The organism is Leptospira wolbachii serovar Codice str. CDC, from assembly GCF_000332515.2.
Lineage (GTDB): Bacteria > Spirochaetota > Leptospiria > Leptospirales > Leptospiraceae > Leptospira_A > Leptospira_A wolbachii.
On the sequence record NZ_AOGZ02000014.1, the window covers coordinates 1,336,714 to 1,393,845 of the forward strand.

58 protein-coding genes, 1 tRNA gene and 1 pseudogene (2 of these 60 cut by a window edge) are annotated in these 57,132 nt (G+C 39.4%); 27 read left to right on the top strand and 33 right to left on the bottom strand.

The genetic code is table 11. From position 1 onward, the window contains the following. The 4 genes in view from LEP1GSC195_RS11645 to yihA are tightly spaced (at most 5 nt apart) and all read left to right on the top strand, a layout consistent with a single transcriptional unit that may run on beyond the window. On the top strand, positions 1–1,235 hold the 3' portion of the coding sequence (locus LEP1GSC195_RS11645; protein WP_015681364.1) for a GAF domain-containing SpoIIE family protein phosphatase. 694 nt of this gene lie to the left of the window's left edge; only the last 1,235 of its 1,929 coding nucleotides appear in the window; the start codon falls outside the window, past its left edge; the stop codon is at positions 1,233–1,235. Further along, positions 1,232–1,555, top strand: a complete 324-nt coding sequence (locus tag LEP1GSC195_RS20180; protein WP_015680961.1) for a tRNA lysidine(34) synthetase — start codon at positions 1,232–1,234, stop codon at positions 1,553–1,555. The genes LEP1GSC195_RS11645 and LEP1GSC195_RS20180 overlap by 4 nt, the downstream gene beginning before the upstream one ends. Then, positions 1,540–2,532 carry a tRNA lysidine(34) synthetase gene (locus LEP1GSC195_RS11655; protein WP_015682240.1) on the top strand — a complete coding sequence of 331 codons (993 nt, stop codon included), beginning with the start codon at positions 1,540–1,542 and terminating at the stop codon, positions 2,530–2,532. The genes LEP1GSC195_RS20180 and LEP1GSC195_RS11655 overlap by 16 nt, the downstream gene beginning before the upstream one ends. 5 nt (positions 2,533–2,537) lie before the next feature. Further along, entirely contained in the window at positions 2,538–3,170 is a 633-nt protein-coding gene (gene yihA / locus LEP1GSC195_RS11660; protein WP_015681219.1) for a ribosome biogenesis GTP-binding protein YihA/YsxC, read from the top strand. On the opposite strand, the gene LEP1GSC195_RS11665 is transcribed toward yihA, so the two are convergent. The 5 genes from LEP1GSC195_RS11665 to LEP1GSC195_RS11685 form a co-directional block, all read right to left on the bottom strand. Next, positions 3,149–3,862, bottom strand: coding sequence for a hypothetical protein (locus LEP1GSC195_RS11665; RefSeq protein ID WP_015681601.1), 714 nt, complete (start codon positions 3,860–3,862; stop codon positions 3,149–3,151). The genes yihA and LEP1GSC195_RS11665 overlap by 22 nt on opposite strands. 129 nt (positions 3,863–3,991) lie before the next feature. Beyond that, entirely contained in the window at positions 3,992–4,675 is a 684-nt protein-coding gene (gene lsa25 / locus LEP1GSC195_RS11670; RefSeq protein ID WP_015680590.1) for a surface adhesin Lsa25, read from the bottom strand. Positions 4,676–4,688: 13 nt separating this feature from the next. After that, positions 4,689–6,176, bottom strand: a complete 1,488-nt coding sequence (omp85, locus tag LEP1GSC195_RS11675) for an Omp85 family outer membrane protein (protein ID WP_015682168.1) — start codon at positions 6,174–6,176, stop codon at positions 4,689–4,691. A gap of 72 nt (positions 6,177–6,248) precedes the next feature. Continuing rightward, entirely contained in the window at positions 6,249–6,764 is a 516-nt protein-coding gene (locus LEP1GSC195_RS11680; RefSeq protein ID WP_015681512.1) for an acetyl-CoA carboxylase biotin carboxyl carrier protein subunit, read from the bottom strand. Position 6,765: 1 nt separating this feature from the next. Further along, positions 6,766–8,211, bottom strand: coding sequence for an acetyl-CoA carboxylase biotin carboxylase subunit (locus LEP1GSC195_RS11685; RefSeq protein ID WP_040507120.1), 1,446 nt, complete (start codon positions 8,209–8,211; stop codon positions 6,766–6,768). A gap of 94 nt (positions 8,212–8,305) precedes the next feature. Here LEP1GSC195_RS11685 and LEP1GSC195_RS11690 point away from each other — a divergent pair, with 94 nt between their 5' ends. After that, positions 8,306–10,306, top strand: coding sequence for an LTA synthase family protein (locus LEP1GSC195_RS11690; RefSeq protein ID WP_015681658.1), 2,001 nt, complete (start codon positions 8,306–8,308; stop codon positions 10,304–10,306). Here LEP1GSC195_RS11690 and LEP1GSC195_RS11695 read toward each other — a convergent pair. The 3 genes from LEP1GSC195_RS11695 to LEP1GSC195_RS11705 all read right to left on the bottom strand — a co-directional run bounded on the left by LEP1GSC195_RS11695 (position 10,286) and on the right by LEP1GSC195_RS11705 (position 12,758). Then, positions 10,286–10,600 (bottom strand): hypothetical protein, encoded by a 315-nt coding sequence (locus tag LEP1GSC195_RS11695; protein WP_015682676.1) that lies wholly within the window; start codon positions 10,598–10,600, stop codon positions 10,286–10,288. The genes LEP1GSC195_RS11690 and LEP1GSC195_RS11695 overlap by 21 nt on opposite strands. A gap of 138 nt (positions 10,601–10,738) precedes the next feature. Beyond that, entirely contained in the window at positions 10,739–11,464 is a 726-nt protein-coding gene (locus tag LEP1GSC195_RS11700) for a lysophospholipid acyltransferase family protein (RefSeq protein ID WP_232227838.1), read from the bottom strand. Between the two features lie 175 nt (positions 11,465–11,639). After that, complete coding sequence (locus tag LEP1GSC195_RS11705) at positions 11,640–12,758, bottom strand: LIC11274 family protein (RefSeq protein WP_015681511.1); 1,119 nt, start codon at positions 12,756–12,758, stop codon at positions 11,640–11,642. Between the two features lie 136 nt (positions 12,759–12,894). Here LEP1GSC195_RS11705 and LEP1GSC195_RS11710 point away from each other — a divergent pair, with 136 nt between their 5' ends. The 8 genes from LEP1GSC195_RS11710 to LEP1GSC195_RS11745 all read left to right on the top strand — a co-directional run bounded on the left by LEP1GSC195_RS11710 (position 12,895) and on the right by LEP1GSC195_RS11745 (position 21,969). Beyond that, positions 12,895–13,773: a DUF2225 domain-containing protein gene (locus LEP1GSC195_RS11710; RefSeq protein ID WP_015682181.1), complete on the top strand. Its 879-nt coding sequence runs from the start codon at positions 12,895–12,897 to the stop codon at positions 13,771–13,773. Positions 13,774–13,777: 4 nt separating this feature from the next. Further along, positions 13,778–14,572: a tRNA pseudouridine(38-40) synthase TruA gene (truA, locus tag LEP1GSC195_RS11715; RefSeq protein WP_015680960.1), complete on the top strand. Its 795-nt coding sequence runs from the start codon at positions 13,778–13,780 to the stop codon at positions 14,570–14,572. Next, a complete protein-coding gene (locus tag LEP1GSC195_RS11720) occupies positions 14,544–15,182 on the top strand; it encodes a hypothetical protein (RefSeq protein WP_015681603.1) in 639 nt (212 codons plus the stop codon). The genes truA and LEP1GSC195_RS11720 overlap by 29 nt, the downstream gene beginning before the upstream one ends. Continuing rightward, positions 15,182–16,489, top strand: a complete 1,308-nt coding sequence (locus LEP1GSC195_RS11725; protein ID WP_015681713.1) for an LIC11270 family surface protein — start codon at positions 15,182–15,184, stop codon at positions 16,487–16,489. The genes LEP1GSC195_RS11720 and LEP1GSC195_RS11725 overlap by 1 nt, the downstream gene beginning before the upstream one ends. 78 nt (positions 16,490–16,567) lie before the next feature. Continuing rightward, positions 16,568–18,418, top strand: a complete 1,851-nt coding sequence (locus LEP1GSC195_RS11730) for an adenylate/guanylate cyclase domain-containing protein (RefSeq protein WP_040506677.1) — start codon at positions 16,568–16,570, stop codon at positions 18,416–18,418. Continuing rightward, positions 18,415–20,319, top strand: coding sequence for a FecR domain-containing protein (locus LEP1GSC195_RS11735; RefSeq protein WP_015681344.1), 1,905 nt, complete (start codon positions 18,415–18,417; stop codon positions 20,317–20,319). The genes LEP1GSC195_RS11730 and LEP1GSC195_RS11735 overlap by 4 nt, the downstream gene beginning before the upstream one ends. After that, a complete protein-coding gene (locus tag LEP1GSC195_RS11740) occupies positions 20,316–21,320 on the top strand; it encodes a hypothetical protein (protein WP_015681691.1) in 1,005 nt (334 codons plus the stop codon). The genes LEP1GSC195_RS11735 and LEP1GSC195_RS11740 overlap by 4 nt, the downstream gene beginning before the upstream one ends. Before the next feature lie 52 nt (positions 21,321–21,372). Further along, positions 21,373–21,969 carry a hypothetical protein gene (locus tag LEP1GSC195_RS11745; RefSeq protein WP_232227775.1) on the top strand — a complete coding sequence of 199 codons (597 nt, stop codon included), beginning with the start codon at positions 21,373–21,375 and terminating at the stop codon, positions 21,967–21,969. Here LEP1GSC195_RS11745 and LEP1GSC195_RS11750 read toward each other — a convergent pair. The 3 genes from LEP1GSC195_RS11750 to LEP1GSC195_RS11760 are packed head-to-tail and all read right to left on the bottom strand — an operon-like array spanning position 21,942 to position 25,028. Further along, on the bottom strand, positions 21,942–23,039 hold the full coding sequence (locus LEP1GSC195_RS11750) for a DUF1574 domain-containing protein (RefSeq protein ID WP_015681960.1): 1,098 nt from the start codon (positions 23,037–23,039) through the stop codon (positions 21,942–21,944). The genes LEP1GSC195_RS11745 and LEP1GSC195_RS11750 overlap by 28 nt on opposite strands. A gap of 8 nt (positions 23,040–23,047) precedes the next feature. After that, positions 23,048–24,526, bottom strand: a complete 1,479-nt coding sequence (locus LEP1GSC195_RS11755) for an MBOAT family O-acyltransferase (protein ID WP_015681086.1) — start codon at positions 24,524–24,526, stop codon at positions 23,048–23,050. Position 24,527: 1 nt separating this feature from the next. Then, positions 24,528–25,028, bottom strand: coding sequence for an NYN domain-containing protein (locus LEP1GSC195_RS11760; protein ID WP_269571340.1), 501 nt, complete (start codon positions 25,026–25,028; stop codon positions 24,528–24,530). A gap of 51 nt (positions 25,029–25,079) precedes the next feature. On the opposite strand from LEP1GSC195_RS11760, the gene LEP1GSC195_RS11765 reads away from it, so the two are divergent. Together LEP1GSC195_RS11765 and LEP1GSC195_RS11770 are read left to right on the top strand one after the other, a co-directional pair. After that, positions 25,080–25,832 carry an SDR family NAD(P)-dependent oxidoreductase gene (locus LEP1GSC195_RS11765; protein ID WP_015682605.1) on the top strand — a complete coding sequence of 251 codons (753 nt, stop codon included), beginning with the start codon at positions 25,080–25,082 and terminating at the stop codon, positions 25,830–25,832. Between the two features lies 1 nt (position 25,833). Beyond that, positions 25,834–27,273 (top strand): FAD-binding oxidoreductase, encoded by a 1,440-nt coding sequence (locus LEP1GSC195_RS11770; RefSeq protein WP_015682079.1) that lies wholly within the window; start codon positions 25,834–25,836, stop codon positions 27,271–27,273. A gap of 95 nt (positions 27,274–27,368) precedes the next feature. Here LEP1GSC195_RS11770 and LEP1GSC195_RS11775 read toward each other — a convergent pair whose 3' ends face one another. The 7 genes from LEP1GSC195_RS11775 to LEP1GSC195_RS11805 all read right to left on the bottom strand — a co-directional run bounded on the left by LEP1GSC195_RS11775 (position 27,369) and on the right by LEP1GSC195_RS11805 (position 33,629). After that, a complete protein-coding gene (locus LEP1GSC195_RS11775; protein ID WP_015680879.1) occupies positions 27,369–28,505 on the bottom strand; it encodes an LptF/LptG family permease in 1,137 nt (378 codons plus the stop codon). After that, on the bottom strand, positions 28,502–29,785 hold the full coding sequence (locus tag LEP1GSC195_RS11780) for a PP2C family protein-serine/threonine phosphatase (protein WP_015680683.1): 1,284 nt from the start codon (positions 29,783–29,785) through the stop codon (positions 28,502–28,504). Before LEP1GSC195_RS11780 ends, LEP1GSC195_RS11775 begins: the two co-directional genes overlap by 4 nt. Continuing rightward, a complete protein-coding gene (locus LEP1GSC195_RS11785; protein ID WP_015682502.1) occupies positions 29,782–30,207 on the bottom strand; it encodes an acyl-CoA thioesterase in 426 nt (141 codons plus the stop codon). The genes LEP1GSC195_RS11780 and LEP1GSC195_RS11785 overlap by 4 nt, the downstream gene beginning before the upstream one ends. 6 nt (positions 30,208–30,213) lie before the next feature. Then, positions 30,214–32,328 (bottom strand): penicillin-binding protein 1C, encoded by a 2,115-nt coding sequence (pbpC, locus tag LEP1GSC195_RS11790; RefSeq protein ID WP_015681744.1) that lies wholly within the window; start codon positions 32,326–32,328, stop codon positions 30,214–30,216. Next, positions 32,306–32,920 (bottom strand): RsmD family RNA methyltransferase, encoded by a 615-nt coding sequence (locus LEP1GSC195_RS11795; protein WP_015680595.1) that lies wholly within the window; start codon positions 32,918–32,920, stop codon positions 32,306–32,308. Before LEP1GSC195_RS11795 ends, pbpC begins: the two co-directional genes overlap by 23 nt. Beyond that, on the bottom strand, positions 32,921–33,223 hold the full coding sequence (locus tag LEP1GSC195_RS20020) for a tetratricopeptide repeat protein (RefSeq protein ID WP_232227777.1): 303 nt from the start codon (positions 33,221–33,223) through the stop codon (positions 32,921–32,923). It lies immediately after the preceding gene. A gap of 226 nt (positions 33,224–33,449) precedes the next feature. After that, the gene (locus LEP1GSC195_RS11805; RefSeq protein WP_015682203.1) at positions 33,450–33,629 is read right to left on the bottom strand and encodes a hypothetical protein; all 180 of its coding nucleotides are present in this window, start codon (positions 33,627–33,629) and stop codon (positions 33,450–33,452) included. A 157-nt stretch (positions 33,630–33,786) separates the two neighbouring features. Here LEP1GSC195_RS11805 and LEP1GSC195_RS11810 point away from each other — a divergent pair, with 157 nt between their 5' ends. From LEP1GSC195_RS11810 to LEP1GSC195_RS11830, 5 genes are all read left to right on the top strand, one after another. After that, positions 33,787–34,716 carry a hypothetical protein gene (locus tag LEP1GSC195_RS11810; RefSeq protein WP_015681354.1) on the top strand — a complete coding sequence of 310 codons (930 nt, stop codon included), beginning with the start codon at positions 33,787–33,789 and terminating at the stop codon, positions 34,714–34,716. 29 nt (positions 34,717–34,745) lie between these two features. Beyond that, positions 34,746–35,138, top strand: coding sequence for a hypothetical protein (locus tag LEP1GSC195_RS11815; RefSeq protein ID WP_332248644.1), 393 nt, complete (start codon positions 34,746–34,748; stop codon positions 35,136–35,138). Next, the gene (locus tag LEP1GSC195_RS11820; protein ID WP_015680689.1) at positions 35,131–35,544 is read left to right on the top strand and encodes a SufE family protein; all 414 of its coding nucleotides are present in this window, start codon (positions 35,131–35,133) and stop codon (positions 35,542–35,544) included. Before LEP1GSC195_RS11815 ends, LEP1GSC195_RS11820 begins: the two co-directional genes overlap by 8 nt. Before the next feature lie 73 nt (positions 35,545–35,617). Beyond that, positions 35,618–36,802 (top strand): serine hydrolase domain-containing protein, encoded by a 1,185-nt coding sequence (locus LEP1GSC195_RS11825; RefSeq protein ID WP_015681336.1) that lies wholly within the window; start codon positions 35,618–35,620, stop codon positions 36,800–36,802. A 4-nt stretch (positions 36,803–36,806) separates the two neighbouring features. After that, on the top strand, positions 36,807–37,118 hold the full coding sequence (locus LEP1GSC195_RS11830; RefSeq protein ID WP_015681675.1) for a hypothetical protein: 312 nt from the start codon (positions 36,807–36,809) through the stop codon (positions 37,116–37,118). 4 nt (positions 37,119–37,122) lie between these two features. On the opposite strand, the gene LEP1GSC195_RS11835 is transcribed toward LEP1GSC195_RS11830, so the two are convergent. From LEP1GSC195_RS11835 to LEP1GSC195_RS11845, 3 genes are read right to left on the bottom strand one after another with little or no spacing between them, the layout of a single operon-like run. Continuing rightward, entirely contained in the window at positions 37,123–38,040 is a 918-nt protein-coding gene (locus LEP1GSC195_RS11835; protein WP_015682326.1) for an energy transducer TonB, read from the bottom strand. After that, positions 38,021–39,046, bottom strand: a complete 1,026-nt coding sequence (gene ruvB, locus LEP1GSC195_RS11840) for a Holliday junction branch migration DNA helicase RuvB (RefSeq protein WP_015681195.1) — start codon at positions 39,044–39,046, stop codon at positions 38,021–38,023. The genes LEP1GSC195_RS11835 and ruvB overlap by 20 nt, the downstream gene beginning before the upstream one ends. A 1-nt stretch (position 39,047) precedes the next feature. Further along, positions 39,048–40,217, bottom strand: a complete 1,170-nt coding sequence (locus tag LEP1GSC195_RS11845; protein ID WP_040506678.1) for a trypsin-like peptidase domain-containing protein — start codon at positions 40,215–40,217, stop codon at positions 39,048–39,050. A 123-nt stretch (positions 40,218–40,340) separates the two neighbouring features. On the opposite strand from LEP1GSC195_RS11845, the gene LEP1GSC195_RS11850 reads away from it, so the two are divergent. Next, positions 40,341–40,898: a DJ-1 family glyoxalase III gene (locus tag LEP1GSC195_RS11850; protein ID WP_015681969.1), complete on the top strand. Its 558-nt coding sequence runs from the start codon at positions 40,341–40,343 to the stop codon at positions 40,896–40,898. Positions 40,899–40,911: 13 nt separating this feature from the next. On the opposite strand, the gene LEP1GSC195_RS11855 is transcribed toward LEP1GSC195_RS11850, so the two are convergent. The 8 genes from LEP1GSC195_RS11855 to rpsT form a co-directional block, all read right to left on the bottom strand. After that, positions 40,912–41,268, bottom strand: coding sequence for an STAS domain-containing protein (locus LEP1GSC195_RS11855; protein WP_015681892.1), 357 nt, complete (start codon positions 41,266–41,268; stop codon positions 40,912–40,914). A gap of 43 nt (positions 41,269–41,311) precedes the next feature. Beyond that, complete coding sequence (locus LEP1GSC195_RS11860; RefSeq protein ID WP_015680980.1) at positions 41,312–42,913, bottom strand: carboxyl transferase domain-containing protein; 1,602 nt, start codon at positions 42,911–42,913, stop codon at positions 41,312–41,314. Between the two features lies 1 nt (position 42,914). Then, complete coding sequence (locus tag LEP1GSC195_RS11865) at positions 42,915–43,820, bottom strand: alpha/beta fold hydrolase (protein ID WP_015682663.1); 906 nt, start codon at positions 43,818–43,820, stop codon at positions 42,915–42,917. A 2-nt stretch (positions 43,821–43,822) separates the two neighbouring features. Beyond that, positions 43,823–44,854: a GlmU family protein gene (locus LEP1GSC195_RS11870; RefSeq protein ID WP_015681668.1), complete on the bottom strand. Its 1,032-nt coding sequence runs from the start codon at positions 44,852–44,854 to the stop codon at positions 43,823–43,825. Positions 44,855–44,857: 3 nt separating this feature from the next. After that, positions 44,858–46,693, bottom strand: coding sequence for a glutamine--fructose-6-phosphate transaminase (isomerizing) (glmS, locus tag LEP1GSC195_RS11875; RefSeq protein WP_015681593.1), 1,836 nt, complete (start codon positions 46,691–46,693; stop codon positions 44,858–44,860). Then, complete coding sequence (gene glmM, locus LEP1GSC195_RS11880; RefSeq protein WP_040506680.1) at positions 46,678–48,054, bottom strand: phosphoglucosamine mutase; 1,377 nt, start codon at positions 48,052–48,054, stop codon at positions 46,678–46,680. Before glmM ends, glmS begins: the two co-directional genes overlap by 16 nt. Positions 48,055–48,159: 105 nt before the next feature. Then, positions 48,160–48,232, bottom strand: a tRNA-Val gene (locus tag LEP1GSC195_RS11885). Between the two features lie 103 nt (positions 48,233–48,335). Beyond that, positions 48,336–48,611 (bottom strand): 30S ribosomal protein S20, encoded by a 276-nt coding sequence (rpsT, locus tag LEP1GSC195_RS11890; RefSeq protein WP_040506681.1) that lies wholly within the window; start codon positions 48,609–48,611, stop codon positions 48,336–48,338. Positions 48,612–48,733: 122 nt separating this feature from the next. On the opposite strand from rpsT, the gene LEP1GSC195_RS11895 reads away from it, so the two are divergent. The 6 genes and pseudogenes from LEP1GSC195_RS11895 to LEP1GSC195_RS20025 all read left to right on the top strand — a co-directional run. Next, the gene (locus tag LEP1GSC195_RS11895; protein WP_015682190.1) at positions 48,734–49,018 is read left to right on the top strand and encodes a hypothetical protein; all 285 of its coding nucleotides are present in this window, start codon (positions 48,734–48,736) and stop codon (positions 49,016–49,018) included. Next, complete coding sequence (locus tag LEP1GSC195_RS11900; RefSeq protein WP_015681632.1) at positions 49,015–50,142, top strand: LIC_10450 family protein; 1,128 nt, start codon at positions 49,015–49,017, stop codon at positions 50,140–50,142. Before LEP1GSC195_RS11895 ends, LEP1GSC195_RS11900 begins: the two co-directional genes overlap by 4 nt. After that, positions 50,139–50,933 carry a hypothetical protein gene (locus LEP1GSC195_RS11905; protein WP_015680981.1) on the top strand — a complete coding sequence of 265 codons (795 nt, stop codon included), beginning with the start codon at positions 50,139–50,141 and terminating at the stop codon, positions 50,931–50,933. The genes LEP1GSC195_RS11900 and LEP1GSC195_RS11905 overlap by 4 nt, the downstream gene beginning before the upstream one ends. 15 nt (positions 50,934–50,948) lie before the next feature. After that, positions 50,949–52,478 (top strand): thiolase C-terminal domain-containing protein, encoded by a 1,530-nt coding sequence (locus tag LEP1GSC195_RS11910; RefSeq protein ID WP_015682241.1) that lies wholly within the window; start codon positions 50,949–50,951, stop codon positions 52,476–52,478. Between the two features lie 75 nt (positions 52,479–52,553). Further along, a complete protein-coding gene (locus LEP1GSC195_RS11915; RefSeq protein ID WP_015681885.1) occupies positions 52,554–52,862 on the top strand; it encodes a nucleotidyltransferase domain-containing protein in 309 nt (102 codons plus the stop codon). Between the two features lie 36 nt (positions 52,863–52,898). Continuing rightward, positions 52,899–53,078, top strand: a pseudogene (locus LEP1GSC195_RS20025) (HEPN domain-containing protein); the annotation flags it as partial. Between the two features lie 31 nt (positions 53,079–53,109). Here the strand turns inward: LEP1GSC195_RS20025 and pheS are convergent. The 4 genes in view from pheS to LEP1GSC195_RS11935 are tightly spaced (at most 1 nt apart) and all read right to left on the bottom strand, a layout consistent with a single transcriptional unit that may run on beyond the window. Beyond that, the gene (gene pheS / locus LEP1GSC195_RS11920; protein WP_015681270.1) at positions 53,110–54,135 is read right to left on the bottom strand and encodes a phenylalanine--tRNA ligase subunit alpha; all 1,026 of its coding nucleotides are present in this window, start codon (positions 54,133–54,135) and stop codon (positions 53,110–53,112) included. Then, positions 54,132–55,526: a UDP-N-acetylmuramate--L-alanine ligase gene (locus LEP1GSC195_RS11925; protein WP_015680756.1), complete on the bottom strand. Its 1,395-nt coding sequence runs from the start codon at positions 55,524–55,526 to the stop codon at positions 54,132–54,134. Before LEP1GSC195_RS11925 ends, pheS begins: the two co-directional genes overlap by 4 nt. Continuing rightward, the gene (locus LEP1GSC195_RS11930) at positions 55,523–56,137 is read right to left on the bottom strand and encodes a hypothetical protein (RefSeq protein ID WP_015681992.1); all 615 of its coding nucleotides are present in this window, start codon (positions 56,135–56,137) and stop codon (positions 55,523–55,525) included. Before LEP1GSC195_RS11930 ends, LEP1GSC195_RS11925 begins: the two co-directional genes overlap by 4 nt. Position 56,138: 1 nt before the next feature. Then, positions 56,139–57,132, bottom strand: the 3' portion of a protein-coding gene (locus tag LEP1GSC195_RS11935; protein ID WP_015681466.1) for a restriction endonuclease subunit S. Its footprint extends 80 nt past the window's final position; the window shows 994 of its 1,074 coding nt (coding positions 81–1,074); its start codon lies off the right edge, out of view; its stop codon occupies positions 56,139–56,141.

Here is a 57,132-nt window from a genome sequence, read left to right on the forward strand (position 1 = left end):
TTCAAAGTTTGCATACAGCAGCCTTAACGTTAAGCCAACTCTACTTAAACAATCACGATGAAATGATTCGTATGATTCTTTTGACTCTTTCCGGTATTGTGGAATCCTCTCTGACTTGTCTCATCGAAAGAACATTCGAATCTTCCAAAGCAAAAGTATTCAAACTTTACCGGGATTTAGAAAACCACCAAATCCAAACAAAAACAGAAACCATCGATGTAGATAAAATTATTTCTATATTACAAACCAAAGAAACCATTACGCTTAATCCAAGCACCCATTCTAGTTTGGTTACCCTCGGAATCGAAGGAAAGGAATCTATGGTTTTTCCACTCACTTTGGAGAATAGAACCAGTTGTGTTTTTATTCTCACCAAACAAGAGAATCGATTTCCCCATGATGAAATAGAAGCATTGAATGCCTTTGTCTCTTTGGCTAGAATCACTATGGAAAATTCCAATTTATACCAAAACCTTTCCAATAAAGAAAGGTTGGAAAAAGAAATTGAAATTGCGAAAGAAATCCAAAGTACTCTCTTACCCAGAAAAGCACCAGAAGCGGAAGGGTTCTCCTTCGGCGGTTTTATGGTACCGGCTCGTGGGATTGGTGGAGACTACTATGATTTCATACTATCACCGAATAGAAACGAACTCTTTATTTGTATTGGCGATGTAAGTGGAAAAGGAGTTGCCGCTGGTCTTGTTATGGCAACCGTCCGGACCATTCTACACTCCCTTGTTCGGGTAAAAGATTCTCCTTGGGAGATCCTAAACGATATCAATAGTTACCTCTATACCAGCTATAAGGAAGCCATCACACCTCGGTTTATGAGTATGATTTTACTCAGATGGAATTTAATCACAGGCGAAGTGCAATACTCTGGTGCCGGACATGGAAATTTCTATCATTACCAAGCCGGTTTTAAATCTCTTTCTATCATCGAAACAGAAGGAGTGATCCTCGGAATCCAACCTGATATTTCAGCCTTTCGTAACGAGTCCAAATTGAAATTTGATTCAGGTGACACCATTTTACTTTACACAGATGGAGTCACAGAAGCACGAAACTCTGATGGGATAGAATTTGGAGAACCCCAATTAAAATCTAATTTTCTTTCCTTTATCCCGCTGGAGCCAAAAAACATACTCGAGAGGATCTATTCGGAACTAAAAGAATTTGTCAAAGAACAGGAACAACACGATGATATCACTATGGTAGCAGTAAGGAAGATATGATCCCAGAAATTCCCACTCCAATCACAAAACTTTTTGAAACTGCCCTGGCCAGAATGGGAAACAGACTTCCATCACTTTGGGCAGAAAACAAAACTCAGTTTCTCATTGCCTATTCAGGTGGAAAAGATTCCTCAATTCTCGTTCTGTTTTTTAAATATCTCAAAGAGATTTACCATATCCAAACACCTACTCTGTTTTATTTGTCTCATGGCATTCGTTCCATTGAAACAGAAGAAAAAGAATTACTCCAGTTTTTAAAATCTACCGAATTCCCATTTCATTTTGTAAAAAAAAAATCCCAAATTTGTCTCTCAAACTAAAAAAGGGATTAGAAGAAACGGGAAGGCTCATTCGCTACCACGAACTTAAAAAAATTACCGATAGAATTCCTGCCATTGTTCTTACTGGTCACCATTGTAAAGACTATACAGAATCCATTTTCCTACACCTAACAAGAGGTGGTGGTAAAAAAGCATTTTATACACTCCCACCCTTTGACGGAGAACGATTTTTGCCTTTAGTTTTTTTTGAAGATAAAGAGTTGGACTTACTCTATGAGTTTGTTTTGAACAATATGAAAGTTTTTGAGGATGAATCCAATAAAGATCCAATCTACAAACGCAATCGACTTCGAATGGACTTACTTCCTTTATTAGAAAAAGAGAATTGGAACTTTCACAAAATTTATTGGAATTTTCATGATCGTTCCCAACTCAATTTACAATTTGATTTAAAAAAAGAATCCGTTTCCAAAAAGGAACCTCATATCTTTCGTATCCCACACGAAACCTGGACAAGTCTCAACTTACCTGCAAAAAAAGAACTGATTGATTTTCATCTAAAGTTACTTGGACATTATCCCTTATACAAATCGGGATTTGATAATTTCCATTTACAATCGGAAGGGGAAAGAGCTTTTTTAGAAAATAAAAACTGCTTTCTATACAAATCAAAGTTTGGTGATCTTTTCATCATTGATAAAAAATCTCCTGCTTTTAAAAAAGCAGTCTCCCATCGGGATGGGGATAACCTTTGTATTGAATGGAACCAGAACAGGTTCAAACTTTCTGATCCAGAGGAAAAATACAGCCTTGGATCTTGGCACCATGGTCAAAAAATCCAAATTCGCTCAGGAAATAAGGAAATTTCGGAATGTATGCGGGAAAACGGAATTCCTTTTTTCTTAAGAACCTATATTCCTATTCTCTATTTTGACGGAGAACCCATTCAAATTTTGTTTTCCCTCTTTTCGAAAAGCGAAAAGAATTATCCCAAACGAATCTATTTGGAAAGGTGAACTAGATGCACAAGTATTCCAAAGAAATTCCCTTTCCGGAAACTAAATTTTTCACTTCCATTGCCAACCTAAATGAAAAGGAAGAATTGGACTCTATTCCTTCCATCGCATTTATGGGAAGGTCCAACTCTGGAAAGTCAAGTTTGCTCAACGCCCTTTCAAACCACAGAGGACTTGCCAAAGTTTCGAGAACTCCAGGGAAAACAAAACTCATCAATATTTTTAGAACAAAAGAAGGATTTAATCTTATCGACTTACCAGGGTTTGGTTATTCAAAAGCCTCTCATAAAGAACACAAAGATATGATGAAACTTTTAGAAGGTTTCCTTAATACATGGCAAAATTTAAAAATCCTATTTATCCTTTGTGATTCACAAAGAGAATTTCCGGAAGAAGAACTTTCTACGATTGAAGTTGCCATGGAAAAAAAAATCAAACCTGTGGTGATCCGAACCAAAATTGACAAACTGAATCAAAGCGAACAACACCGCGTGCGTACCGAAATGGAATCAGCAATGAATGAAATCGGGATTCCCTTTCGAGTATTTTATCTTTCAGCAACAACAGGAAGGGGTGTGGGAGAATTACGTGAGTTTATTGTAGAAAATATGATAGATCAAACGAAGGTATCTAAATAATTACCTGAATTCGATTCGGTTTGTATACTCATCATTCCAAATAAATTTGATGTCATCATTTTACGAAAGTCTGTAAGTAGTGCAAAAGTCTCTTTCAATTGTTCTTTCACTCGGATGAGCCTAACTTCTTCTTCCAAACGTTTTTTTTCTGACTCAATTTCTTTCAATCGTTCTGCAGAATGAACATCGGAGGATGACTTCTTTGTTTTCTCTGATTCTAGTCGTGTTTCGAGTTCTTTAATTTTAGATTCCAATTCTTTTTCATGAGACTTTTGCATTAACTCTTTTGGATTTAATTTGGTTTTCTCTTTTGAATTGGGTTTTTTATCTTCATCCTCTTTCAATTGGAAAAGATCTTTTATAGACTTCCCATCTGAATAAGGAGTCAGTGCGGGATCTTCTTCCGATTTCGATTTTGGGCGAGTGACTGCATGCGTTTCCCCACTCACAGCCACCATCCGACCATCTCGGAGCTCATAATTGATTTTTACTTGGACAGATTGTACATCACGCCCTTCGCGAAAGGCTTCATTTTTGAATTCGGCTGCATGTCCGAGTTCGTGCGAAATGACATGTAGGGCAGAGAGGGATTCAGGGGCACTTTCCAATTGACCATGACCGGCATAGTTCACCCGGCGATCTTTTAAAAGATCTACATTCATACGACTGAATGGAGACTCGTCAATTCTCATGAAACCTTACCACCTATTGGGTACTTCGGTTTGTTATCAGAAAATATTAGTAGGAAATTGGATTTTTGGAAAGCGAAAACTCTCCTGAAAGATCAGGAGAGTGGGTGAAAATTGTTTTAAGTAAAGAGTTTAGGGGCCGGTACGAACACAACGGACATAATTCCTTTGTGTTTTTACAACGTTCCTCTGAACTCCGTAAGATTGCCGGTCAAACGAAATGGCGTGTGCTGTTTCCCCTGGAATGTCTTCGTTGTTCGACCAAGCGGTCCAATAGTCTTCTTCCTGGGTGGAAGGAAAGAACTGGAGGGTGGCAGCCCGACCAGGAACCACTAACCTTTGGTATTCGGCCACAGTGGGTACTCTCCAACTAGCGCCTAAATAATTGCTGTTTTGGCAAGCCCCATACAATTCGCTGGAGCCAGCGACTGAAATTGAGGAAAAACCTTGAAGCACTTGAGGAAACGCAATTGAGTTACACGCATGTGTTTTGGAATCACAGTAGGCAACCTGGGCTGCACCTGCACGAGCCACATCGTTCGGATTTAAAATGGAACCTTGCGGTGCTCCCAAACAATCGTTATTTCCCGGGCGGTAAACTTGGCCGTGAGTACACTTCTGCCAAACTAGATTGGCAACTGGATCTGTCACAGTTCCATTACCATTGTCTCTGAGACCTTGGTTGGCTAAGATACCTGCGATCAATTGACTGGTTTCTTCCGGGCTTAGACCGTAGATATCATCCACAGGTTTCATTTCACAATTCATGAAAAAAGATAAGACCAAAAGAGCGAAACAATATTGAATTTTTTTCATAAGCTCTGCCCTCCTAAAATATATGGTTAAAGTTAATGAACGTTTGTCTATCTTCATTCGAAATTGCATGATCAAAATAGATAACAGTTGCTTGGTTCCAAGGAATTCGGAGTCCGATCCCTCTAGAGTGTTTGTAGTTCTTTAAATTCGCATCTTCTGTGCGGTCCCATACTCGACCTACGTCGTAAAAAGGAACCAATTGGAAGTCAAAGTGTTGCCCACCAAACTCAGCTTCTGCGAACTTCCAACGAATCTCAAAGTTTGCAAATGCCATCGTTTGGCCAACAAAACGATCTTGTTTGTAACCACGAATGGTAGTTCTACCACCAAGACCGGATTGGTTGATTTCCGTTCCCCACATATTGCGGTATTCATAAAACGGCGCATCCCCATTGGTTTGAATCATAGTTCCCCGAGCCGCTAGAACAAACTTTTCCAAAATCTCTGGAGGTTTGGTTGTGAACCATTGGACCGGACTGATGAAAATACGGCCCGATACTAAGTTTTTATTGAACTCTGATGTAGAACCAATGGCCTTAGTCGAACGTTCGTGAGTGTATTCTAAGAATAATCCACGGTTTGGATCTGGTTCAAAGTCACGAGTATCAAAAACGATCCCGGCACGAACTGTATTCGTATAACCACCATTAATACCCCGAATCTTTCCGTCTTTATCGTCGCGGGTTAACTTGGTTTCGCCCTGTGGAGTTCCAAAGGTACGATCGACGTCCAAAAGTCCCAAAATTCCATCAACTGACCCCAGTTGTGCGTCGTTATACTTTCCATCGTATCTACGAATGATTTGTTTGGAAAGACGAACCCCTGTTACCGTACGAAGTGTTCCTCCGAAAAAAGAATATTCACCGGAAGTACTGAAGTTAGGGTTCTCAATGTCATAACGATTGTATCTGTGGTCACTCACGATAGGAGCTTCCCCAGATCCCGCATCCCCTGGACGACGATAGTTCAAATTGTCTTCATAATCGGCAAAGGGAGCATTTCGTCTGATTTGGCCGTTGGGGTCATTCCGTTCTAAATAAGAAAGGGGTTGGAGAGTGTTCTCTCCGATACCAAAGAAAAGGGAGTTTGGATTTCGTTCATACACCAAATCTGCACGGAGCCTCCACTTAGTATCGAAGATATAAGGTGCATCCACACTTAACTGGTGGTAAGGAGCCCGTTTGGTTGTATTGAAATACTGTGCGAAGATCCGAACACGGTACGGTGTGTATTCAAACATCGGGGATGTTTTTGCCCCATTGTAAAAATAGAGCACACGTGCACCGTAACCTACCCCCACATTGGGATCGGAATTGATGAGAGGAAGGCCCGTAAAGTACCCACCCTCTTTTTTATTCTTGAAATCCCGTTCGCTCAGTCTCCTTTTTTCAGAGATCTCGAACGGAAGATCGGTACGGGGTTGACGTTCCTGACCGAGAACCCCGTGAAAAAACGAAAAAAACAACAGAAGTGCAAAACTTCTTATAATATGATTGTACATTCTCTACCTATCAGCCAAAGAAACTGCCTTATGGTGGGAAATTTGAAAAATATGTCAAATAGATTCGAAAATTTATGTTTTTTCCGAATCTATTCTGTGTAATATGATCAACACTTCGTCTTGTTGGACAAGGTCCCCTTGTAATTTTCGAATCTCTTCTACACGGCATGGATAAGGTGCCTTAACGGCGTTCTCCATTTTCATCGCTTCTAATATTAGGAGGGTCTCCCCTTGTTTGTGTTCCTTTCCCACTTCAGTAGAGATTTGCACTACTTTTCCAGGCATGGGACTTTTGATTTCGGGAGATGTTTGACCTGCGCCCTCATAGGACCTTTCTGCAAGTTTTCCACTCCATATCTCCCCTTTCCAATGAAAGAAAATCTCATTTCGTACTTTAAGATATTTTAATACAGATCCATCTTTCATGGTTACAGATTGTAGTGAATTTGTATCCAATGATCGATGTTCCATTTTTATCAAATCTTCCAATTGGAATGAATTGGAATTGGTTCCCATCCGAACTCGAACGGACGAACCACTCACATAAACAGAAACGAGACCATTTTTAGTTTCAAATAGATAATCCATATTAGGTGGTCTCCTTAACCCAAGGATTGTTTGGTTCTTTAGAGGTGAAAAAGGCACCTGCTAGTGCTAACTTGAGCTCTTCCTTGGTTTTATCTGATAGAAGTTCTGGTTCGTTGTCCGCAATAAAGTGTGTTGAAACATTACCCTCTGCAAATTCTTTTGTGGAAACAAGTCTCTGTAAAAATTGTAAATTAGTTTTAGGTCCAAAGACAATTGTTTCCGACAAACATTCAATTAGGCGGTTTATGGCCGTAATTCGGTCCTCACCCCATACAATCAATTTTGCAATCATGGGATCATAAAACATTGTTATCTCAGATCCGGAGACCACACCAGAATCAATCCGTAAATAGTCTCTTGTAGGAAAGGATAGATGGTGGATCCGTCCTGTGGATGGTAAAAAACCTTCTTTTGGATCTTCTGCATAAATCCGCACTTCCATTGCATGGCCTTTTTGCGGAGGAGTTTTTATTTGTGGTAAGGATTCGCCTTGGCAAACTCGAATTTGCCATTCGACCAAATCAAGACCCGTTGTCATCTCCGTAACAGGATGTTCTACCTGCAAACGTGTGTTCATCTCTAAAAAGTAAAACTCACCACTCCCACCTAATATAAATTCTACGGTTCCGGCACCTTCGTATTGAACTGCTTTCGCAGCCATAACAGCAGCATCGGACATTTTGGATTTTAATTCACTGTTATAGTTTGGTGCAGGAGTTTCTTCGACTACCTTTTGATGGCGTCTTTGCAAAGAACAATCTCTTTCATGTAAATGGATGATGTTTCCCTTTGTATCTCCAAAAATTTGGAACTCCACATGCCTCGGGTTTATGATATATTTTTCTAAGAGGATACGGTCATCACCAAATGCAGAAAGAGCTTCGCGTTTTGCAGAAAGTATACCAGGCTCTAATTCTTCTGGCGTATCAATCCTACGCATTCCTTTCCCCCCTCCACCGGCACTTGCCTTTGCCATAATCGGATAGCCGATTTTTTCGGCCTCTTTTTTGAATACGGACATTTCTTGGGAAGCACCTTCATAACCAGGAACAACAGGAACCCCGCTTTTCGCAACTAACATGCGTGAGCCGATCTTGTCTCCCATGGCTTCAATGGCGTGAGGTTTCGGACCAATAAATCGAATTCCATGTTTTTCTAATTTTTTAGCGAAATCGGTATTTTCAGATAAAAATCCATAACCTGGATGGACTGCATCAGCCCCCGTTTCTAGACAAGCCTGAATGACCTTCTCTACATCTAAGTAGGAAGAACGGGCATCGGTTCCGCCTAAAGAGAACGCTTCGTCCGCAGACTGAACAAATAGACTGTGTGCATCCGGATCGGAATAAACCGCGACCGTTTTGATGCCCATTTTTTTTGCGGTGCGAATGACACGTACAGCAATTTCACCGCGGTTGGCGATGAGTATTTTTTGGATCGGCTTCATGTGAGTAGGATCAAAACTAAAGAGCCATGAAAATAAATCAACAGAAAGATCGGAAGTCGATTGACCGTCTTCTTCCATGACGAATTCTTTTTTTATGGTGAAACAGTTCCCCACTCCTAGGTTTTCGGATCGAATTTTCCTAACCTATCTCTCCTTTGGATTTCTCACTCTCTTCCTACATCGTATTTTATTTTTTATCGTTTATTCTTACCGGCTGGAAGAGTTCCCATTATTAATTCTGCTGAAAGCATTCTTGATTGGATTTCGATTTGATTGGGTTACCATTTCTATTCTGTTAGTTGGCTTTTACATATTGTCCCTTTGGGAGAATGCCTCTAAACTAAGGTGGTATCGATATTTTTGGCTTATTACACCTTTGGTTCTGTATCCATTTTGTTTAATCCATTTATTTGCCGATTTATTATACTTTGAGAACGCAAACAAACACATCGGATATGAAGCCATTGTATTTTTAGGAGATTTGGATGTTTTGGTTTCTTCTGCCTTTGAAGAAGCTCCGTTTAAAATTTTATCTTTTTTAATCTTTATTGTATTGTATGTAACGGGAATTCGTTACTGGTTTTTCAAACTTAAAATCTCAGAAAAACAAAACGAAAAAGAGTCTTTTCGATCCACTTCTTTCAAAACCATTCTTTGGATCCTCTTTTTCTTGATTGGACTTCGTGGTGGACCACAAGAATCTCCTTTACGTGCTAGTGAGGCAATCATATCTGATGACGCTCTCATCAACCAACTGGCGTTAAATGGAATTTATACAACCATCAACGACTTCAAAAGCCAATCGATTCCCAAACATCTAAAAATGACTGACAAAGAAATGTTAGCAGTAGTTAAGGAAGAAATTAATTATACCGGTGCCGAATTTGTGAGTGATCCCGAGTTTCCACTCGTTCGAAAAATCAAAGAAATACCAGGTAGAAAGTCAATCAATGTGGTTTTAGTCATCCAAGAATCTTGGACAGGGAAGTATGTTTGGCCTGTATCTAACGGCATTTGGTTAGGAAAAGAAGTAACACCGTATTACAATACTTTGGCGAAAAAAGGCCATAGCTTTCGAAAATTCTATGCCAATGGAGGCAGAACCAGTAACGCTCTACTTTCTGTCCTCACAAGTGTTCCCGATAGACCGGGACTCACTGCCATTCGTACACCACAAATCTTGAGTAACTTTTCTGCGATTGGGAATCTATTTTCTGAATTTGGATACCAAACCAGTTTTATTACAGGAGATGATTTAAAATTCGATAGTTTGGCCACCATCCTTCCTCATTTTGGATTCAAAACTTTGATTGGGAAAGAAGATTTTCGTAAATCTGGAAAGTATGAAATTGGTGCCTGGGGTTACGATGATGAACATCTGTACACAAAAGCTTTAGAAGAAATGGATTTGTATCAAAAAGAGAACAAACCCTTTTTAATGACGATTCTCACTATGACAACACATTATCCATATAAGGTGCCGAATTCGAAGTATGAAATTTATGATTCAACCGTCACCGATTTTGATTATCTAAATACTTATCATTATTCTGATGCTGCTTTAGAAACATTTATGAAAGAAATACAAAAAAGAAAGTATTTTGAAGACACTTTATTTGTATTTGTGGGAGACCATACCCATCATAGATATTTGTCGTATTATGAAGATCGGATGGTGCCTTTTTTATTATACGCTCCCAAATACATAAAACCAAAGTTAGATGAGAGAATCTCCTCCCAACTCGATGTTCTCCCTACCATTTTAGGAGTGGTGGGAAAAGAAACCTATTTTGCGGGCTTTGGTAAAGACATGCGTGCAAGTGGTGTGAAGTCGGGAAGCACCTACTTTGCTTATGGAAGTGCTTGTGGCTGGATTGATGAAGAAAAAATTCTTTATCAAAGTGTGGATGGGGATACTCAGTTTATTTTCCAAATGATCCCACCCTATGGCCAAGACCCAGCCTGTAATCCAGACCGAAACAATTGCTTCCACCAAACAGTGAAAGCAAGAGCTTTCTTTAACTTATCCCTAGAGTTAATGAATCGGAATTCCCTTTATCCGTTGGATGGTTCTTTACGGTACACCAGGAAATGAATCTACGTATTTGACTTTGAAGTCGGGAAAACTATTTACAATTTGAACTTTGAAATCGGGAAATGAAGTTACTTCTTGCCATTTACCGCAGTCGGAAGGAAAGCTACTTACCTTTTGTACTTTGAGGTCAGGAAAACTATCTACAATTTGCACCTTAAAATCAGGGAAGCTGGTAACGAACTGGACCTTACCTGCTAATTTTTTTCCTTTGAATGTACAATCAGAACCAACTTCTCCCGCAAAAAGAGTCGAAGTGAACAAAATTCCTAGGATCAAACCAAACAACTTTTTCATAAATACTCCTATTTTTTAAGAAATAAATTGTAGATCTATTTTCTCGCCTGTCAATCCATTTGTTCATAAATCCAATACTCAAAGACAACAAGCGGGAAAATGAACTTTCAAATAATCAATTACCCCGGTGTAGTAGAACTAAACCTTAGAAAGTTTGATTCTTTCGGTTTCCGTAATTACATCTAACTCTTGTTTTTTGGTTTGCATCAAATTGGTTAAATAAGTTTGGAATTCTTCCCAGGAAGAAAAATCAGTGGGGTCATGTACACCTAAACTCATGTAACCAACTACGTTTCCTTTTTGGTAGTTTTGGTAAGTGGTCACTCCTGATTTCAAAACAACAAAAACAGGAATTTTTTGATCAAAGGCAATTTTCACCATTCCTTTTTTTAAGGGGAGAATTTCTTCTGAATAGGTATTTTTACCTTCTGGATACACAATGTAGGAAGTGGTTTTAAGTCCTTCGATTAAGTTTTTCACAGAAATGGCAACGGACATAGCCTTAGAATTATCAAACACTTGTGAACCCATAGCCACCATCCACCAATAAGCAAAGAGTGCTTTTTTGATTACTTGGTTTGCTAAAAATGGTTTTCGGATCACATAACAATCATAAGGAAAATCCATTTCATTCACATGATTTAGAAATACCATGTGACCTTTTTCGGGAACATTGATTTCGTTAAATACGATGAGTTTAGTTTTAGTAATCTTTAGAACATCTTCCGCCCAAATTTTGGTTCCCTCTAAAAACTCATTGATACGAGCTTCCTTGTTACCTGTTAGAGAACGATACAACCCTCTGATCAAATAGGGGCTTGCTTTTCCAAAAACAAGAAGGGTGATTCTTAAGTAAACCTTCATCACCAAACGCCCGTAGTGGACGCTGAGTCCGTGTAAATTTTTCTTAATGAGATCGTCAACGACCGGAATTTTCGCCATAGCAACAATTAGACAAAAGAGGTCATTCTGTGGAAATAAAAAAGCCCAAGAAAAATCTTGGGCTTAAGGCTTTGGAAACAGTGTTAGATAACGTTTCTTATTGTTGCGGAGTAGATGTTGCTCCAGAGGCAGGTTTTGCAGGGACATTCAATGCTTTTTTACGTTCCTGGTCGTATTTCATGAACACCATATTGTTGGAATCCAAATCATACACTCGACCTCTCACGTCAGCATGATCCACGCGGTAGTCTTCGGGAACACGAACATCAAACATAGCTTGTAATCGCTTGTCATACTTGATGTAAGGATTTTTTGTAAAATCATAAGTAACACCATCAACTTTCACAGGTTGGCCTTCCACTGCGACACCATTTTCATCTTTAGATGGTTCTGATTTTGCTTGGGAATTGTTCAGGTAATAGTTGTCATACGGATATTTCAACTTATAGATATTAATCGCATTTGCTTTCGAATCACGACCAAGATTGATGGCACCGAAATACAAATCGATACGATACTTTCTATGAGATGGTTGTAGTTTTTGGTGTTTTTCCAAATTCTTTTCTACTCTCAAAGCAGTTGCCCTTGCTTCTTTAGCAAGACCTAGGTGTTTGTATCCCAACTCCAAGTTTTTCTCAATATCATATTTGTTATAACTATAATGAGCTTCTTTTGGATCGTACATACGGCGTGAATAAGGGGCTTCTCTTGGAATGTCCATTACGTCTTGACGGAAGTAAGAACCCTTTCCGTATTCAATGGAAATATCAAGCAAAGCTTTATCCATAGGATTGTTAGGATTTTTTCTTTCCATTGCCGTTTTCATCATCTCTTCTGCACGTAAGATATAGAGTTGTGAAAGTTCTTCGGTAATCTTTTCGATTCCCAATTGGCATTCGAGAAATCGTTGGTAAGCGGAGGAATAGTTACCTTCGAAGTGGTATTGCAAACCTTCTTGGTATATGCGTTTGGCTTCGTTGTATTTCTTTATACGAAAGCCTTCTTTCCCTTCCGGTGCATTTAATTCAGTAGGTTTTCCTTCCGGATCTTCCCCACGGAAATTTTTTACGATTGGTTCTAACTCACGTAAGTAAGTCAAAAGTTCAATTCGTTTGTGGTATGATTTACTAGAGACCGATTCAGCAAACATAGGTGCCTGCATCACGAGACTCATCATGAGAATAAGAAGGGATTGTTTCATTGCTCTGCCGTTCATTCCGTTTCCGTACTTTCCTTCCTTCGAAGAATCTTACAAGTAATTTCGGGGTGGCCCCTGTGAGTATTATCGGAGATTTCTGATATTGGATTGACAGATTGTATTTTAAAATTGAGCCTTTTCCTAGATTTTTCCTATGTCCCTAGCCGCAGCCCAGTCCAAAAAAGTATCTTTTCGCGCCAAAGAGTCCACAGTCTGCCCAATTTGTGATGAAAATCACCAAAAGGAACAAATGTTCCAAGGGGGTGGTCGACTCATCGCCGGGAAGTTGGCCCAAGATTTACGTCGTTTATACGAAAAAAATAGAAAATTCGGTCGTGTCAGTCCTCTGGATTATGTCATGTCCGTCTGTCCGCGGTGTTTATACTCTTCTTTTCCAAAAGATTGGAGTGCTCTAAACCCAGCCGATAACGAAGCCATCCGTATGGCAACGGATTCTCGCAGAAGTTATATTGAAAAAATTCTAGGTCCCCTCGATTTTACAGGAGACCGTCAAATTGTGTTAGGTGCTGCTTCTTACTTACTCGGGATGGACTGTTACCAACTCCGTGGTGCCAGTGTTGCCCCTACTCCTAAAAAGGCAGTTTGCGCCATTCGCGCTGCATGGTATTTTTCTGATCTACACGAAGAATTTCCGCACATCGGATATGATAAAATTAGAGATTTTCTCTACCAAAAAGCAGCTGTTATCTACGGTTATACGTTAGAGCTCATGCAAAATGGAAACGAACCAGTAGACCAAGCGGCAGGAATGCTCGGGCCCGATACCGATAACAACTGGGGATTTGATGGTGTCATCTATCTCAACGCATATCTTACCAAAAAATTCAAAGACCAAATGGCTCCCAAACCAGAAGATCAAGTTTTGCTTTTATCGCGCGCCAAACGAACGCTAGCAAGACTCTACGGTTCAGGAAAGGCTTCGAAAGGGAAACCAGGACCTATTGTAGAAATGACACGCGAGTTGTATGACGAATACAACGCCATCCTTGAAGCAATGGGAGGCGAGAAGTAAGGGTTTGCCCAACTACGCACTTCTCGTCGAATACGACGGTACTCATTTTTACGGTTGGCAGAAACAAAAAGACATTCCTACGGTCCAGTCCTCCATTGAATCTGCTCTTTCGATTATCTTAAGGAAAAATCCCGCATCACGATTGTCAGTTGCCGGTAGAACAGATACTGGTGTTCATGCTCTGGGTATGGTGTGTAATTTTAAAACAGAATTCCCCATTCCCAACTTCCACAAATTCCTAGTGTCTGTGAATGCCCTCACCAAACGAGGAGTATCCGTAAAAAACATTGTTGAAGTCCCAATAGACTTTCATTCCAGGTTTAGTTGTACGGGCAGAGAATATATTTACAAAATCTATTACAGTAAATATGAAAGTAGCTTTGTCGAAGGCAGAGCCTACTGGGAAAAACACCCTGTGGATTGGGATTTTGTGGAAAACCAACTCACGAACCTTATTGGGGAAAAAGACTTTCGATCCCTAACCAAAGCAAAGTCGATGGCAGGGAAACGTGCGATCCGGAATATCTTTGACATTCGTTTGGAACGATTGACATCAGATTGGGTCCAAGTTCGAATCCGCGCCAATGGATTTATGCACAATATGGTTCGCATTACCGTCGGAACTTTACTAGACATTGGGAAGGGACGTTGGAAATCTAGATCCATCGGCTCCATTTTGGAAGAGAAGAACCGTTCGATTGCAGGGATCACTCTCCCGCCGGATGGACTCTATTTTGTCCGCGCATATTACGAAGATTATCCGGAAATTCATGAATTGTATAAAATCCTTCTTCCTTAGCCTATTCTTCGCACTCACTCTGTTTTCCGGTCTCCTTTCCGCACAAACCTTAGAAGAATACAACAAACGCCGGTATGAAATCGGTGGATGGGTGGGTGCAGCAAACCCCATGCCGGGAACACCTACTGTTCGTGTTTTGGAAACAACCCTTGGGGGAGGATTCTACGCACGAATGCCATGGCCTTGGATTTTCTATACGGAAGTCGGTGGTTCTTATGCGGTATTTTTGTCTAGGTCAGAAAGGGCACTCACTGCTATGCCACTTTATGCGGCTCTCGCTTACAAAATTCCTGTGGAACTTCCCATCCAATTTTTTATCAAAGGTGGTGGCGGATCTGCCTATGTAGTGGCTCGTCCTTCCGATACGGCTCGTTGGAACCCTTCCGCCTTTGCCGGGTTAGAAGCTAGTTTTATTGCTGGTCGTAGAATTCGAATTGGAGTTCGATTGGACTATCATAAGATTTTTGAAACACACATGGATGTTCCCAATCAATATAGATACCCACTTTCCAGTCCTTATGATGATCCCAGGTTACAAAACCCTGCTAATTATACTTTGCAGAACGTAGATTTTTTCTATTTCGGTCTAACAGTAGGAGTTTTGTTTTAATGAATTCAATCTATCTACGTTTTCTGTTTTTATTTATCAATATTCTAGTTCTTATCGATTGTAAAACTAAACTAGATTTAGGCGATGAATCAAATCTTCCGGTTATTTCCACACTCTTTAATAACAGAATGTTATTACTGTTGAAAGGAACGTATGCAACGGATAATCCACTTGATTGGAATGAGCTCAACAATGGAACCGGAGAATTGTATATTGATTCCCAAGGAGAAGGACTTGATCCGACGATGACCTTGGTCAACCAACCCAAAGTAGGAAACCTTCCGATCTTTTTAGATATTGGAGAAGTGCGAATTTCGAGTAAGTATGTAAAAGGATTAAATGACCTCACTCAAATTCGTGATACAGTAGATTCCAATAAATTCTGGGACTACATTGCACCGAACCGACAGGTATTTTGTACGGTCACTTACTCATTTGATAATAACACCTGCACAGAAAGTAATGGAATTATAAAAGCCTCTGATTTTTTTAATGGGGTCGGAGCCCAATTTCCATCCAACGATCCTTCTGCAGAAACAGTAGGTTGGGAATCTTCTTTTTCAGCAGGTAGAGCCTGGTTTGGGCGCGAGTATTACTACGCCGCCATCTACTTTCGCTCTCTTGTGATTGGATACGCTTTGGATGGAGGAGCACCCGTTTCTGGCCGATTTGACAATAGACCCATTATCAATGGACTGAATATTGTGCCACGTAACAACTATGTGGCGGGAACATCAACCTCCGCTAAAAGTACAATTGTTCCCAAAATGTTCCCCGCACTCTACACCCAACTTGCTAGCCAATCGGTTCAATCGGATATGCAGATCCGAGATGGATTTGACCCTTATATCTTGGAAGTGCGAGTTAACCTCAAAGAAAATCTAATGTTACATTCGTATGTTACGAGTCGTGCGACAACTGTAACCTATGTGGGGATCAGCGATATTTTTTATGACCATAAAGGGGAGGGTGACGCTGGCGGCAATTTATTGACAAGAGCTCGGATCATTTACCCTGAAACGGCATCTAGTTTAACCATCTCGGGTGGTGGAAATTCCTTGTTACACTACTATGGAATATTTAGGGAACAAGAATCTGATTTTTTAAACGTTTTGCCTCTTGCGGCAACACCTGCAAAACAGGGGGCAAAAATAAAATACCTAAACCCAGGAACTTATAAGGCTGTTTGTTTGGGAGACCTCGTGAAACGGGACGGATTTCCTGACACTGTAGTACGAGAGACTACATTTAACATCCCGGAATACCCTTTCCGGCAGACGTATAACGTTGATTTGACTTGCCCTTAGTAAAAAATTAGTTTCCCCTTTCAATTTTACTTTTTTTTTAGCACCGTTTTTTGTGAAGTTGGTAAAAGTACCAATGATATGAAAACGATATTGCTAAAACTCCGTACCCTCTTGTCCAAGGATTCCCTCCCTCATGGAGAATTGCAGTTTCCAATTCGATACAAACTCCTTCTCATTACCTCAGTTGTCCTGCTTATTTCCATGTCAGGCATCATCTTTCTTGCTTCTTATTTTTTCAGAAAAGATAGTGAGGTTCGAGTTAAAGAAAATAATATCAAAATTAACGAGATCCTTTCCTTAAAAGTAAAATCGGACTTACATTCGATAAAACAAGATGTCCATATCACGGCATCTGCCATTTTAAGAAACCCCAACTCTGCCAATGCAATCGCCAAAGAGTTGTTTGAAGAAGATCAAAACTTTCTTTTGATTGGAGCTTACGATGTGAGCTTAAATCCAAAATTTGAAACTTTGAATGATGAATTTCTACAAAAATATGATTATCAAAAATCAGAAGTGAAGGAATTACTTCGTAATATCCAACCAAAACTAAAAAAATCCTTTGGTGGTACAACTGTCATTTGGAATGCAAGTCCTCGCTTTCGACATCCAATCCTCTGTCTCAGTTTCCCACTTTCGGAATCTAAAGATACACATACCATTCTTGTAACTTTAGTCAAACTAGATAGTTTGTTAGACGCATTTCAAACATCAGGTCCAGTCGAAACCTTCCTCGTGAGTGAGGATGGAAGTGTATTAGCACATCCAGATGCAAAAGTAGTTTTATCGGGTATCAATCTAAATGATCTTCCTATTGTGGAACGTATGAAAAAATCCACCGTAGACAATGGGCAGTTTCGTTATGAATCTAAAGATGGTGTTTCCTATCTTGGATCTTTCAAAAAACTAGGGCTCGGTGGTGTTGGTGTAATATCACAAGTAAGGGAAGCAAAGATCTTTGAAGAAGTTAATAACATTCAGAAACGAAACGTCTACATATTGATTGTTTCGTTAGCACTTTCTTTTATCGTTGTTTATATTTTTGCAAAATCTCTATCAACACCCATTCTTAAATTAGTCGACGCTTCTGAAGAAATCAGACGTGGGAACTATCATATTGAACTTCACGCTACCACTCATGATGAAATTGGAACTCTTACCAAATCGTTCGTGAGTATGGGACGGGGTTTGGAAGAACGTGAAAAATTAAAAGACTCCTTTGGAAGATTTGTCAACCAAGACATCGCAGAACTTGCAGCCAAAGGGAAACTATCTCTTGGTGGACAAAGAAAGTATTGCACCATCTTTTTCTCAGACATTCGAAGTTTTACAGCAATTTCAGAAAAACTACAACCAGAAGAGGTTGTTGAATTTTTAAACCAATACATGACAGAGATGGTGAAATGTGTCCAAGAAACGGGTGGGACTGTAGATAAGTTTATCGGGGACGCCATTATGGCAACTTGGGGGGCACTCCGTGATTCTAAACACCATGCAAAGTTAACTGTCGAAGCGGCACTTAGGATGCGCGACAAACTCATTGAGTTTAACAAAGGCAGAGGCACTGTTAAAAAACCAATCATTCAAATTGGATGTGGGATTAATACTGGTTATGTCATTGCGGGACAAATCGGAAGTTCCGATAAAATGGAATACACGGTCATTGGCGATTCAGTCAACCTTGCTTCCCGCGTGGAGTCACTGAATAAAGAGACTCACACTGACATACTCATAACAGAAACCACTTACCAAGAAGTCAAATCCGACTACCATGTACTGAGTATGGGAGAAATTGAATTAAAAGGGAAATCCAAAGCTCAAAAAGTCTATGCAGTGCTTGGAAGAAAAACAGATCCAAATTATCCCAAAAACCTAAGCGAACTACAAAAGTTAGTTGGAATCACTGTAGTGAAAAAGGGGAAAAAATGAATTTAGACAAACGCGACCGTCTCGTCTTATTCACCCTCTTAAGCGTAGCAATATTATTCACGATTTTATTTTATTTGGATATCAATCGCAAAATTGGGATTGGAGATCGTGAAGTTGTTGGAACCATCTTTTTTAAAAACAATATTGTTCAAAGAAAATTTGAAGACGAAGTGATTTGGGAAAAACTGGAAAACAACAGTTCTCTCACTAATAAAGATACGATTCGATCGGAAGCATTTTCTGATGCACTCATTCGATTAAAAGACGGAACAGAAATTAACATCGATGAAAATTCAATGTTTAACTTGGATTTGACGGGAGAAGAACCAAACCTTGAATTCACCCAAGGTTCCCTAGAAGTCAAAAAGAACGAATCCCAAAAAAGTCAGTTAAAAATTACAAGTTCTGGAAGCGAAATCAATGTAGATTCTGGAAATGTCAAAATTGAACGTTCCAAAGAAAGAGAACTGAGTCTTTTTGTGGAAAAAGGAAAAACAACTATCAAACAGAAGGACGGAAAGTCCGTGGCTGTCGATGAGGGGAAAAAAGCGGAATTCAAAAAAACAGGAATCGAAATCAAAAAAATTCCCGTTGTTCTCCTAGCGCCTTCTTCTCAAAAATTATTCTATGCAGAGCCGGACGATGTATCAGTCCACTTTCAGTGGAAAGTAGAATCTGGATATGAAGATCCTATTTTAGAAATTTCCAGATCACCTAACTTTCAAATGATATTTATCAATGAAAAAGTTGAGGGAACACAGGCCGACTTCAGATTAAAAGAAGGTACATTCTACTGGAGATTGAAGGTCAAAAATAAAACTGGTAGCGGAAATGAATTCAGCGAGATCAATAAATTTTTTGTATCAAAAATGGAATCCTTTCAGGGAGAATCTCCGGAACAAGGAACAGTGATACCCTTTGTCCAAACATATCCTTTAGTAACTCTCACTTGGACCAAACTATCTACGGCTAACTCATATAAGTTGATTGTATCGAATTCGCCTAAACTAACAAACCCAATTAAACAATTAGAAACTACCGCAAACCAAATTTCCTACGATGATTTTAAAGAAGGTACATATTATTGGAAGGTAATTGGTAAATCTGCCTTTCCGGACACAAAAGATAGAGAAAGCCAAACCCTTTCCTTTACAGTAAAAAAACAGAACAATGTGCCGGCACCGAAATGGTTACGGCCATCACCCAACTCTGAAATTTCAGCAGATGAAATCAAACAAAACCAAGCCATATTAATTTGGGATGGGAATGCAGAATTGAAGTCTTATCAATTGAAAATTTCCAAAGATTCTAAAATGGCAAACATAGTTTTCTCTGAAGAAACAGCCTCTAACTTTCTTGTACCAAATTGGAACCAATTAGGAAAAGGAACTTTCTACGCAAGCATCATTGGTAAATCGAAAGAAGGCAAAGAAACGGAAACGTCCGCTTTACTAAGTTTTGCTGTCGTGGATAAAAAGAAAATTCCAGAACCGGAAGTGGATCCAAACGAAAACAAACCTTCACAAAAATTAGAACCTAAATTGGAAATGATGTCTCCGAATGGAACTGTCGTGCAAATGAAAGGAAAATCCAGTTTAGAATTTCAGTGGAAAGTAACAGGAGTAGCAGGCGAACGATATGATTTAGTTCTGTATCAACATAATGGAGACAAAAAGATTGCCATTTATAAAATTACAACAAAGGATTCCAAACATACTTTAAAAGATTTAAGTATCTTAGATGAGGGTTCGTTTTCATGGGATCTTAGCGTTTATAAAGATTCCAGTTTATTGTTATCTCGAAAGGGAAGTTTCATTCTGGCTTTGGATCAATTTAAGTCGTTAAAACCTTCTGATATAGAGTTTATCTCACCAAAACGGTTGTACAAAGAAAAACGATGAAACTAAATATGAAACGATTCTTATTATTCTTTTGTTTTCTATCCTTTGCAATCGGTGCACAAGACGGGACAAAACTAATCGTCTGGAAACCCATTTCCGGAGCTAGTGGATACCAAATCCAAATCAAAGAAAAAACTGGGAAAGTGGTTATCGATAAAAAAATTGATACCGCTTACCAATCCATTGAGGAACTTCCTTCTGGTGTGTATCTTGTTAGAACTGCACCTCTGAACATATTTAAAAAACCAGCAGTTTGGTCTGCATGGAAAGATGTGGAAGTCATTCTGTCGGAACCACCTAAGGTAGTGTTAGAGGAAGAAAAACCTATCCTCCTTCCCAAATCAGAATCCAAAGTAGAAAAAACAATATCAAATGTTACTATTGAAGGAGAACATTTTTTAGATGCTACCAAAGTGGACCTTACCCGAAAGAATGAGGCGCTCCCAATCCTAAGTAAAGAAGTCAAATCACCAGAACGTATCGATATAAAAGTAGATACAACTGATGCAAAATCAGGAACGTATGATTTGACTGTCACCAATCCTTATCAAAAACCCAAGGTCGTTACAAATTTTGTTCAGGTTGAAGAACCAAAACATGCAGTTGATCCCAACGGATCCCGCAAAGGTAAACTATTGTCGAAACCTTTTCGTGATTACACTTATGAAGAGATGTTGTCATTTTTAGAAACTGATATTGCTGTAAATTGCAGAAACACTAAAGTTCCAGCCTTAACCTTAAGTGAATGTCACAAAACATACGTTATATTGAATTTTTCTAGTGATGATAATCATTCCGTATTCGAATTTTACAAATTAATCAACGAAAATGAATCTGATAGAATGAGTGCCTACCAATACTTTGCAAAAAACTGCTCTCCAAGATTTCGACCTGCGTTTGAACGAATGGAACTACAATGGAAAAATCGGAACAATCTAGACCCGGATGAACGAGAATCTTTGGTCCAAGAATTGGCTAAATTTCGAAATTGTTCTAGGTAAATTCTTTTTCTTTTGCTTGTAAGGAATCCCTTTTTTTAGTCCTATTAGGAGAATGAGATACTCTTTGATTGCATCGGTTGGAATCACATTGGCTTCAATGCAAGCCCTTCATTCCGAACCATCCGTTCTGAGCCAAAATGTGAAAGAAGTCACAACTAGAATCCAGGATTTGGCTCTCTACCCTACTCTTTCCAAAAAAAGACTCTATGGTGCCGTTTCTAAAGGTGGTGCCATTCGATTTGATCTGAAAGCCGGAGAGGCATCCCCTCAGTCCATAGGCATTGGTGTGGCAACTGATGGAAAATTAAAAGAGTGGGTTCTTACTGTATATTCCGGTAATGGACAAAATGAAAACCCAACCATCTTAAGAAAAGAAAAGATCGAAGGGGAAGCTCAGTGGGTCTTCGAATTGTTAGCACCACCAGAAGAAATTACAGTGGAAATTCAAAACGTAAATTCCGAAACTCCAGTCTCAGTAGTGGAAATTGTCCATGGCTATTATTATGGATATTCAGTGGATAAAGAAAATAATACCAAACCCCAACCACAAAGTCCTACAAAACCAAATCCAACAGATCCAGAAAAACTTTCACCCAATGATGTTCAAAATCGCACGGAATTTTACCGAGCACCTTTTACAAAAGACTGAATTAGGTTTTTAAAAATATAATCGGTATACTCATCATAACAAGTTGGTGACATGTGACCTGCATCACTGAAGTTGTTGCAGGTATAATTTGGATCATCGTTCATATTCCAAAAAGGAATTCCATTTTGATTATGATAGGCAACCATCCTCGGAAACCAATCATGATACACCGTATCCACCTTACCTTCTCCCACAGAAACCTTCAAATTACGAATGTGATCCATATAGGGCAATGAGAGTCGAACCCAAATCACTGCGGATGGTACTCCCAACTGTTTTGCAAGTTCCAAAGATTGGTTTGTAAAACTCAAAATGCTTTCTGAAAATTGGAATGGAACCAAATAAGAATGAAAGTCCCCAATCGCAGATTTTTTTAATAATTCAGCCGGGAGTACAGATTGGTGGGTTCCTGGAGTCATGGCTGAACCTTTGCCCCTATTTAAATTTTCCATCAAGCTGTTACGTAACTCACGATAGGGAAACAAAAACGATTCCTTATTTTTGGCCCTTGTGATGATAACCTCTAGCTTAGGACGGTATTGATAAGCACGAAACATTCGTTTTGCGATCAAAGTCGAAATATCATCCGTTGAAAATAGTGAAAAATGTTTTAAAACAAAAGATACATTGAGTCCATTAGTTAGAGTTTCATCCACTTTTAAAGTTGCTGCAGAATTGTACATTTCCACCGAGTGATCAAACAAAAAGAAATCTGGTTTTACATTGTCTTTGTGGAATTGTTCCATCCATTGTAATACATAATCTGGCTTTCCTCCCGGTACGGAGAAATTAAACATCACCCAACCAGGATACTTTCTATGTATGTATTCATTGTCAAACAAGAGAGCACGAGAGTTGCCAAAGCAAACTAATACTTTGTCTCGATCTTTGTTAGACAAATAAACCTTCAGATCTTCATATAACTGGTGTTTTTGGATATAGTTTATATCTGAAAGTGATTTTGAAAAATAAGTATGAACATTTTCGAGAAGCAAAAGTTTGTCCAAACAAAATGCAAGAAAAACAACTAGGAACGGGACTAATAAAAATCGATTACGAATTAAATCCACAATGTCTCCTAAAACTTATAGTAAATAAATTCTCCGCCATCTTGGGAAAGAGTAGCGAGAAGAAATACAGTGATAATCCCAAGCACAGGAACCAACCACAAATCATGTTTACGAACTCGATCCCAAAATTCAGGAACATACTGAATGTGGTGGAAAAAAAGTAAGGCAATAGATGTATAAAAGATTCGTTCTAAGTTTTCAATGTGTTGAAATCGAAAAGAAGACCCAGTTCCAAACAACGATGTGGCAGCGAGTAACCACTCGTTGGAATCGCCGACAAACATTGCTTCCAAACTTTGTGAAAAGTGGGTAAAGATACCATGGAAATGATCCACCATATTTGATGCGTTATTCGAACGAAACATTAAACCAGAAATAGAAAACAAAACAAAAACAATGAGGGCCTTAACAACAATTAAGAATTTGTTTTTTTGCGGTGTTAACTTCCAGCCAAGATTGTCTTCAAAATATCTTTCCCCAGCAAGAATCACTCCCCAATAAAATCCCCAACAAATAAAGGTGTAATCGGCTCCGTGCCAAAATCCCCCGAGTGTCATAATGACGATTAGGTTTAAGTAAGTGCGAAGTTCTCCTTTACGAGAACCACCCAATGGAAAATAAATATAATCTCTAAGCCAAAAAGAAAGTGTGATATGCCAACGTTTCCAAAGTTCTCGCCCAGAGGTTGAGAAAAAGGGAGCCTTAAAGTTTTCAGGTGTTTCAAATCCTAAAAATAAAGCAATGGAACGAGCCATATCAGTAAGTCCAGAAAAGTCACTATAAACTTGAATGGAATAACAAACTCCTGCGATGAATAACGAAAATGAATCATATTCGGCAGGAGAACCAAACACAGGTGAGATGGTGAGAGACATGGGATCTGCCACGAGTACTTTTTTCACAAGTCCAGACATGAGTAAATAAGACGCTCGGTACATCTTTTCTTTGTTTGGAGTGAGTTTGTCTAAGTTTGGAAAAAAGTCAGACATCCTCATGATGGGTCCGGCAATTAACACAGGGAAAAAAGCCACAAACAAAAAGTAATCTTCTACTTTAACAATAGGTTTTGTTGAATCACGATAGGTGTCAACTGCCGCAGCAATCACTTGAAAAGTATAAAAACTGATCGCAAGTGGTAGGGCAATGTGGATGAGATCAGGAACTTGTTTAAAGAACGGATAGTTGGTTAGATCAGCAAGAACCTTACTGAAAAAATAAATATATTTAAAAAATCCTAAATTGATTAGGTTGAGTGCAACTGTAAATCCAACCCAAAACTTTGTAGGACTTAATTTGATTTTGCGATACAAAAGGTAATTGATACTGATTACTACGAAAAAGTGGAAAGTCAGTGCCAAAGAAAAGTAGGCATAAAAACCGATTCCTGCAAGGAGCAGAAAATACTTTCGAACCTCTTTGGGGAGGGCCCAATAAAGCAAATAAACAATGGAAAAGAAGATTAAAAATGGGATTGAGTTGAACAACATATCAAGGAAGGAATTGTCTCTCCCAGTAATCGGTTTCCGAACTTGGTGTCAATCCTTCTTTCAGGTGGTTAAATTCCGTTTCGTCCTCTTCGGTTTCCCGTTTGACCCATTCTGCGTAAAATTCTTCTGAGGTCATTCGTTTGGTCCGAAGCCTACGAGCAAAATTAACAATCTCCTTATCGGATGTGATCACCAAACACTGTGAAGGTACTGGACATAAGTTGAGGTAGCCAATGATGAGTTCATCAGCTTTTTTCTCATGGCTGTAATGGATAGAGAATTCACCCAAATCTTCCGAATAACAATCCGAGGTAAGATCCTTTTTTCCGTCAAAAAATACTAAGATTTTAGAATGTTTATTCTTAGCATAAAATCGTTTGAGGTGAGCTAATAACCCATCCCGGGCATCTTGTAATCGGTATTCCCCCAAACAAAAAGCCAAATCGGGATATTTATACATCAGATTCATCCCATCGATCAGGATTCTCTCAATTACGGGCACAACTCTATTGAAACCACTTGCCAGATCCGATTAAACCAAAAAAACGTAAACATGGGGAAAAAAATAATCATCGTCGGTGCCTCGAGTGGGATCGGAAAAGCCATAGCAGAAGCTGAATTGAACGCGGGGAATTCCGTGGTTCTTTTGGCCAGGAGGGAAAAGTCCCTAGAATCCATTGCCAAAAAAGCCAATTTAGGAAAAGAGAAAAGAGCCTTTCCTTTGGTCTTTGATGTGACAAAGTTTTCCACAGCGGAAAAAACCTTCGGGAAAGCGGTGAGTTTACTTGGCAATGTGGATGAAGTGTATTTTGCATCCGGTGTGATGCCTGAAATCTCTCCTAACGAATACAATACGACCAAAGACTTAGAAATGTTAAATGTTAACCTTTTAGGTGCTGTTGCTTTCTTAAATCCCGTAGCTACTTATTTTGCAAAACAAAAATCTGGTAAAATTATAGGAATCTCTTCGATTGCAGGAGAACGAGGACGCAAAGGAAATCCAGTTTACAATACTTCCAAAGCTGCATTAAACACATACCTTGAAGCTCTTCGCAACCGACTATCAGAATCCAATGTCCAAGTAACAACCATTAAACCTGGATTTGTGATTACGGAAATGACTAAGGGTTTGAAACTTCCGGAAAAAGGATTAATGAAAGCAATCACAGCCGAAGAAGCTGCAGAAAAAATTCGCACCATTGTGGCAAATGGAAAAGACGAAGCATTTGTTCCTGGGATTTGGGCTTTGGTTGGTCTTATCATTCGTAACATTCCCAATTTCATTTTTAAAAAACTGAGTATATAACATGGTCGCAAAAAAAACAAAATCCATTCCTGATGTGAAAGTTCCCAAAAAGGAAAAAGTCGAAGCATGGGGGATGAGTTCCTTTTCTCTTTCCTCTGTATTTCATCCAGAAACAGAAGAAGAAATCAAAGAACTCTTTGTATGGGCAAACCAAACTGGCACCAAAATAGCGTTACGCGGTGGTGGTTGTAGTTATGGAGATGCTTCCACCAATACAGATGGAATTGTTTTGGATCTAACTCGCTTCAACAAGGTTTTAGATTTTAATTTGAAAACCGGTGTGATGACGGTCCAATCCGGAGCCCGCATCAAAGACCTTTGGGAAACAGGAATTGAAAATGGATATTGGCCTCCTGTAGTCTCTGGTACCATGATGCCAACCCTCGGTGGTGCACTTTCTATGAACATTCATGGAAAAAATAACTTCAAGGTAGGAACCATTGGTGAACATATCAAAGAATTTACTTTCCTTACTGCTAAAGGCGATATCTTAGTTTGTTCTCCAAAAAAAAATACAGATCTATTTTATTCTGCGATTTCCGGCTTCGGGATGTTAGGTTGTTTTTTAACAGTACAAATTAAAATGAAACCAATATATGCAGGTAAGATGAAAATTGATCCAGTATATGTTAGAAACTTTGATGAACTTTTTGCCTACTTTGAAGAGCATTATAAATCTTCCGATTATTTAGTGGGTTGGATTGATGCCTTTGCTTCAGGAAAATCAATGGGTAGAGGTCAAATCCACAAGGCCACCAATTTAAAGGAAGGAGAGGATCCTGATTTTCCTGGTAACTGTTTATTAGAAAGACAACACCTTCCCTCTCGCCTATTCTATGTGATTCCTAAAAAATGGATGTGGATACTTATGCGTCCCTTTAGTTTTAATTTAGGAATGCGCCTTATTAATTTAGCGAAGTGTATTGCAAGTATTCTTGTAAACCATAAGGCTTATTACCAAGGTCATGCGGAATATGCTTTTCTTTTGGACTATGTTCCCAATTGGAAGTTTGTTTACAAACCTGGTGGAATGATCCAATACCAAGTTTTTATCCCCAAAGAGAACGCCAAACAAGCATTCCGTGAAATCTTCACCATTTGCCAAGAAAGAGGGATAGTAAACTATCTATCTGTTTTCAAAAAACACAAACCAGACCCATTTCTTTTAACTCACGCAGTGGATGGATTTTCTATGGCAATGGACTTCCCTGTTACCAAAGGGAACAGAGATAAACTCTGGTCTTTATGCCATGAAATGGATGAAATTGTTCTGAAACACAAAGGTAGATTTTATTTTGCTAAGGACTCCACGCTACGCAAACGTGTGATGGAATCTTACTTTCCAAAAGAAAATCTCAAAAGGTTTTATTCTTTGAAGAAAAAGTATGATCCAAAAGGGATTTTGCAAACTGACCTTTACAAACGAGTGTTTTTAACTTAACCGCTAAAATTCTCGCGTGCTCTTAAATACACGCGAGAGACACAGCCCAAGATTGTAATAGATTCAAACGAAAACTGAAATACGGGCGAAAGGAATTAGATATTCATTCGTCTGTACAAATAGTACGCCGCTGTGGTAAAAATTACGGGTGTCATCCACATTCCGATCCAGATGGGTAAGGCACCATTTTCCGCCAACGTTTTAGCAGTCGAATTCAAAATATAATACAATAATACAACAGCAATGGTAAGTCCAAGACTTGCTACACCTGCAGAACGTTTGGTGATCGCACCAGCAAGAGCTCCGAGTGCTACCACAACAAAAGACATGAGTGGCATAGCAAATGCCATGTGTTGTTGGATAATCACATTACGGAAAGGAATTCCTTTTGTGATCCTGGACTGAATTTCATCGGCTAATTCAAAAAAATTCATTTCCTCTGGATTACGAATAGGTTTGGAAAAATAAGCCAAGTCTTCCGGAAAGTCATAGGTTTTTTCAGGATACTTAATCCGAGACACAAGTTCTAGATTTTCATTAAACCTGACTTCTTCCGCATCATACAAAACCCAACTGTGTGGGGAAGGAATGAATTTTGCTTTTTGGGAGGATACAGTGTACGTTGGATGACCATCGGGAGTGATTTCAATATAATTGAATCCGCCTTTTACGGTTTTTTCTTTTTCATCGATCCAGTAGACATAATAGAATCCCTTTTTTCCTTTGATATGCAATTGGTAAACAAAATCAATCAAGCGATTGGAGCCCTTAGCCATTATACTATATTCGATCTGTGCTTGTTTGTTGGCAGGAATCACAACCGTTTGGCCAAAGAGAGTCATAATCAGCCACATAGAGATTCCAAAAAATAAAATTGGAGTAATGATTCGAATGAAGGAAACTCCGGCAACCATCATCGCCACAAGTTCTTTGTTTACACTGAATTGACCGATGACAAAACAAACTGAAAACATAAGAGCCGGCGCCACCACCTGATCCACCATAGATGGTAACGAATACAAAACATGCAAATAAACATGTGTTTGATTTACTTTCGAAGATACTAAATACTTCATCACATCTGTGAATTTATAAATCACAATCATGGATGTAAGCATAATAAGAGTACCAATAAAGGTTTTAAAAAAATCTAAAAATAAATAACGATCTAAAGTACGAAAAGGAATGAACTCTTTTTTGAACCAAAGAAAGGGTGCTAACAACAAATTCATAAAAATTCCAATAACAACATACTCATATCATCGGAAATTCGTTTTGCCGAAAATGACATTGAGTCCTCATATAGAGCATTCAAAAATTCTTCACCTTTTTTGTCAGAATGATTTTTTATCGAAGATAGTAAATGTTCGTCTCCATAAATCTCTCCTGCCGTATCGAAAACTTCCAAAATGCCATCAGAATAGAGTAAAATTCGATCTCCTGAATTGGGTGTGATAGAAAAATCTTTTAGATTAGGTTTTAAGAAGGAAACAATTAGGGTTCCCATCCCTTCCATAAACTTAGGATCGGAATCTTTTTCCATTCGGATGAGGGGTGGGTGACCTGCAATGGAATACTGGATTTCTCTTGTGATTGTATCTACAAACAATACACAAGCACTGATATGGTTATTGGGAACTAATGTTTGTAAATCGGTATGAATAGATTTTAAACAAGCAGAAGGTTCCGTTTGATTTCCGTGAATTTTAAAAGCAAGGACGGCCATAGCAGAAACCATTGCAGATGCAATTCCATGACCTGAGACATCAGCAAAAAAAAGGGCTAACTTTCCATCCTCTCTTTCCAAATAACTGATGGCATCACCCCCCACTTGTCCAAAGGATCGAAAAAAAGAATGGAGTTTCACACCTTTTGTTTTCGGCCACTGGGTGGTTACCAAATTGGACTGGGTTTCATTTGCCAAATCCAATTCGTTTAACATACGATCTTGAAATCCTTTGAGTTGGGATTCTGAAATTCGGAGTTTTTCAACAGAGCTTAGGCGAATATTGAGTGTTAAATACGAAACGAGAGCTGGTGTGATGATAGCAGAAAGATACAATGGCAAATCCACTTGTGGTTCTTTTGTATAAAGACCAATGATAATTCCTGCAGAAGATACAGTTCCCAAATAGGAAACAAGAGATCTTCTATCCACAAAACTAACTCCAATACAAGAGAGTACCAAAATCATTCCCACCAGATAACCAATATAAAGTGAGTTCCAATAGAGAAGAATGAGAGAATGAGCACTCATTGTGTAAAAGAAAAACAACATGATAGATTGGATTTGTTTTCGAACCCAATCAGATACATAAGTAGCAAAGAAAAAACCTAAAGTTATGGAGGCATGTAAAACACGAATCCACTTAGGATCATACAATCTCAACTCATCAATGGGTGCAAAAATTCCAAAACCGATAAAACTAAAAAATACAACGAGGCAGATTCTTGAAATCTTCATTACCTCATCATCTAGTTTAAATCGTTCTTGGAAGGATTGTTTTATCATACCAAATGGTTGGATCCAAATTTAGTTTTAAAATGTTCAGGAAGAGCTGATGGTTTTTGCAATTCAAAATCGAACCAAACAAAAGCGGCGTTTCCAGTCAAAACACATTCCTCGTTTTCATTCCACATAGAACAAATCACAGTAAAGGCCCGTGAGGAAATAGAATCCACTTCTAAGGTGATCTCTAAAGTGGCAGGGAAAACTACTTGTTTACGGTAATCCATATCCAAATGAGTGAGCACGGGGCCTGCTTTAACAGGCTTTAGTGGAGAGTCCCAAAGCGCTTCTTTTGTAAAATAATCAGCCCTGGCAGATTCAAAATATCTGACGTAAGTAACATTGTTTACATGTCCGAAGGCATCCATCTCACCCCAAACAACTTGTTGGGTGAATTTATGTTTGTATTTGATTGGTTTTGACATTTTATGTTACCGAACTTCAAATAAGGAAAGAGACAAAACTTTGCCATCTCTATCCTTTACTTGCAAACGATACTCTCCCTTCTTTGGTTCCCAGAGGTAAGGTCCTCCTGCGGAACCAATCTTTTCATCGTTTAAATAATAAGAATACGAAACCTCGTAGGAACTGAAAGTAAAGAGGATTTTTTGACGGCCCAAAGGAATATCTGGATCCAACGCGAAAATACTTCCATTCACGGGAGTAAGAATTCTCTTTGACTTTGTTTTCTCTACTCCACTGTCCTTAGACAGATTAAACTCTGTGTCTGTAGGGTTTTTAAAATCAGGTTCTTTTAATTTGGAATCTAGCGACTCATGTAAAACATCCATTGCCTCTCGCCAAACAGGAGCAGCACCAGTAATGCCCGAAACATCTAACATAGGAGCGCCAGTAGGATTTCCGACCCAAACACCTACTGTATAAAATTCCGAGTAACCAATACACCAATTGTCTCTCATGTCTTGGCTTGTTCCTGTTTTGACTGATGTATAATACGATGTTGATAAATAATTATCCCATCCAAACCCAAGGGACCGAGCTTCTCGATCAGCAAGAATTTCCGATACCATATAACTTACGGTAGGTGAAAATATCGTTCGAGTTGAGGAACTTTTTTTAGATGGTTGGAAGGTAAATTCAGAATAAACTCCTGCATTGGCAAGAGTGCGGTAAGCGTTGGTAAGTTCCAGTAGAGTCATATCTGCCGTTCCTAATGCCAAGGAGGGACCATAAAACTCTGGATAACGAAGGCCTGTGATTCCCAACCTCTCTAAGATAGATACAAATTCATTGATATCTAAAAAAGACAAAGCACGGATGGCAGGAATATTGAGGGAGGAGGCTAAACTTTGCCTCACTGTTACATTTCCTTTATAGGATTTATCATAGTTTAACGGTCGATAGATGCCTTGGTAAACAGGAATTCCCACAGGAGAATCGGAAAGAATAGAATCGGGAGTGAGTTTATTTTCTTGGAAGTTCTGTGCATATACAAATGGTTTTAGAGTGGATCCGACTTGTCTTTTGCTTCGGATGAGATCTAGTTTCGCAACAGAACTTTCTTCTCCAATATTGGGAACATAAACCAGAACTTGCCCCGTACGGTTGTCGAGAACGATGACGGCCCCATCTTTAACATTTTTATCTGCGAGAGTTTTTACATTTCTCTTTAGGATCTCTTCTACTTTTCTTTGAAAGTTTAAGGATAAGGAAGATGTTATTTTCGAGTTCGAATTTTTATCTTCTTTGGAAAAATCGAAAAGAGCCTTTGCGAATAAAGGGACAAAGGAGGGATACTGTGCGTAGTCCAAGTTACGAAACAAAGATTCTCTTACCAAACGAGAAATGGCTGAACAATCATCTACACCGTCTCTTTCCATTTTCAGTAAACAAACACGTTTCACAACTTTTTCAATGGAACTTTGTGGGGAACGAATGAGAGCAGCGAGCACATAAGTTTCATTAGGTGACAGTGCTTCAGGAGATTTTCGAAACAGTCCCTTACTCGCGGAACTAATTCCTTTCAGTTCCCCTCGAAAGTATATCAAGTTGATATAAGCGGTAAAAATTTCTTCCTTCGTCCAAGTTTCTTCCAAATCCACGGCCCTTTGGATTTGTTTTAGTTTTTGAAATATAGTTTTACGTTTGGATTCTTTCGGTTGTAATTCCGGGTCCAAAAGAGAGGCGAGCTGCATGGTAATGGTAGAACCACCACGTAACGAAGACCCCGTGAGATTTCCCAGGAAGGAGGAAACAAGAGCATTCGAATCCACTCCTCCATGGGAAAAGAATCGTTTGTCTTCTGCATGAACGACTGACTCAACTAAAAATTTGGGGAGTTGGTTATAGTCCGCCCATTCTTCCGATCGATACGTATTCTGGATTCTGTACCTTTGGACAAGTTCACCACTCCGGTCAAACAGTTGTATGTCGGAAGGTTTGTAGCTAGATTTTACTTCTTCATAGGTTGGTAAAGCCCAAAGGGAAGACCCTACGGCAAAGAAATAAATAACAATAGTAGAAATAAAAAAGCGTATGATTCCAAAATCAAAACGGTTTGGTTTACCGAGGAGTGGTCTCGGCATTTTCATAACCCGTTTCGATGATGGAGTGGCTTCCATACTCCCTTACCTTATGAGGAACCGAAGCCCAAATTTTATCAATAGCTTGCCGTTCCGGAATTTGACATAAAATCAAAAATGGCTTTTTAGTAGAGACACAAAAGGTATATAGTTGTTCCAACATCTCTTTCATTCGGGTGGGAGTTTCCGACCAATACGTGTAAGGTGGATCTAAATAAAATATATAAGCCTCTTCCTCACCCAACTCCCACTTTAACGTATGTTTGGTTGCATCTTTCCGAAACAATTGAACATTGGTAAGTCCTCGAAAAAGGGAATGGAGTTGTCTAAACCTAGTTTGGTCTAACTCGTACGTCAAAAGTCTTTTCACAGACAGGCTATAAGCTTCAGCGGAAATCTGCCCACTGCCCGAAAAGTAATCACAAAATAAAACAGAATCAAAACCGAGACCCCAAGAAAGAAGACGAGAGTCCATAAGAGAGAAGATGGCTTTTTTCATAAGGCTATTCGTAAAATTCAAATGCCCCGAAACATCTGGTGGGGAAGGAATTTCTTTTCCTTTCCACTTTCCTTGTGATACACGTAATCCTTTCATTTATTTCCCTGAAGATTTAATCTCTTCCAGTTGAGATAACACGTGTTTGGAGGGAGAGTTGGATTCAATTTCTGAAAAAATTTTCTTTGCTTCCGACTCGTTTTTTAAATCCATCAGCCCAAGCCCATACAATAGAAGTGCATCGTTGTATTTGGGGCTTTGTTTCCCCGACTTTTGAAAGTCTTTTCCCCATTCGATGAGTAAATCGGACTCCCCGAAAACAACGGCTCGTTCCATAAATAGATAAATGGCATTCCAGTAATGAACCGACGATCTAAAGTTAGGTGGCGCTTCCCTGACCACCTTAGTTTTCAGCTGGGACCAATTTTCCTCAGTCGAGACATAGAGGAAAAAAATACGAGGATCTTTTTCTCCGTCGGCTGTGTTCAAGTATTGGAGGGACCCTTTGGATACGGTTGCGTAATTTCCTTTTTTGAATTCTGTATAGAGGGTCGAAAAACCGGAGGCCTCGCCCCAAAGGAGCGATGGTAGAATCAAAAAACCAAAAATATACTGAAAATAAGTCAAATTACAGTTCGGTGATATTCGCAGATCCGCACATAGGGCAGATCAATTCCCAAGAATCGAGGTATTCGTCCTCCCCTTCGGCTTCCCAACGGTGGTCACAATCCTCACAAGCATACGTTACGACGTCTTCGTTGAGGCTATCCGCTTCGAATTCGTCATCTTCTAAAAAGTCATCTTCCATACCCTTCTCACTAAATCACAAAGAAAAAGCCGTGTCAAGTGGGGAGGGCAAAAAAAAATGGGAACCAACGATGGCGATTTACTCCCGGTACGAACCGCACAGAAAGAAGAAATCAAAGACACCGCTAATTTTATTGGTTTTAGCGCTTGGTCTGTCCGTGTTAGGGTTTACCTATAGAAAAGAAATTTATTTTCTTTTTGCAAAAGACCAAAGTGTCAGGGCAGAAAAAACCAAAGAAAAAACAATCGAACTCTGGAAATCAGGTAATCTGAAAGAAAAAGATATAGAAGACTTCCAATCGATTGCGACCACCTATTCTGAAAAAGATCCCACAGATCCAGTTGCTTTTCATTTAATTGCGCGAAGTTTATTTTGGAATTTATATAGAATTGGAATTTATTTTGATCACGATAGTTTGATTTTGCATTTAGGATCAGAATTCCAAGATTTTATTGGTTCTTCAGTTTTGGCAGATTCTACTTTGGATTCTGTTTTTTGGAACGCAAGGACAGCAGAGTCATTCTCCTCGTCTCCCTTTTATGATTGGGAAAACAATAAAGTTTTGTTATTCCTTGGGGAAACACATCGTCACGTCAAAAGACCCCAAGTTCTCATAAACGAATATGGAAATTTGGATCGTTCTAAACTTTCCCCTGAGTTTCAAACGGTTTATATTTGGTTACTCACCTTCAATACTATGTTAGCTGGTGATGCATCAGGACTCGATAAACTCATCACAATTACAAAAGACCCAAGTTACAAAGCTGGAATTCAATTCACACCTAGAGAAGAGAATTTTTTACGAGGCCTCGGAAAGTATTATAAAAAAGATTATGTAGGTGCTTTGTCACTACTCAGGCAAGCAAAGTCAAACAATCCCGATCGAATTACCGAAACTTCTATCATTACGGAAGCCACAATCTTTCACTTACAAAATCTTTCCCAAAAAGGAATTGATCTATTGGAAGAATTTTACCTTTCTTCTGGTAAAAAGAATGCGGAGATTCCTATCCTCATTGCGAAGATGATTGTGGAAAAACCGGGAGCCAAAACCAAACTAGATCTAACACCGGAAAAAAAAGAATGATTGGTTTGTTATCTCTACTTTCTCGTTTTATGTCTAAAAACTCTTGGAAACGTTTTACGATCACGAGCCAGATTACCCTTTGTTTTCTACTCATATTCATTTCTTTTTCCCACTGCGGATTATTTTACAAAGGTGTTCCTAAGGCCGGTGAGTTTTGTTATGTTCTCATAAAACCTCCGGAATGTTTGTATGTAGACTTCGAAGCCAAAAAATTAATTTGGAACGATGTTGAATATACTTTGGAAGAAAAACTTCGAATGGATTATTTTTTTAAATCCAATGACGAATTGTATGAACTCACGGTCTCCACAGTGAATCGTGTGGAATTAAAAAATCTTACCACAGCAAACTTTAACAAGTTTTATATGAGAAAAAAAGATAAGTTTGCCGAGATCCCAACTCCGGATGCCAAACATGAGTAAGTCCATTGAGGAAATCCAAAAAGAAATCATAGCAGAATTCTCTGACCTAACAGATTGGGAAGAGAAGTTTCAATATTTGATAGAGTTAGGTGAAGGACTTCCTCCTTATCCAAATGAAAAACGAACAGAAGAATATATAGTCCCCGGTTGCCAATCACGAGTTTGGGTAGCACCAAAACTAGAAGCAGGAAAATTAGAATTTGATGCGGATAGTGACACTGCTCTCACAAAAGGTCTAATTGCTATTCTCATACGCGTGTTTTCAGGACAATCTCCGAAAGATATAGCGGATGCCTCGCTTGGTTTTATCGAAGAAGTAGGCCTTGCAAAATTTCTTTCGATCTCCAGAAGAAACGGACTTTTCTCTATGGTACAAAAACTAAAAGGATACGCAGAAAAAGTATAATCCCTTTCTTTTTTCCTTTGCAAACGATGAAGACTCGCATAGAATTCTGAAACGAATCTGAATCAGGAATTCTATGAAACAAAGTTTTATCTTTATCCTTCTATTACTCGCTTTTGTCCATTGTGGCAAAGACCTTTCCCCCTTCGGTGGTGAACCAGAAGTAAACGCACTAAAGACTCGACTAAAACCCGAATGGCCAAGTCCCAATTGGAAAGTAGTATCCCCTGAATCTGTTGGGGTATCTTCCAGCAAACTGGGGTTAGTAGAAGAGTATGCGTTCACAAGAACTGGAGATGAAACAGATAGAAAAGGTAGAAGGACCGATGCACTTGTCATTTTAAGAAACGGAAAACTCATTTATGAAAAGTATGCAAGAAATTTCTCTGAAGACAAAGTCCATTTAACTTGGTCTGTATCCAAAAGCATTTTACAAACTATGTATGGAATTGCGGTCAAAGAGGGTCTCGTTAAGTTAGATGATCCAGGTTATTATCATTACGAACCACTGAGCCGCGATGAAGCACACAAAAAAATTACCATTAGGCACCTTCTCAATATGTCCTCTGGACTTGCGGGAGAAGAAGGATATGAAAGTGGTCCCTTAAAGTCATCGGTAATTGCCATGTTGTATACAAGAGGCCGCAAAGATATGGGTGCCTTTTGTGCAGGTCTTCCTCTTCGTGCAGAACCGGGAACTCAGGTGTATTATTCTAGTTGCGATACCAATATTCTCTCGGCCATTTTGAAAAAAGTATATGGGACGGAAGAATATGACAAACTCCCATTCGAAAAAATATTCAAACCTCTGGGAATCACCAATGTCACTTTCGAAAGAGATGGTTCTGGCACTTACGTTGGATCCTCTTACTTGTATATGACAGCCAAAGACTTAGCAAAAATTGGTTATCTGTATTTAAATGATGGAATCTGGAACGGCGAACGTCTGTTACCTGAAGGTTGGATACAATTTACAAGAACCCCTGCCCCTGGATACAAATCCACCCCTTACTCAGAAGACTTATCGCAAGACAATTATACGGCTCACTGGTATGCCAACACTGGAGTTCCCGAAAGAGGAATTCACGAACCATGGCCGGATGCCCCAAAAGATACCTTTGCTGGCCTTGGGCACTGGGGACAAATGTTGTATGTGATTCCAAGCCTAGACCTAATCATTGTTCGGTTTGGAGATGATCGCGAGAAGGCATTCATCAAAAATGATTTTTTAAAATTAGTGAAAGAGTCGGTAATTCGGTAACCTTATGAAAAGAAAAATATCTGTGATCCTTTCTTTGTTGTTTTTATTTATTTTGTTTTGGGCACAATGGAACTGGAAACATCTCTCCAGTTTCCCTTCCATTATCTCTAGTTTTTATTCGAAAGAGTATTGTAGTTGTTACTTTGTGATGCAACTTTCAGAAGACCAATGTCATGACTTTGCTCGTCAGTGGGTTCCTATCAGCGAATTCAAACTCGACAAAGAAAATATGTCTATAACGGTAAAGGGACTCGGACGGACCAATACCGCGAAGTATCTTTCAAAAGAATACGGCTGTACTTTAGTGACTGATTAACAACTTAGCGATAGTAACGGATTCCGGGAAAGATGAAGTTGATCCCAAAGATAAGGCCTTTGGATTTGACTTCTTCTGGAACCGGGCCAAAGTTTTGGCCTCGAATGGAATCCATACAAGCTTGGTCGACTACCACTTGGCCTTGGGAAGTTACAAGTCTCACATCAAGCACTTGCCCTTGTTCGCTTAACATAAATAAAACTTTGGTTTCGCCTTCTTTGATTCCTTCTCTTGCCACAACACCTGCCATATCACGATAGGCATAGTTTCCACCACCAGGAGGGGCAAAGGATTCCTCAATTCGTTTCAACATATTCTTAAAATAATAATAACCTGCGAGTTGTTTGGTGGGAATGGTAAGCGCTTTTGCTCCGTCCCATCGAAACAAAAAATCCTGCTGAAATCTATAGTTAAAAGGAATTTTTGTCATCTGCCCAGAACTTGCAGATTGGTTTGGACTTTCTTCTGAATTTGAATTACTTTTAGGATCTGCTTTAAAGATACCTACTTCGAAGATTTCTTCTTCTTTGGATTGTTCCGATTTTGGTTGAGCTTTGCTCGGAGTAGAGGCAGAACTACCCATGATAAATTCGCGAAACTGGGTAAGTGTATGAAACCCTTGTTTTTCCGTAAGGCCACCACCACCCGACGAATCCTTGTTAGAGAGTGCTTTGTATTCGTCTTTTTTGTCTGGATTGATGAACTGCTGTTCAACGAGAACTTCGTAGATTTTTTCTTGTTCTTTTGGCCCTAACATTTCTGCCGATTGTTCTTCGGCCAACATCTTCCAAAGCATATTTCTTGTGATGAGATGAGCGAGAACGAATGAGGCTATGAGGATAACGAAAGTGAAGGCGAAGAAAAGTCTACGTTCCCCTTCTTCCTTTTCAGGCAATCGGAAATCAAAAGAGAGTTGGGCCATTTTCGCGATTTTCCCCGGTATTTCCAGTATACACAAGTCCCAAATGTTCGTAAGCCTTTTTCGTTGCCACCCGGCCTTGTGGTGTGCGGTCAATAAGACCCACTCGGACTAAAAATGGCTCATAGGTGTCTTCAATGGTGCGTTCCTCTTCTCCGAGAACGACAGCAATGGGTTTGATTCCCACAGGCCCGCCACCGTAGCGATGGATGAGGATGTCCAAAATTTGACGATCCACAGCATCGAGACCCAGATGGTCCACTCCCATTCGGTCAAAGGCAAACCGACAAGTATCTAAACTAACAGACGTTTCGTTTTTGACTTCTGCAAAATCACGAACCCGCTTTAGGAGGTGGTTGGCGATCCTTGGAGTTTTACGACTCCGTTTTCCAATTTCAAAAGCAACACCATCTCTCAGAGCGACTCCCAAAAGTTTGGCAGAACGATCCACGATGATTTGCATTTCCTCATCCGTATAAAAATCCAACTTGAGATGGATTCCAAATCTTGATTTTAAGGGATCACTGACAAGGCCCGACCGAGTGGTAGCACCCACGAGAGTAAAAGGCTGGAGTTGGATTTGGAGAGCATTGGCAGTGACTCCTTCACCGACCACAAGATCCACAAAGAAGTTTTCCATCGCAGGATACAGAAGTTCTTCCTGCTTTTTGATAAAGCCATGAATCTCATCGATAAAAAGGACTTCGTTGGTTTTGAGAAGAGTGAGAAATCGAACCAGGTCCGCACCTTTGGAGATCGCAGGGGCAGATGTGGGAGTGAAGGCAACTGCCAATTCATTGGCTATGATATTGGCCAGTGTAGTTTTTCCAAGGCCTGGAGGCCCTGAAATTAAAACATGGTCGAGGGGGCTCTTTCGTTTACGAGCCGCCTCAACATAAACCGAGAGATTGGCCAAAACCTCTTTTTGTCCTATAAATTCGGATAATTTTGTAGGCCGAAGGCTTGGTTCATCTTCGGCCGGTTGGATCCAATCTTCTCTTAAACTCACCTCAATTGGGTTTCTGCTCTGGAGTGATGGAAGTCAAGATTTCATTTTTATTTCGAATGATTTTTATCTCGATTCGTTTTCCAATTTTTGCAGACCGTACGAAACCAATGAGTTCTTCCGGTGTTTGGATTTCTTTTCCCCCCATTTCCACAATCACATCGAACAATTTCAAACCCGCTTTATCAGCAGGAGATCCTTTCATGATTTGGCGGACAATGGCACCTTTATTGTCTTTCAGTTTGAGTTGTTCGATGTCTTCTTCATTGATCGCATCAAGACCGACACCAATCCAAGGACGAGTTACCTTTCCATTAGTTTTGATTTCTTCTGCAACCCTGCGGGCTTCGTTAATCGGAATGGTAAATCCAATCCCCACAGAACCACCAGACTGAGAGGCAATCATACGATTGATTCCAATCACTTCGCCCCGGATATTCAGAAGTGGGCCCCCACTATTTCCTTGGTTGATGGCTGCATCGGTTTGGATATAAGATAAGCCGGAAGAATCAATCCCACCACGTTGTACCGCAGATACAACCCCCACTGTAAAGGAATGTTCAAATCCAAGAGGAGCACCAATGGCAATGGCCCAGTTTCCTACTTTTACTTTATTGGAATCGGCAAGAACAATCGGACGAAGTGTTCCCTTGGGAGCATCTATTTTAAGTAAGGCGATGTCCATGGTTTCATCCGAACCAATCACTTTGGCTTCAAAGGTTTTTTGATTTTTAAACTTCACTGTGAGTTTATCCATGTCTTTAATCACATGGTGGTTCGTCATAATATAACCATCATCATTCAAAACAATTCCAGAACCTAGTCCGGTTTGTTTTTGTTTCATCACTCGACCCGATCCACCATTGGGGCGTCCAAAAAAATGATCAAAATATGGATCTCCAGAAAATGGATGTTGTTGGACGTTCACCGTCCGTTCTGTGGCAATGGAAACCACACTCGGGGACACTTTATCAAATACTTCTTGGAAGGCATCTTCCAAAGCCACAGCTTGTGTTTGGGCCGGGGACAACTTATCATTTCCATCTGCTTTGAGCTGCAGTGGATTTTCGGAAGAATTTCCGCAAGTCAGGATGGGCGACAAAAATGTTCCCAGAAGTAAAAAACTAAAAGCAATCGCTAAGTAACGTAAAGGATTCGTTTTTTTATCAATCATAGACAATTAACTATATCTCCTACAATATAAGACCCTGAAAGTTCCAGGAAAGTTCTCATTTCTTGGGATCGTTTTTTTACAAAAAAACTTGAACATTTTGTACAAAGGTAAACTAGTCTTTCTATGGCAAAACGAGTTTTTATCCCACTTTGCACCGGCTTTGAAGAAATGGAAGCCATCATTTTAATCGATGTTCTAAGAAGAGGAAATGTTGAAGTGGTATCCGGTGGGAAAACAAAAGATCCCATCCTTGCAGCAAGAAAGACTCTCCACTTAGCAGACAAAGTTTTTTCTGAAATTAAACCACTTGAGTTTGATGCCATCCTTCTTCCTGGTGGCCTCGAAGGAACCAAACAACTGATGGCCGATCCAGAGATTAGTTCCATTCTAAGATCCTTTCAAAAATCGAAGAAGTTGATCGGAGCCATTTGTGCGGCTCCGAGTGCCTTACGTAATTTAGATATCATTTCAGGGGATGATCCTTATACAGCTTTTCCTTCTTCCGAAGATTTGGCAAAAGGAAAAGGGGGGAAACATACAGGCCAAAGAATAGAATCACATAACCATGTCCATACGAGTGTTGGCCCAGGTTCTGCTTTTGAATTTGCTTTATATATCTTAGAAATATTGGAAGGGAAGGATGTGATGGAAAAAGTAAAGGCAGGTTTACAGCTACCTTAATCGTATGCGTTTGTTACTCGATTGATTCTCTTTCCTTTACCAAAGAGAGGACAGCGTTTTCTTCTGAATCAAAAACTTCCAAATGACTTTCCATTCCGGTAAGTTTAAACACCTTTGCAACAGATCCATGAACACTACAGATCTTTAGATTCCCATGGTATTTTTTTAGTTTATACATGGCTGTCACCAAAGTCCCAATTCCTGAACTATCCATAAAGGGAACTTTTTCGAGATTCACAACAATCTCATATATATGTCTACGCATCTTGTCATCCAGAATGTCTTTCAATTCTTTTGCATTGTACAAATCAACCTCGCCTTCAATGGATATGATGGCAACTTGATTGGATGACTTCTCGTGAATGATCATTTGTAGTTAGTTTGCATCCTAAAAGGAAATGAAAAGACAAAAATTACATTCGAAAGACACCAAATGGTTTTCTTTCTTCTTTCCTTCTGCTAAGGATAGACAAGGCCCTTCCTAAAACTTTCCTTGTATCGGCAGGATCAATGATTCCGTCATCCCAAAGCCGAGCCGAACTATACACTGCTGAAGATTTTTTTTCATAATCTTCTAAAATAGGTTTTTTAAAGATGGCTTCTTCCTCTGGCGAGACCTTCTCTCCCGCCGCTTCCTTTTGGTCTTTTTTAACAGTCCAAAGAACGTTGGCCGCTTGTTCTCCACCCATCACAGAGATCCGAGCATTTGGCCACATCCATAAAAATTCAGGAGCAAATGCACGACCACACATTCCGTAATTTCCCGCACCGTAAGAACCACCAGTAACGATCGTTAGTTTAGGAACAGAGGTTGTGGAAACCGCATTCACCATTTTGGCCCCATCACGAGCAATCCCATTGTTTTCATATTTTTTTCCCACCATAAACCCTGTGATGTTTTGGAGAAATAACAATGGAATTCGTCGTTGGTCACAAAGTTCAATAAAATGAGATGCTTTGAGTGCAGACTCGGAAAACAAAACTCCATGGTTGGCAATGATTCCTACCGGATATCCATAGACTTCGGCAAATCCAGTCACGATGGTTGTTGCATACAGTCTTTTGAATTCATGAAAACGTGATCCGTCTACAATCCTTGCAATGATCTCCCTGGGATCATAAGATTTTTTAGAATCTCTCTCGATGATTCCATATATTTCTTCTATAGGATAGAGGGGTTCTTCTGTTTCTTTCGGGATAGATTCTTTTTTGGAATTTAGATTTTTAACAATAGAACGAGTGATCTCAAGTGCATGAAAATCATCTTCTGCATAGTGATCTGTCACACCTGAAATGCGACAGTGAACATCCGCACCGCCTAACTCTTCCCCGGTGACAACTTCACCTGTAGCCGCTTTTACAAGAGGTGGTCCACCAAGAAAAATGGTTCCATTTCCTTTGACAATAACTGATTCATCAGACATAGCAGGGATATACGCACCACCGGCAGTGCACGACCCCATAACGACCGCTATCTGAGAGATTCCTTTGGCACTCATACGTGCTTGGTTGAAAAAAATACGTCCAAAATGATCTTTATCAGGAAAAACTTCATCCTGCATGGGCAAAAATGCACCACCAGAATCTACTAAATAGATACAAGGTAGGGAGTTGTTTTCCGCAACTTCTTGCGCACGGACATGTTTTTTTACCGTGAGTGGATAGTAAGTTCCACCTTTGACTGTAGCATCATTGGCAACAATCATACAGTCTACTCCTTCTACCTTTCCAATTCCTGTGACGATTCCAGCAGAAGGAACGGGATCAGAATAAACATCTTCGCCAGCCAAACCACAAATCTCCATAAACTCAGTTCCCGCATCAATGAGTTCGGCAATTCTTTCTCTTGCTGTAAGTTTTCCTCGCGATTTATGTTTTTCGAGAGCTTTTTTCCCGCCACCTAACTTTACTTGCTCGATGATTTTACGAACGGGAACTATGGTTTCCAAATATGCCGTACGATTAGCAACAAATTCAGATGTATGCGGGTTTGTCTTGGAGATAATTCTTTCCATATCAATCCTTGTTCTGTTTATTAAAATGAAAGGTTTTTGTTTTTTTATGTGAGAAGGAATCTACAAAGTAGTGGAGTTTTTCATAAACAACTTCTGGACATTCTTCCATAGGAAGGTGTTTGGAGGGAAGGATCACAAGACTACTTGTCCGAAGTGTTTCTTTCATGTATTCTGTTTGGTTTGGGGAAATACGGAAATCCTCATCCCCTAAATAAATTTGACGAAGGCCTACAAAGTTTTTGGCTCCTTCTTCGATTTCCCGTAGAGAGTGAGTCGATCTGTCTACATTTCGAACAAACTCCAACGTATTTTTGCGAGCCTTACCTTCGAATAACAAATGATACATGGTCTTTTCCCACTCATAAGTTAAGTGATGTGTTTTTTTAACCAAAAACAACTTATAAAACAAACGAAGGAGTGGTGGGCGAAATAAAAAAGAGAAAACTTCCCCAATGATTGGCAAACGTAAAAAATGTAAGGGAAAATAGAAATGAAATTTGGGCAAATTCATAAACCCACCTAAAATAGATAAGGATTTATATTGAATGGCATGTTCTTTAAAAGTAAAACAAAGGATAGGAAGTGCATAATCAAATGCCACCACATGCACTTTTTTATCTCCCACTACTTTTTCTAAAAAGGGAGCCAAATAATGGGCTTGGAGCCTATGAGAAAGGGGACCATCGGGCCTTGTGCTAAATCCAGTTCCTAAAAAATCCAGAGCAATCACTCGGTAGTGAGTGGACAACAAATTTGCCAATTTACGGTAGTTATACGATGTAGTCAGAAAACCGGGAAGGAGAAGTATGATCTCTTCCCCTTTTCCTTCATCCAGATAGAAAAAACGTAAATCATCAATTTCTACTGTTTTACCAGAATTGATATGTTCTAACAAACTGGGGGTCATGTTTACTCCGTAAGATTTCCGAACAATTTTCTCAAATACTCTTCTTCAAATTCAAAAAGATTCATACCCCGACGAGCCATGATTTTTTTTGTATCGAAGAGAAACTCTTCTAATCGGTAACGCCCGCCGGGTTTAATCCAGGTGAACGCAGGTACATAACCCTGGATCCTGGATTCGACTATGTTACTCGCAATATCAAATACGGTTCCCGTATTGGACATCACACCAATGGCAAGTTTTGTAAATGGACCTATCAATGATCCAAATTTAATGGTTCCCGTATTAATAATGGAATCACCTATCTTTAGTTTTATGATTCCATAATTATTTTTTAAATCGCTGGTTGTGGATAAGGCGCCTAAGTTCACCCAAGTAGATACAAAACTATGTCCAAGAAAACCTTCATGGTGTTTGTTGGTATAATCAAGGATGATAGAATTTTCTACTTCACCGCCAATCCGGCACTGGTTTCCAATAAGACACCCACCGGTGATTCGAGCATTGTCAATTTGTGTATTTTTTCCCACGAAGAGTGGGCCTTCTAAAAAACTAAAGGAAGAAATTTTGGCTCCATCTTCAATGAGAATAGGACCATCTGTTGTATCAAAAACAACCCCAGGATACACGGTTGCCTGTGGATGGATATAAAGATGTTTTTCCTTTCCTATGATATGAAATCCCGATTGTTTTGCTTTATACTTTTGACGAAACCGTTTCCAATCTTTTTCCAAAGTCAATGTATCTTCAATGATAGACGTCACAGTTCCCAAAAGTTCCCAAGGCAAATAGGAATCGGAACTATAAATAGAATCATAAGTTTCCAGGTTCGCCGGTAGTATATGAGGGTATCTGTGAAAGATTAGCTTTTCAAAGGATGGGTCGGGGCCTTTATAAAATATTTTTGCCCCTGGATATTTACGTTCTAGTTTTTCGAGTAAGGTGATACCTCCCAGATTCCATTCGAAAAAAGAATGAAATCTAGACAAGGGTTGAAGAGACGGATTTCTTTGGGAATCGTCAAGTAAGAGATTCACTGTTTACTCCACGGTTACAGATTTCGCTAAATTCCTAGGTTGGTCCACATTACATCCCCTAAGGATTGCTATATGGTAAGACAAAAGTTGTAAAGGAATGACTGCAAGTAGTGGAACTAGTGCATCGGCCGTTTTCGGAATTTCAAATGTAAAATCAGCCATTGATTTTATATCCGTATCCCCTTCTGTCACTATAGCAATTACCTTTCCTTTCCTAGCTTTCACTTCTTGGATATTCGAAATGACTTTTTCATAAGAACCATCTCTCGTTGCGATAAACACTACAGGCATATCTTCATCAATGAGTGCAATCGGTCCATGTTTCATTTCTGCTGCCGGATATCCTTCCGCATGGATATAAGAAATTTCTTTTAACTTTAAAGCCCCTTCCAAGGCTACAGGGAAATTAAATCCACGTCCCAAATAAAGGAAGTTAGATGCACGATAGAAATTTTCTGCAATGTTACGGATATCATCATCTTTGGTTAAAATTTTTGCTACTTTGTCCGGAATGGAATCCAATTCCAAAAGTAGTGTTTGGTAATCCGATAGAGATATAGAACCCTTTTTTAATCCCAAGTACAATGCCATCATCGTGAGGATACTGACTTGTGATGTGAAAGCTTTTGTAGATGCCACACCAATCTCAGGGCCTGCATGGAGGTAAGCACCAGCATGGGAAGCACGTGCGATAGACGAACCCACAACATTACAAACACCAAAAATCAAAGCACCTTTAGACTTTGCGAGTTCAATGGCAGCAAGTGTGTCAGCTGTTTCTCCTGATTGAGATACGGCAATGATCACGTCTCTTTCTGTGACAATGGGATTGCGATAACGAAACTCAGAGGCATATTCCACTTCCGTAGGAATCCGAGCGAGGTCTTCAAATAAATATTCACCTATAAGGCCTGCATGCCAAGACGTTCCACAACCCACAAGGATCAAACGATCTGCATTTAAAAAACGATTTAGGTATTGGTCAATCCCACTTAAGAAAAGATGATGTTCTCTGGAAACCAAACGTCCGCGCATCGCATCACGAACAGACTTTGGTTGTTCAAAGATTTCTTTTAACATAAAGTGTGGATACCCACCCTTTTCGATGTCTTCCAAATCCAATTCTAATTTTTGTATGAATGGAGTTTTGGTTACGTTTTCCAAGTTTTTAACAACAAGACTTCCATCTTTGATGATAGCCATCTCTTGGTCATTGAGGTAAGTTACATTGTTCGTATATTCAATGATAGGTGTTGCATCAGATGCCACAAAGTATTCATCTTCGCCAATTCCAATCACAAGAGGAGAACCTTTTCTTGCCGCTATCATCATCCTTTCATTTTCTTTAGAAAGGATGACTATGGCATAAGCGCCAACCACTTCATTTAATGCGAGACGAACAGCTTCTTCAATAGAACAATTGTTTTGTTTTTTAATCTCTTCGATAAGATGAATGAGAACTTCAGAATCGGTATCCGATTTGAATTTATGACCACTCGCTTCTAATTCTTTTTTGATGGTACCGTAATTTTCAATGATTCCATTATGAATGATTGCTAGTTTTCCGTCAGAACTTGTATGCGGGTGAGCATTGCGGTCATTGGGTTCGCCATGAGTGGCCCAACGTGTGTGACCAATTCCAAGAGTAGCAACCAACTTACGATCACCGATTTCATTTTCTAAATCGACAACCTTCCCCTTCTTTTTTACAATTTCCAGTCCACCATTTAACAATGCTACGCCGGCACTGTCATATCCACGATACTCAAGACGTTTCAGACCTTTGATGATGAGAGGGAGTGCCTCTCTTTTTCCTAAATAACCTACGATTCCACACATTGTTTTACCCTCTTTAAGGTAGTTTCCAAATCAAATTTGGATTTAGTTTCAGTAATGACACGAAAGATTGGTTCTGTATTCGAAGGGCGTATATGGATCCAAGAATCCGACACATACATCCAAAGTCCGTCTTTCTCTGAAATGACTTTCGGAGAAAATTCTGACTTAAATTTTTCATAAAGATTTTCTAAAGACATTCCCTTTGCCAAAGGAAAGGATTGTTTGTCCATATAAAGGGATGGGAGTTCATCCAATAGGGCATCAATTGTTTTTCCAGTTTCTGCCATCAAATTTAGAATATGAGCAATACCGGACAAAGTGTCCCGACCAAAAGAAGGAATGTTTGGGTCTATCACACCACCATTTCCTTCCCCACCAAATACTGCTTTGTTTTTAATCATCTCTTCCACAACGTTGGCTTCACCTACTTTGCTACGAATGACTTCCGCACCAAACCGAGAACCAACTTCTTCGTTTAAAAAGGATGTGGATAGGTTCACAACTACCTTTGCTTTTTTCTTTGCCGAAGACAATGCGTTAGTAAGTGCCAATGGCAAAGTATACTCTTCTGAAACAGCCCCACGTTTGGGAGAAAATAAAACGAGTCTATCCGCATCAGGATCTAAAGCAAAACCAATCTCAGCTTTGGATTTTTTAAAATAAGGTTCTACAGATTTTAAAGCAGCAGCAGTTGGTTCGGGGGGCCTTGGAAAAGTTCCATCCGGATTACAGTTATGTGCTACTACCTTGCAACCTAACATTTGTAAAAACTTAGGAACCACATAAGATCCAGCTCCACCAACGGCATCTACAAAGACGGTGAATTTTTTCTTTTTAATTTTTGCGACATTCACTCGTTTCAAAACAGAAGATAAATGGAGATCAATATAATCTTCGCCAGAATCAATATAACCTTTGGGTGAAATTTGTTCTTTCGGATAAGACCCGTTTTGAATGATAGAAAGGAGTTTCCGATTTTCTTCTGCAGAAAAGAAAAATCCCTTTTTAGAAATGAATTTAAATGCGTTCCAATCCATAGGATTGTGAGAGGCGGAGATCATAATTCCACCATTGGCTTTGGACAGATTCACAACCGCTTTAGTGGTCGGTGTAGGAACAAGACCTAAGGTTAAAACAGAATTTCCAGAAGCTAACAATGCAGAGGTGAGAAGTGATTCTAAATACGGGCCGCTCGGTCTTGAGTCTCGACCAATTACAGCCGTTCCTCCATTCATCATAGAAGCAAATGATTTTGAAAATGCCAATGCTTCGTCTAAACCAAACCCTTGTCCAATTTTACCCCGAACACCGGAGATGGAAATCATCAGGGAGGACAGATCATACTCTTTCGTAAATCGCATACAATACTATCAAAGCTCGTGGATTCCCACTGCAAGTCTATCTTTTTTGCTTTTTGGAATGTGTCAACGAAGTGGAATAAAAGTGAAGATAAAAGAAAAACGGTTTGGGCGATGACAGGATTGAACTGCCGACCCGCTGCTTGTAAGGCAGCTGCTCTCCCAGCTGAGCTAATCGCCCGTTGTAATGACCAGTGAACCGGAGTTGTGATTTTTGTAAATCAGATTTAGAAATAAAAAAGGCCACCGATGGTGGCCTCATTCCTTCTAGCTAAAAGCAAATGTTAGGCGGCTTTTGTCTCGATGGAGTTAATACGAAGTGCCATACGTGATTTTTTACGATCCGCATTTTTCTTATGAATCAGTTTTGTTTTTGCAGCTCTGTCCAACTTGGAAGCAAGTTTTGAGAATACAGTAAGAGCTTCCGTTTTGTCTCCGGATTTAATTGCTTTGATGAGAAGGCGAGCATAAGTACGCAATTCAGTGCGATCCTCACCATTTCGTGCTTTTCTACGAGCAGTTCTACGAATGTCTTTTTTAGATGATTTTAAATTAGCCAAGGAATGTCCCCTACGAGGAATTTTTACTTATCTTTTGAGTACCACTCTGCCGGTCAAGGCGAAAGAGAAAAAAATGAGAACCAAATCGGGCCTCCCCGGACCCAACTTCTTAGGAGAAACCCATGTTCCCTATTCTCATTTGGATCGATTCTGAACTCTATGAAATCCTAAAACAAAGAAATTTGGATCTAGGCCTTGTCACAAAAATGGCTATATTATCCCTAAAAGTAGAGGGAATGGAACCGGGAACCTTTGGGAAACGCGAATCTGGCCATTACGAACGTATGGAACTCAGCAGATATGATTTTTTTACCTTAAGTTTAATTTCTAGGGAGAAGGAAGTTGACCCGAACGTATTACTCTCGTATGCTTTCACAGAAGCTTTGTTGGAAATTTTAAGACTGTGACTCCCGAAAAATCAAAATATCATTATATAAAAATTGAGTCTATTTCAGAAATTGATCCCATTAAATTATCAATTTCCCAAATCCAACAGAGGTATATCGATAAGGATAACAACCGTTACGCCCTACGTTTTAATAAAGATACACGCAGAATTGAGATTTTAAAATTAGTTGGTAATCATTTTGAATTAGTTCCACATTCTCCCGCACAAACAGTGGGGGAAGACTCAAAATCATCACCGCATCAAACTCCGCAATCGGCTCCCCTCATTACGCCTATCTCAGAAGACCTAAAATCTAATCCCATTTTAGGAAAGTTAGTTGGTGCACTTGGAAACAGATCCAATCCAACCGATAAACCTTCTGAAATTCAAATTGAAAAATCGGGGTCAGCACCAGAAGAAAATCTTATGCGCGAAGATGTAGATTTAAATATCTTTGAGGGAGAGGAACCTCCTCCAGTTCAAGAAACACTCTCTCATGCAGGTCTACTGAACACTCCAGATTTACCGAGTCCCACAGAGACTGAAGAAAAAACAGATGCAGAGCCCAACTTACAAGTGGGGGAAGAATCGAATGACAAAACTGCCTTCCAACAGATTGAAGATTTTATCAAATTATTAACGACCTATAGGGAACGGGTCACAGCCATCATTCGCAATTTACAATCCTCAAGAATCTTTGAACTCACTGGTGATCCGTCGGAAAATAAAAACATCGTGGGGAATTTTGCTCGGGAAATGGATGCACAAGTATTTGAAGCCATCGACAAAATGGTAGACCTTCACAAAGAAATGACATCATATCCTCGTCCTATTACGTATTATATTTCGAAAGCACCCGCAGAAAAAAGGGAAGAAATGAAATTGATTGAATCGGATAAGGAAAAATTAAACAGACTCCATCTGTTTGAAATGCAAAGACTTTCCGATATAATTGTTAAGGACTTCAAAAAACTGAGTTTGCAATTATTGAATATTTTAAATCTGAAGAGTGACATTCAGGTAAAACAATTACAGTATGCAAACCAATTGATGTACGTAGACGCAAAAAACGCATCCCTTTATTTTGCGCAAGATTTGGATAAAACCATACTTGATATAGAAAACTGGAAACTATCGAAATGAAAGAACTGTCGGAAGCAGAAACAAAAGCAATATTAGAAAAAATTAGATCTGAATATAAAGAACACGGAAAACTGAATCCCAAAGCCTTCGACCAAACAGGATTCGAACAAAGATATTTACAAATACTCAAACTTCGTGGCAATATCACAAAATTTTTAACCGAAGAAGTAACATTCCTCGAACAACTAAAATCCAAGTTCCAAGAACTCGCTGCAAAAAAGGAAGCTGCTAAGGCGCAAACTTTAAATCGTATTATGGATGAGTCCATTGAAAAGTTGGCAAATTATAAAAAGGTAGATTTCCATCCACTCGCAAAAGTAGAAACAAGATACTTCTATGGTGCCATGTTGGATTTTACGGAAACAGAACTTCCGGTTCTTATTTATATTTTCAAAGGAACCCCTGAATATTCTTTTTTGCAAGATGCTGTTTTACAAGTGGAACGAATTGGGATGACAAGACGAGGCCTTCCTTCCATGAAGATGCAAGAGTTTATCAAAACATTACTCGATGCCAATGGAAACAATATAGTGATCGAAAAAGCCTCTCAAAATCTTTTGAAAGATGGTTGTATTGCTCTAAAAAATATTACCGTGGCCGTCCAAGATTTGGTCAGTAAAAACAGGATCAATCCTGACATGATTGTCCAAGTCAATGAAAAGGAATGTCCTAATGCCCATTCTGCTTTTGGTGGAAAAAAATTTGGAGAAAGCCTCACACGAATCACTGAACGCTGCAAACAAATCATACAAGATTTTCGAATGAATGCGTTGATGAATATGGAAGGTTGATTCTAATTTGGCGGTATGGACCCAATTTTACTCGGTGTCAGCGACACCATCGAATCGGAATTTGATTCGGAAATTTATAAAAACCTTTCTCCTTTAGAAAAATACCATTCCCTACTTTTTCGTTCCGTAGATAAACTTTTTAGTTTTTTGGGAACGGATCGTTCCTCACTGGCACCCTACCTCACTGACTTTGTTTCGATTGAAGCCCAGTCTCTAGGCCGCGAAGGGTATGGATTCACTGTCAAAGATGCAAACGATATGGGTTTTGGTGGGCTTGCCTGCCATACTGTAGATTTGGGTGGCGCGAGTGTGGGTGGTGCCATCGGGCAAGCCCATACCATAGTCAAAGCCAATCCTTATGCCGTAGTTCTTGTGGCCGCTGCCGACGTCCCTAAATCTGTATTCAAACAGATATCTGATTTAAAACGACTCACAGCCACAGTATGTCACAAAGATTGGGAAATGCCCTATGGGGCAACACTTATCGGCCTCTATTCCTTGTTATGTGAAAGAATGATGTTTGATACCGGCGTAACTAGCGAAGACCTGGAAGAAATCACAAAACACTTTCGAAAGTTGGCAGAAATCAATCCCCGTGCTTTCCAATACCAAAAGCCACTGACAGAAAAACAGTTAAAAAAACCTCTTTCTGGTGTTTATAGTACACCTATGATCGCAATTGTTACCGACCATGGATTTGCTACCCTCGTGACTTCCGAATTCATGAAACAGAAGTTAATCGACAACAATATTATCAAAAAAGATGCAAAACATATTTATTTGGTGGGTTCCGGTCAAAGTGCCCATGCAGAATACTTTATCCAAAAGAAGGACTTAAAAAGCCCTGCGGCCCTTGCTTGCGAAAGAGCAGTGGCTTCCTCTGGTCTCAAACGATCGGACATTGAATATGCTTGGATTTATGATTGTTTTACAGGAATGATCATCCATGAAGCAGGATTGTATTTTGGAGTATCTCCAAAAGATACAGCCACCTCCCTTCGCAAAGGCAAAATCTCCAATGGAGTACGAGAGATTCCGATCAATTTAGGTGGGGGGATTTTGAACTACCAAGCAGCCATGGCTCTTTCTGGTGCCACTGGTCTTGTGGATGTAGCAAGCCAGTATGGTTTAGCCGTAGATCCCATTCCAGAAAAACTTTCAACCCCACCTAAGGTAAGTTTATTGGGTGGGAATGGTGGGATTGATAGCATCAACTCAGTGATTATATTTGCAAAAGAGAAACCAGAATCTGTGACCAGAGAACCAATGGCCTTAAAGCCATTAGAAGTCAATGTTCCAAGTCCCAAAGTAGGAGAACAAGGAATCATTCTTACTGCAAGCACCATCTATTTCAATCCGGGAGGAGAGAAAAAACCTCCTTATCTCATCGTTTGTTCAAAAAAAGAAAATGGAGAGATGGTCCTTACCAACCTTTTTGCAAAAGATGGAGTAGAGATTGTTTCTAAAGAGGGATTGGAACTTGGAAAATCCAAAGTAGAGTTCCAAGAGAAAGAGGGAAAGATCCAAGCCATTTTGTTGGGTTAAGAAAAAGCCCAGGGAAGAGAATTCTCTGGGCTTTTGGTACTTGATTTTTTCGATCTTTAGATTATTTTTTGACTTATGGATCAAGATTTACAAAATTTAAAGGCTCAAATCGTTACACTTGTAAATCCACTTAAAATAATTCTTTTTGGATCAAGAGCAAAGGGCAATTTCAATCATTCCAGTGATTACGATATTTTGGTAATTATGCCAGATGGTACAAATAAAAGAAAAACTGCTCAATTCTTATATCAAAACATTGAAAACATAAATATCTCATATGATTTTGTTGTGGCAACAGAGAATACATTAGAAAAATATTCGAAGTCCCACCATTTAATCTATTTTCATGCTCTCAAAGATGGAATAGAACTTTATGCAGCTTGAAGACCCAAGCTTACCAGATGTTTGGTTAATTCATGTCTACCAGTTGAAATCAACAGACCTGATTTCTTTAAAGAACTAACGATTCTCACTGATTATGCTGTCTCTACTAGATATCCTGGTGATTAAGAAGAGATACTATCAAATGAATATGAGCAAGCAGTCTTTTTAGCAGAACAGGCATTTGATTGGGCTTTTGGAATCATTAAGAATCCATAATATCCCAACTCACTCCGACCGAATTTCCGACTTAAAACTGTTTTAAAAAACGCAAATTCCCCGATTGGAAATACCGGATGTCATGAATTCCATAGCGCATCATCACCAAACGATCCAGGCCAAGACCAAAGGCAAACCCAGTCCATTTTTTAGAATCGAGTCCTGCTGATTCGAGAACATTCGGATGTACAAGACCACAAGGAAGTAACTCCAACCAACCCGAATGTTTGCACACACTGCAACCATCCCCGTTACAAACCAAACAGTTGATATCGAGTTCAAAACCAGGTTCCACAAAAGGAAAGTAACCAGGGCGTAATCTTGTTTTGATTTCTTTACGAAACACACGAGAAAGAAGTGTCTCCATCGTATAAATCAAATGAGCCACAGAAATATTTTCTCCGACAACCATCCCTTCTACTTGGTAGAAAGTATTTTCATGGGAGGCGTCCACTTCTTCATAACGAAACACACGACCTGGTGCAATGATACGAAATGGTGGCTTTAATTTACGAAGAGCACGAACCTGAATGGCAGAAGTATGAGTTCGGAGTAAGTTTCCGTCAGATGTGTAAAAGGTATCTTGCATATCACGCGCTGGATGGTCTTCGGTAAAGTTTAGGGCACCGAAATTGTTTTCATCTGTTTCGACTTCGGGTCCATCCATGACTGAAAATCCCATGGAGGTAAAGATATCTTCGATTTCGTATTGGATTTGGGAAATGGGATGAAGGCTCCCTCTTTCTTTAGAAGCAAGCGGACGCAAACTATCAAAAAATTCTTTGCCCAATTGATTTTCATAAAAACTTTCTTTTAAGGATGATCGTTTTGTTTCTACAAAACTCTCCAGTTTACTTTGTGCTTCGTTTGCCTGTTTTCCGACTGTTTTTTTCTCTTCGACGGAAAGGGAAGCAAGACCCTTTAAAACAGAAGTGAGTTTTCCTTTTTTACCAAGGAACTGGTTTTTGAAAGAATCCAATTCTTGTTCTGAAGTCGCAGATGATAAAACAGACTCAGCCTCTTTGACTAAAGATTCGATTTCTTGGGATAGGCTCATACAGTTTCTCGCATTTGGATTAATGATTTTAATTCAGGATAAATTCCACCAAAGGCACCGTTAGACATCGCAAGGATGATGACTTTATCTTTTTGGAATTTTGGTAGAATCTTTTTTAAGAGAGTAGGAATTTCTTTGGGATCTTTTGCATACAAAGCTTCTTTCTTTGTATTCTTTGTGATATCCTTCACCAACTTTTTTACGTTCAGGCGAAGGGATTTGTTTACCTTGTCCACTTGGTAGACTTCGGTAACAATACTTACATCACTTCCTTTAAAACATTTAGCAAAATCATCTTGGAATACATTTCTATGGGAAGTGGCACTCCTTGGTTCAAAGAGAGAAATGATTTTATATCCTGGATAAGCTTCCTTATGAGCTTTGATGGTTTCTTGGATGGCAACGGGATGGTGGGCAAAGTCCTCTACAAGTAAACTAAAAGCCGAGACAAAAAGATTTTCTTGTCTCCGTTTCACACCGGGGAAAGATTCTACTGCTTCTAAAATTTCTTTTCTTTTTTGAGGAGCAATTTCCAAACAAATACGTACAGCCACTTCCACATTGCGATAGTTATGTGAACCGATGAGAGATGGTTTTAATTTGGCCTTAGTTCTAATTTCAGACAAAACACCTTTTTCGTATTTAAAAATGGAATTTTTATCTCCTAAATCAAAGGATTCCACAGGAGCGTGTTTGTATTCTTTGGTAATCTCCACAAGATTTTTGGAACCCTTCCAATAAAAAACCTTACCGCGACCAGGGACCAAATTTAACAGGCGTTTGAACATGGTTTTAATTGCATTTAAGTCCGAAAAAATATCAGCATGATCAAAATCCAAAGCATTCATTGCTAAGTAGTAAGGTCTATAATGTAAAAATTTGGAACTTTTATCAAAGAAAGCAGAATCGTATTCATCTCCTTCGATGACAAAATAATCCCCTTCCCCAAGTGCAAATCCGGGATATCCATCCTTTCGAATTCCACCTACAAAGAGGCCGGGTTTCAGTCCGATGGATTCCAAAATCCAATGGGTCAAAAAGGTAGTGGTTGTTTTTCCGTGAGTCCCTGAGATCACGATGGGTTTTTTCCCTTTTAGAAAAAAAGTTCCAATCGCTTGCGCCATACTCATGTATTCCATTCCGGTATTTAGAACTTCTTCTACTTCAGGATTCCCACGAGAGATCGCATTTCCAATGATAACTAAATCGGAACCTTTTACATTTTCTTTACGATAACCAGATTTAGGTGAAAGTCCCCACTCTACCAACTTGTCGGACATAGGTGGATAAAGATTTTGATCCGAACCTGATACATCATGACCTTGTTGTTTGAGCATATAAGCCAAATTGCCCATAGCAATCCCACCAATGCCGACCATAAAGATTTTCAAAAGAGTACCGTCCTAACCAGATTGTATACAAATAGAGGAACAGAAAGTAGAACCAAAAAAAACAAAACTACCTTCATTAGAAAAAATAAAAAATCAAAGGAGGTCCATTCCTTTCTATGAGACAGATAATAATAAGCTAAATGTAATGAATAGAGAAAACCAACACCTAACATTGCCAAGGGGATGGGAGCCGGAAAGATCCAAAAGATTGCTGTGGAAGTAAACGGCAGAAAGGAGATCATAAATACATGAGGTTCGGGACCTTCCCAATCTTTGGTTCGGTCGCGCATTTGGTGATACATCCGAAAACTATCAACTAGTCTGACTACAACATAGAATCCTAAATAAAAAAAGAATAAAGTCCCCATTCCTTGGGTGTAGGTAAGTCTTGTTTCTTCATCTACCGTGGAAACTTTGAACAATAGGATTTGGATCAGGTTACCAATAAATTTGGCAACAGGTGCTAGTAGGATGAGCTGGAGATGGGCCAACCATAAATCACGACCACCTAAGTCCGTTTTATGAAAGTAGGATTCAAAGGCGGACATGGGAGAATAGAATAAATCTCGGATCATTTCCATCCGAGATGCGACTGTAGAAACTTTTTGCACCTTATTGGATTTTCTGGTTGGGACGCTCGTAACGGGAAGCATTTTTCACTTTCATGACTGCATTCACCAAATTTTGGAAGCTTTCTTCTTTGATCCAAGTGACAGTCTCGGAAAAATAAGGAACAAGTTCCCTACGAACTGGTCTCCATTTTCCCGAATCGGTTTCCCATAAAGGGTAAAAGGAGAGTCGAAATTTGATTCCTTCCGATTGGACCACATCCAAAACAGCTTCCGGGTTTTGTGTGAGAGATACTTCCGGAAACTGAGGGGCACCCACTTCATCGGAATAAAATTCCACTTTTAAACCTTTCACCACCGACTCCCATTGGTTTCCCACATCCGGTGGCAAAACAATCCTCTCTCCCGTAGTCCGACTCCAATCATTCACATAAACATTGTATTGGTTTTTTTTGGCTCGGTTTTCAGCCTTTACATTGACAATTTGGCCAGAAAAAGAAAAATCCTTAAGATAACCATCGTTAAATGTTATATACATTTTTTCGCGGAAATTGGTGGCGGGAGTGCGGAACTTTTCGATCAAATAGTTATAGGGAGCAATGATTTCCTCATGAACTAAAACAGACACACGTCCTTCGTCAGATCCAATTTTTTTACCAAAAAACAACTGTTTGTCTTTTGAAAATTCAATCGTAGAACCATTCTCTTCTGATAAAGCTAAAGAAGGAGAATTCTCTCCTAAACAATAGGACTTTTGAATGTCTGCAGTCGATTTTTCGATCAATTTTGTTTTGAGAACACTGAGTTCCGAAAAACTGTTTTTAACATTATAATTGGCTTCATAAGAAATGGTTTTTCCATCTTTTATAGAAGTCACCGTATATAAGGGGGTTTGGTTCCAACCACGAGGGATCTTACGAAACACCATAACTTCTTCTGCAAACTTTGGCTCCGCTATCCCACACCAATCGGCTTTAGGGGGAACATACTGAATGGACTTCCAATCTTCTTTCCAATAATTCGTTTCTGAAATATTT

Bases quoted from the DNA above. Each gene is read 5' to 3' on its own strand.
- LEP1GSC195_RS20180 (WP_015680961.1), top strand. From the start codon at position 1,232: ATGATCCCAGAAATTCCCACTCCAATCACAAAACTTTTTGAAACTGCC.
- yihA (WP_015681219.1), top strand. From the start codon at position 2,538: ATGCACAAGTATTCCAAAGAAATTCCCTTTCCGGAAACTAAATTTTTC.
- LEP1GSC195_RS11665 (WP_015681601.1), bottom strand. From the start codon at position 3,862: ATGAGAATTGACGAGTCTCCATTCAGTCGTATGAATGTAGATCTTTTA.
- lsa25 (WP_015680590.1), bottom strand. From the start codon at position 4,675: ATGAAAAAAATTCAATATTGTTTCGCTCTTTTGGTCTTATCTTTTTTC.
- omp85 (WP_015682168.1), bottom strand. From the start codon at position 6,176: ATGTACAATCATATTATAAGAAGTTTTGCACTTCTGTTGTTTTTTTCG.
- LEP1GSC195_RS11680 (WP_015681512.1), bottom strand. From the start codon at position 6,764: ATGGATTATCTATTTGAAACTAAAAATGGTCTCGTTTCTGTTTATGTG.
- LEP1GSC195_RS11685 (WP_040507120.1), bottom strand. From the start codon at position 8,211: ATGAAGCCGATCCAAAAAATACTCATCGCCAACCGCGGTGAAATTGCT.
- LEP1GSC195_RS11690 (WP_015681658.1), top strand. From the start codon at position 8,306: ATGGTGAAACAGTTCCCCACTCCTAGGTTTTCGGATCGAATTTTCCTA.
- LEP1GSC195_RS11695 (WP_015682676.1), bottom strand. From the start codon at position 10,600: ATGAAAAAGTTGTTTGGTTTGATCCTAGGAATTTTGTTCACTTCGACT.
- LEP1GSC195_RS11700 (WP_232227838.1), bottom strand. From the start codon at position 11,464: ATGAAGGTTTACTTAAGAATCACCCTTCTTGTTTTTGGAAAAGCAAGC.
- LEP1GSC195_RS11705 (WP_015681511.1), bottom strand. From the start codon at position 12,758: ATGAACGGCAGAGCAATGAAACAATCCCTTCTTATTCTCATGATGAGT.
- LEP1GSC195_RS11710 (WP_015682181.1), top strand. From the start codon at position 12,895: ATGTCCCTAGCCGCAGCCCAGTCCAAAAAAGTATCTTTTCGCGCCAAA.
- LEP1GSC195_RS11720 (WP_015681603.1), top strand. From the start codon at position 14,544: ATGAATTGTATAAAATCCTTCTTCCTTAGCCTATTCTTCGCACTCACT.
- LEP1GSC195_RS11725 (WP_015681713.1), top strand. From the start codon at position 15,182: ATGAATTCAATCTATCTACGTTTTCTGTTTTTATTTATCAATATTCTA.
- LEP1GSC195_RS11730 (WP_040506677.1), top strand. From the start codon at position 16,568: ATGAAAACGATATTGCTAAAACTCCGTACCCTCTTGTCCAAGGATTCC.
- LEP1GSC195_RS11735 (WP_015681344.1), top strand. From the start codon at position 18,415: ATGAATTTAGACAAACGCGACCGTCTCGTCTTATTCACCCTCTTAAGC.
- LEP1GSC195_RS11740 (WP_015681691.1), top strand. From the start codon at position 20,316: ATGAAACTAAATATGAAACGATTCTTATTATTCTTTTGTTTTCTATCC.
- LEP1GSC195_RS11745 (WP_232227775.1), top strand. From the start codon at position 21,373: ATGAGATACTCTTTGATTGCATCGGTTGGAATCACATTGGCTTCAATG.
- LEP1GSC195_RS11755 (WP_015681086.1), bottom strand. From the start codon at position 24,526: ATGTTGTTCAACTCAATCCCATTTTTAATCTTCTTTTCCATTGTTTAT.
- LEP1GSC195_RS11765 (WP_015682605.1), top strand. From the start codon at position 25,080: ATGGGGAAAAAAATAATCATCGTCGGTGCCTCGAGTGGGATCGGAAAA.
- LEP1GSC195_RS11770 (WP_015682079.1), top strand. From the start codon at position 25,834: ATGGTCGCAAAAAAAACAAAATCCATTCCTGATGTGAAAGTTCCCAAA.
- LEP1GSC195_RS11775 (WP_015680879.1), bottom strand. From the start codon at position 28,505: ATGAATTTGTTGTTAGCACCCTTTCTTTGGTTCAAAAAAGAGTTCATT.
- LEP1GSC195_RS11780 (WP_015680683.1), bottom strand. From the start codon at position 29,785: ATGATAAAACAATCCTTCCAAGAACGATTTAAACTAGATGATGAGGTA.
- LEP1GSC195_RS11785 (WP_015682502.1), bottom strand. From the start codon at position 30,207: ATGTCAAAACCAATCAAATACAAACATAAATTCACCCAACAAGTTGTT.
- pbpC (WP_015681744.1), bottom strand. From the start codon at position 32,328: ATGCCGAGACCACTCCTCGGTAAACCAAACCGTTTTGATTTTGGAATC.
- LEP1GSC195_RS11795 (WP_015680595.1), bottom strand. From the start codon at position 32,920: ATGAAAGGATTACGTGTATCACAAGGAAAGTGGAAAGGAAAAGAAATT.
- LEP1GSC195_RS11805 (WP_015682203.1), bottom strand. From the start codon at position 33,629: ATGGAAGATGACTTTTTAGAAGATGACGAATTCGAAGCGGATAGCCTC.
- LEP1GSC195_RS11815 (WP_332248644.1), top strand. From the start codon at position 34,746: ATGTCTAAAAACTCTTGGAAACGTTTTACGATCACGAGCCAGATTACC.
- LEP1GSC195_RS11820 (WP_015680689.1), top strand. From the start codon at position 35,131: ATGAGTAAGTCCATTGAGGAAATCCAAAAAGAAATCATAGCAGAATTC.
- LEP1GSC195_RS11825 (WP_015681336.1), top strand. From the start codon at position 35,618: ATGAAACAAAGTTTTATCTTTATCCTTCTATTACTCGCTTTTGTCCAT.
- LEP1GSC195_RS11830 (WP_015681675.1), top strand. From the start codon at position 36,807: ATGAAAAGAAAAATATCTGTGATCCTTTCTTTGTTGTTTTTATTTATT.
- LEP1GSC195_RS11835 (WP_015682326.1), bottom strand. From the start codon at position 38,040: ATGGCCCAACTCTCTTTTGATTTCCGATTGCCTGAAAAGGAAGAAGGG.
- LEP1GSC195_RS11845 (WP_040506678.1), bottom strand. From the start codon at position 40,217: ATGATTGATAAAAAAACGAATCCTTTACGTTACTTAGCGATTGCTTTT.
- LEP1GSC195_RS11850 (WP_015681969.1), top strand. From the start codon at position 40,341: ATGGCAAAACGAGTTTTTATCCCACTTTGCACCGGCTTTGAAGAAATG.
- LEP1GSC195_RS11855 (WP_015681892.1), bottom strand. From the start codon at position 41,268: ATGATCATTCACGAGAAGTCATCCAATCAAGTTGCCATCATATCCATT.
- LEP1GSC195_RS11860 (WP_015680980.1), bottom strand. From the start codon at position 42,913: ATGGAAAGAATTATCTCCAAGACAAACCCGCATACATCTGAATTTGTT.
- LEP1GSC195_RS11865 (WP_015682663.1), bottom strand. From the start codon at position 43,820: ATGACCCCCAGTTTGTTAGAACATATCAATTCTGGTAAAACAGTAGAA.
- glmS (WP_015681593.1), bottom strand. From the start codon at position 46,693: ATGTGTGGAATCGTAGGTTATTTAGGAAAAAGAGAGGCACTCCCTCTC.
- glmM (WP_040506680.1), bottom strand. From the start codon at position 48,054: ATGCGATTTACGAAAGAGTATGATCTGTCCTCCCTGATGATTTCCATC.
- LEP1GSC195_RS11895 (WP_015682190.1), top strand. From the start codon at position 48,734: ATGTTCCCTATTCTCATTTGGATCGATTCTGAACTCTATGAAATCCTA.
- LEP1GSC195_RS11905 (WP_015680981.1), top strand. From the start codon at position 50,139: ATGAAAGAACTGTCGGAAGCAGAAACAAAAGCAATATTAGAAAAAATT.
- LEP1GSC195_RS11910 (WP_015682241.1), top strand. From the start codon at position 50,949: ATGGACCCAATTTTACTCGGTGTCAGCGACACCATCGAATCGGAATTT.
- LEP1GSC195_RS11915 (WP_015681885.1), top strand. From the start codon at position 52,554: ATGGATCAAGATTTACAAAATTTAAAGGCTCAAATCGTTACACTTGTA.
- pheS (WP_015681270.1), bottom strand. From the start codon at position 54,135: ATGAGCCTATCCCAAGAAATCGAATCTTTAGTCAAAGAGGCTGAGTCT.